Origin of the sequence: Pseudoalteromonas sp. MEBiC 03485 (assembly GCF_004195145.1) — a bacterium.
Classification (GTDB): Bacteria; Pseudomonadota; Gammaproteobacteria; order Enterobacterales; family Alteromonadaceae; genus Pseudoalteromonas; species Pseudoalteromonas apostichopi.
Genome location: NZ_SGBT01000003.1, coordinates 112549 through 167054, shown reverse-complemented (window position 1 = coordinate 167054; position 54506 = coordinate 112549). Strand labels below are relative to the sequence as shown.

The 54506-nt window shown below is 38.8% G+C and carries 79 protein-coding genes (2 of these 79 only partly in view); 16 read left to right on the top strand and 63 right to left on the bottom strand.

Annotated elements, in window-relative coordinates:
- The 16 genes from EVU92_RS21485 to EVU92_RS21420 all read right to left on the bottom strand — a co-directional run.
- Positions 1-1024: the 5' portion of a hypothetical protein gene (locus EVU92_RS21485; protein ID WP_130053222.1), read on the bottom strand. It extends 230 nt beyond the left edge of the window; 1024 of the gene's 1254 nt are visible here — the first part of the coding sequence; it begins with the start codon at positions 1022-1024; the stop codon falls past the left edge of the window.
- A 134-nt stretch (positions 1025-1158) separates the two neighbouring features.
- Positions 1159-2547, bottom strand: coding sequence for a DNA cytosine methyltransferase (locus tag EVU92_RS21480; RefSeq protein WP_168990066.1), 1389 nt, complete (start codon positions 2545-2547; stop codon positions 1159-1161).
- 132 nt (positions 2548-2679) lie between these two features.
- Complete coding sequence (locus tag EVU92_RS21475; RefSeq protein ID WP_130053220.1) at positions 2680-3021, bottom strand: hypothetical protein; 342 nt, start codon at positions 3019-3021, stop codon at positions 2680-2682.
- A 27-nt stretch (positions 3022-3048) separates the two neighbouring features.
- Positions 3049-3180, bottom strand: a complete 132-nt coding sequence (locus tag EVU92_RS21875) for a hypothetical protein (RefSeq protein WP_276319806.1) — start codon at positions 3178-3180, stop codon at positions 3049-3051.
- A gap of 187 nt (positions 3181-3367) precedes the next feature.
- Positions 3368-3820, bottom strand: coding sequence for a hypothetical protein (locus EVU92_RS21470; protein ID WP_130053219.1), 453 nt, complete (start codon positions 3818-3820; stop codon positions 3368-3370).
- 76 nt (positions 3821-3896) lie between these two features.
- Positions 3897-4256, bottom strand: coding sequence for a hypothetical protein (locus EVU92_RS21465; protein WP_130053218.1), 360 nt, complete (start codon positions 4254-4256; stop codon positions 3897-3899).
- A 204-nt stretch (positions 4257-4460) separates the two neighbouring features.
- Complete coding sequence (locus EVU92_RS21460) at positions 4461-4949, bottom strand: hypothetical protein (protein ID WP_130053217.1); 489 nt, start codon at positions 4947-4949, stop codon at positions 4461-4463.
- Positions 4950-5142: 193 nt separating this feature from the next.
- Positions 5143-5694, bottom strand: a complete 552-nt coding sequence (locus tag EVU92_RS21455) for a hypothetical protein (RefSeq protein WP_130053216.1) — start codon at positions 5692-5694, stop codon at positions 5143-5145.
- A gap of 182 nt (positions 5695-5876) precedes the next feature.
- Positions 5877-6089 (bottom strand): hypothetical protein, encoded by a 213-nt coding sequence (locus EVU92_RS21450; protein WP_130053215.1) that lies wholly within the window; start codon positions 6087-6089, stop codon positions 5877-5879.
- Between the two features lie 9 nt (positions 6090-6098).
- Positions 6099-6260: a hypothetical protein gene (locus EVU92_RS21695; protein WP_168990065.1), complete on the bottom strand. Its 162-nt coding sequence runs from the start codon at positions 6258-6260 to the stop codon at positions 6099-6101.
- Between the two features lie 88 nt (positions 6261-6348).
- The gene (locus tag EVU92_RS21445) at positions 6349-6681 is read right to left on the bottom strand and encodes a hypothetical protein (RefSeq protein WP_130053214.1); all 333 of its coding nucleotides are present in this window, start codon (positions 6679-6681) and stop codon (positions 6349-6351) included.
- A 9-nt stretch (positions 6682-6690) separates the two neighbouring features.
- A complete protein-coding gene (locus tag EVU92_RS21440) occupies positions 6691-7035 on the bottom strand; it encodes a hypothetical protein (protein ID WP_130053213.1) in 345 nt (114 codons plus the stop codon).
- Between the two features lie 120 nt (positions 7036-7155).
- Positions 7156-7551, bottom strand: a complete 396-nt coding sequence (locus EVU92_RS21435; protein ID WP_130053212.1) for a hypothetical protein — start codon at positions 7549-7551, stop codon at positions 7156-7158.
- 97 nt (positions 7552-7648) lie between these two features.
- Positions 7649-9433, bottom strand: a complete 1785-nt coding sequence (locus EVU92_RS21430; protein ID WP_130053211.1) for a phosphoadenosine phosphosulfate reductase family protein — start codon at positions 9431-9433, stop codon at positions 7649-7651.
- A gap of 180 nt (positions 9434-9613) precedes the next feature.
- Positions 9614-10171, bottom strand: coding sequence for a hypothetical protein (locus EVU92_RS21425; protein ID WP_130053210.1), 558 nt, complete (start codon positions 10169-10171; stop codon positions 9614-9616).
- A gap of 54 nt (positions 10172-10225) precedes the next feature.
- Complete coding sequence (locus EVU92_RS21420) at positions 10226-10834, bottom strand: hypothetical protein (protein WP_130053209.1); 609 nt, start codon at positions 10832-10834, stop codon at positions 10226-10228.
- 330 nt (positions 10835-11164) lie between these two features.
- Here EVU92_RS21420 and EVU92_RS21415 point away from each other — a divergent pair, with 330 nt between their 5' ends.
- The 3 genes from EVU92_RS21415 to EVU92_RS21405 all read left to right on the top strand — a co-directional run bounded on the left by EVU92_RS21415 (position 11165) and on the right by EVU92_RS21405 (position 13418).
- Positions 11165-11488 carry a hypothetical protein gene (locus EVU92_RS21415; RefSeq protein WP_130053208.1) on the top strand — a complete coding sequence of 108 codons (324 nt, stop codon included), beginning with the start codon at positions 11165-11167 and terminating at the stop codon, positions 11486-11488.
- A gap of 249 nt (positions 11489-11737) precedes the next feature.
- The gene (locus EVU92_RS21410) at positions 11738-12184 is read left to right on the top strand and encodes a helix-turn-helix domain-containing protein (protein WP_130053207.1); all 447 of its coding nucleotides are present in this window, start codon (positions 11738-11740) and stop codon (positions 12182-12184) included.
- The gene (locus EVU92_RS21405) at positions 12174-13418 is read left to right on the top strand and encodes a type II toxin-antitoxin system HipA family toxin (RefSeq protein WP_168990064.1); all 1245 of its coding nucleotides are present in this window, start codon (positions 12174-12176) and stop codon (positions 13416-13418) included. Before EVU92_RS21410 ends, EVU92_RS21405 begins: the two co-directional genes overlap by 11 nt.
- Before the next feature lie 97 nt (positions 13419-13515).
- On the opposite strand, the gene EVU92_RS21400 is transcribed toward EVU92_RS21405, so the two are convergent.
- Entirely contained in the window at positions 13516-14547 is a 1032-nt protein-coding gene (locus tag EVU92_RS21400) for a hypothetical protein (protein WP_130053205.1), read from the bottom strand.
- A gap of 111 nt (positions 14548-14658) precedes the next feature.
- Complete coding sequence (locus EVU92_RS21395; protein ID WP_130053204.1) at positions 14659-15042, bottom strand: BglII/BstYI family type II restriction endonuclease; 384 nt, start codon at positions 15040-15042, stop codon at positions 14659-14661.
- Positions 15043-15376: 334 nt separating this feature from the next.
- Between EVU92_RS21395 and EVU92_RS21390 the strand changes: the two genes are divergently transcribed.
- Entirely contained in the window at positions 15377-15709 is a 333-nt protein-coding gene (locus EVU92_RS21390; protein ID WP_130053203.1) for a hypothetical protein, read from the top strand.
- Between the two features lie 125 nt (positions 15710-15834).
- Here EVU92_RS21390 and EVU92_RS21385 read toward each other — a convergent pair whose 3' ends face one another.
- The 15 genes from EVU92_RS21385 to EVU92_RS21340 form a co-directional block, all read right to left on the bottom strand.
- Entirely contained in the window at positions 15835-16218 is a 384-nt protein-coding gene (locus tag EVU92_RS21385) for a hypothetical protein (RefSeq protein ID WP_130053202.1), read from the bottom strand.
- A gap of 76 nt (positions 16219-16294) precedes the next feature.
- Positions 16295-16429 (bottom strand): hypothetical protein, encoded by a 135-nt coding sequence (locus EVU92_RS21870; protein ID WP_276319805.1) that lies wholly within the window; start codon positions 16427-16429, stop codon positions 16295-16297.
- Positions 16430-16431: 2 nt separating this feature from the next.
- A complete protein-coding gene (locus tag EVU92_RS21690) occupies positions 16432-16578 on the bottom strand; it encodes a hypothetical protein (protein WP_168990063.1) in 147 nt (48 codons plus the stop codon).
- 10 nt (positions 16579-16588) lie between these two features.
- Positions 16589-16741, bottom strand: a complete 153-nt coding sequence (locus EVU92_RS21530) for a 23S rRNA (pseudouridine(1915)-N(3))-methyltransferase RlmH (RefSeq protein ID WP_136374534.1) — start codon at positions 16739-16741, stop codon at positions 16589-16591.
- Between the two features lie 285 nt (positions 16742-17026).
- Positions 17027-17254 carry a hypothetical protein gene (locus EVU92_RS21380; RefSeq protein WP_130053201.1) on the bottom strand — a complete coding sequence of 76 codons (228 nt, stop codon included), beginning with the start codon at positions 17252-17254 and terminating at the stop codon, positions 17027-17029.
- Positions 17255-17263: 9 nt separating this feature from the next.
- Complete coding sequence (locus EVU92_RS21375; protein ID WP_130053200.1) at positions 17264-17917, bottom strand: site-specific integrase; 654 nt, start codon at positions 17915-17917, stop codon at positions 17264-17266.
- 182 nt (positions 17918-18099) lie between these two features.
- Positions 18100-18477, bottom strand: a complete 378-nt coding sequence (locus tag EVU92_RS21370; RefSeq protein ID WP_130053199.1) for a hypothetical protein — start codon at positions 18475-18477, stop codon at positions 18100-18102.
- A 13-nt stretch (positions 18478-18490) separates the two neighbouring features.
- Entirely contained in the window at positions 18491-18670 is a 180-nt protein-coding gene (locus tag EVU92_RS21365) for a hypothetical protein (RefSeq protein WP_130053198.1), read from the bottom strand.
- Positions 18671-18691: 21 nt separating this feature from the next.
- On the bottom strand, positions 18692-19054 hold the full coding sequence (locus tag EVU92_RS21360) for a hypothetical protein (protein WP_130053197.1): 363 nt from the start codon (positions 19052-19054) through the stop codon (positions 18692-18694).
- A 16-nt stretch (positions 19055-19070) separates the two neighbouring features.
- On the bottom strand, positions 19071-19226 hold the full coding sequence (locus EVU92_RS21685; protein WP_168990062.1) for a hypothetical protein: 156 nt from the start codon (positions 19224-19226) through the stop codon (positions 19071-19073).
- Between the two features lie 175 nt (positions 19227-19401).
- Positions 19402-19842: a hypothetical protein gene (locus tag EVU92_RS21355; protein WP_130053196.1), complete on the bottom strand. Its 441-nt coding sequence runs from the start codon at positions 19840-19842 to the stop codon at positions 19402-19404.
- 19 nt (positions 19843-19861) lie between these two features.
- A complete protein-coding gene (locus EVU92_RS21350) occupies positions 19862-20125 on the bottom strand; it encodes a hypothetical protein (RefSeq protein ID WP_130053195.1) in 264 nt (87 codons plus the stop codon).
- Positions 20126-20295: 170 nt separating this feature from the next.
- A complete protein-coding gene (locus EVU92_RS21680; RefSeq protein ID WP_168990061.1) occupies positions 20296-20460 on the bottom strand; it encodes a hypothetical protein in 165 nt (54 codons plus the stop codon).
- Positions 20461-20481: 21 nt separating this feature from the next.
- The gene (locus EVU92_RS21345; RefSeq protein WP_130053194.1) at positions 20482-21267 is read right to left on the bottom strand and encodes a hypothetical protein; all 786 of its coding nucleotides are present in this window, start codon (positions 21265-21267) and stop codon (positions 20482-20484) included.
- Positions 21268-21315: 48 nt separating this feature from the next.
- Complete coding sequence (locus EVU92_RS21340; RefSeq protein WP_130053193.1) at positions 21316-21765, bottom strand: hypothetical protein; 450 nt, start codon at positions 21763-21765, stop codon at positions 21316-21318.
- Positions 21766-22044: 279 nt separating this feature from the next.
- Between EVU92_RS21340 and EVU92_RS21335 the strand changes: the two genes are divergently transcribed.
- Positions 22045-22734 carry a hypothetical protein gene (locus tag EVU92_RS21335; RefSeq protein ID WP_130053192.1) on the top strand — a complete coding sequence of 230 codons (690 nt, stop codon included), beginning with the start codon at positions 22045-22047 and terminating at the stop codon, positions 22732-22734.
- A 37-nt stretch (positions 22735-22771) separates the two neighbouring features.
- Here the strand turns inward: EVU92_RS21335 and EVU92_RS21330 are convergent, their stop codons facing one another.
- From EVU92_RS21330 to EVU92_RS21310, 5 genes are all read right to left on the bottom strand, one after another.
- A complete protein-coding gene (locus EVU92_RS21330; protein ID WP_130053191.1) occupies positions 22772-23215 on the bottom strand; it encodes a hypothetical protein in 444 nt (147 codons plus the stop codon).
- 35 nt (positions 23216-23250) lie between these two features.
- On the bottom strand, positions 23251-23913 hold the full coding sequence (locus tag EVU92_RS21325; RefSeq protein ID WP_130053190.1) for a hypothetical protein: 663 nt from the start codon (positions 23911-23913) through the stop codon (positions 23251-23253).
- Positions 23914-24200: 287 nt separating this feature from the next.
- Positions 24201-25274 carry a hypothetical protein gene (locus EVU92_RS21320; RefSeq protein WP_130053189.1) on the bottom strand — a complete coding sequence of 358 codons (1074 nt, stop codon included), beginning with the start codon at positions 25272-25274 and terminating at the stop codon, positions 24201-24203.
- A 447-nt stretch (positions 25275-25721) separates the two neighbouring features.
- Positions 25722-26795, bottom strand: a complete 1074-nt coding sequence (locus EVU92_RS21315) for a replication initiation protein (RefSeq protein WP_130053188.1) — start codon at positions 26793-26795, stop codon at positions 25722-25724.
- 1291 nt (positions 26796-28086) lie between these two features.
- A complete protein-coding gene (locus tag EVU92_RS21310; RefSeq protein WP_130053187.1) occupies positions 28087-28752 on the bottom strand; it encodes a hypothetical protein in 666 nt (221 codons plus the stop codon).
- 357 nt (positions 28753-29109) lie between these two features.
- Here EVU92_RS21310 and EVU92_RS21305 point away from each other — a divergent pair, with 357 nt between their 5' ends.
- Entirely contained in the window at positions 29110-30066 is a 957-nt protein-coding gene (locus EVU92_RS21305; protein ID WP_130053186.1) for a bacteriophage abortive infection AbiH family protein, read from the top strand.
- 256 nt (positions 30067-30322) lie between these two features.
- On the opposite strand, the gene EVU92_RS21300 is transcribed toward EVU92_RS21305, so the two are convergent.
- The 3 genes from EVU92_RS21300 to EVU92_RS21290 all read right to left on the bottom strand — a co-directional run bounded on the left by EVU92_RS21300 (position 30323) and on the right by EVU92_RS21290 (position 32060).
- Positions 30323-31285, bottom strand: coding sequence for a hypothetical protein (locus EVU92_RS21300; RefSeq protein WP_130053185.1), 963 nt, complete (start codon positions 31283-31285; stop codon positions 30323-30325).
- A gap of 164 nt (positions 31286-31449) precedes the next feature.
- Positions 31450-31770: a HigA family addiction module antitoxin gene (locus tag EVU92_RS21295; protein WP_130053184.1), complete on the bottom strand. Its 321-nt coding sequence runs from the start codon at positions 31768-31770 to the stop codon at positions 31450-31452.
- Entirely contained in the window at positions 31767-32060 is a 294-nt protein-coding gene (locus EVU92_RS21290) for a hypothetical protein (protein ID WP_130053183.1), read from the bottom strand. The genes EVU92_RS21295 and EVU92_RS21290 overlap by 4 nt, the downstream gene beginning before the upstream one ends.
- Positions 32061-32560: 500 nt before the next feature.
- Between EVU92_RS21290 and EVU92_RS21285 the strand changes: the two genes are divergently transcribed.
- Positions 32561-32749 (top strand): hypothetical protein, encoded by a 189-nt coding sequence (locus EVU92_RS21285; protein WP_130053182.1) that lies wholly within the window; start codon positions 32561-32563, stop codon positions 32747-32749.
- A gap of 379 nt (positions 32750-33128) precedes the next feature.
- Here the strand turns inward: EVU92_RS21285 and EVU92_RS21280 are convergent, their stop codons facing one another.
- The 15 genes from EVU92_RS21280 to EVU92_RS21210 all read right to left on the bottom strand — a co-directional run bounded on the left by EVU92_RS21280 (position 33129) and on the right by EVU92_RS21210 (position 41082).
- On the bottom strand, positions 33129-33560 hold the full coding sequence (locus EVU92_RS21280; protein ID WP_130053181.1) for a hypothetical protein: 432 nt from the start codon (positions 33558-33560) through the stop codon (positions 33129-33131).
- Between the two features lie 96 nt (positions 33561-33656).
- Positions 33657-34070, bottom strand: coding sequence for a hypothetical protein (locus EVU92_RS21275; protein ID WP_130053180.1), 414 nt, complete (start codon positions 34068-34070; stop codon positions 33657-33659).
- 69 nt (positions 34071-34139) lie between these two features.
- Positions 34140-34457 (bottom strand): hypothetical protein, encoded by a 318-nt coding sequence (locus EVU92_RS21270; protein WP_130053179.1) that lies wholly within the window; start codon positions 34455-34457, stop codon positions 34140-34142.
- A 2-nt stretch (positions 34458-34459) separates the two neighbouring features.
- Positions 34460-34885: a hypothetical protein gene (locus EVU92_RS21265; RefSeq protein WP_130053178.1), complete on the bottom strand. Its 426-nt coding sequence runs from the start codon at positions 34883-34885 to the stop codon at positions 34460-34462.
- A 9-nt stretch (positions 34886-34894) separates the two neighbouring features.
- Entirely contained in the window at positions 34895-35383 is a 489-nt protein-coding gene (locus tag EVU92_RS21260; protein WP_130053177.1) for a hypothetical protein, read from the bottom strand.
- Positions 35383-35697, bottom strand: a complete 315-nt coding sequence (locus tag EVU92_RS21255; RefSeq protein ID WP_130053176.1) for a hypothetical protein — start codon at positions 35695-35697, stop codon at positions 35383-35385. Before EVU92_RS21255 ends, EVU92_RS21260 begins: the two co-directional genes overlap by 1 nt.
- A gap of 98 nt (positions 35698-35795) precedes the next feature.
- On the bottom strand, positions 35796-36386 hold the full coding sequence (locus EVU92_RS21250; protein ID WP_130053175.1) for a hypothetical protein: 591 nt from the start codon (positions 36384-36386) through the stop codon (positions 35796-35798).
- Positions 36387-36738: 352 nt separating this feature from the next.
- Entirely contained in the window at positions 36739-37188 is a 450-nt protein-coding gene (locus tag EVU92_RS21245; protein WP_130053174.1) for a helix-turn-helix domain-containing protein, read from the bottom strand.
- Positions 37189-37468: 280 nt separating this feature from the next.
- Positions 37469-37714 (bottom strand): hypothetical protein, encoded by a 246-nt coding sequence (locus tag EVU92_RS21240; RefSeq protein WP_130053173.1) that lies wholly within the window; start codon positions 37712-37714, stop codon positions 37469-37471.
- Between the two features lies 1 nt (position 37715).
- The gene (locus tag EVU92_RS21235) at positions 37716-38039 is read right to left on the bottom strand and encodes a hypothetical protein (RefSeq protein WP_130053172.1); all 324 of its coding nucleotides are present in this window, start codon (positions 38037-38039) and stop codon (positions 37716-37718) included.
- A 147-nt stretch (positions 38040-38186) separates the two neighbouring features.
- Entirely contained in the window at positions 38187-39323 is a 1137-nt protein-coding gene (locus tag EVU92_RS21230; protein ID WP_130053171.1) for a phosphoadenosine phosphosulfate reductase family protein, read from the bottom strand.
- Positions 39324-39547: 224 nt separating this feature from the next.
- The gene (locus EVU92_RS21225; protein ID WP_130053170.1) at positions 39548-39874 is read right to left on the bottom strand and encodes a hypothetical protein; all 327 of its coding nucleotides are present in this window, start codon (positions 39872-39874) and stop codon (positions 39548-39550) included.
- The gene (locus EVU92_RS21220) at positions 39871-40131 is read right to left on the bottom strand and encodes a hypothetical protein (protein WP_130053169.1); all 261 of its coding nucleotides are present in this window, start codon (positions 40129-40131) and stop codon (positions 39871-39873) included. Before EVU92_RS21220 ends, EVU92_RS21225 begins: the two co-directional genes overlap by 4 nt.
- A gap of 49 nt (positions 40132-40180) precedes the next feature.
- Positions 40181-40537, bottom strand: coding sequence for a hypothetical protein (locus EVU92_RS21215; RefSeq protein ID WP_130053168.1), 357 nt, complete (start codon positions 40535-40537; stop codon positions 40181-40183).
- A 149-nt stretch (positions 40538-40686) separates the two neighbouring features.
- Positions 40687-41082 (bottom strand): hypothetical protein, encoded by a 396-nt coding sequence (locus EVU92_RS21210; RefSeq protein WP_130053167.1) that lies wholly within the window; start codon positions 41080-41082, stop codon positions 40687-40689.
- Between the two features lie 367 nt (positions 41083-41449).
- On the opposite strand from EVU92_RS21210, the gene EVU92_RS21205 reads away from it, so the two are divergent.
- Both EVU92_RS21205 and EVU92_RS21200 read left to right on the top strand, forming a co-directional pair.
- The gene (locus tag EVU92_RS21205) at positions 41450-42667 is read left to right on the top strand and encodes an AAA family ATPase (protein WP_130053166.1); all 1218 of its coding nucleotides are present in this window, start codon (positions 41450-41452) and stop codon (positions 42665-42667) included.
- 3 nt (positions 42668-42670) lie between these two features.
- The gene (locus EVU92_RS21200) at positions 42671-43618 is read left to right on the top strand and encodes a hypothetical protein (RefSeq protein WP_130053165.1); all 948 of its coding nucleotides are present in this window, start codon (positions 42671-42673) and stop codon (positions 43616-43618) included.
- Positions 43619-43690: 72 nt separating this feature from the next.
- Here the strand turns inward: EVU92_RS21200 and EVU92_RS21195 are convergent, their stop codons facing one another.
- Entirely contained in the window at positions 43691-44200 is a 510-nt protein-coding gene (locus tag EVU92_RS21195) for a SprT-like domain-containing protein (RefSeq protein WP_168990060.1), read from the bottom strand.
- A 248-nt stretch (positions 44201-44448) separates the two neighbouring features.
- Here EVU92_RS21195 and EVU92_RS21190 point away from each other — a divergent pair, with 248 nt between their 5' ends.
- The gene (locus EVU92_RS21190) at positions 44449-44700 is read left to right on the top strand and encodes a hypothetical protein (protein ID WP_130053163.1); all 252 of its coding nucleotides are present in this window, start codon (positions 44449-44451) and stop codon (positions 44698-44700) included.
- A gap of 62 nt (positions 44701-44762) precedes the next feature.
- On the opposite strand, the gene EVU92_RS21185 is transcribed toward EVU92_RS21190, so the two are convergent.
- From EVU92_RS21185 to EVU92_RS21175, 3 genes are all read right to left on the bottom strand, one after another.
- Positions 44763-45533 carry a hypothetical protein gene (locus EVU92_RS21185; RefSeq protein ID WP_130053162.1) on the bottom strand — a complete coding sequence of 257 codons (771 nt, stop codon included), beginning with the start codon at positions 45531-45533 and terminating at the stop codon, positions 44763-44765.
- Positions 45534-45575: 42 nt separating this feature from the next.
- The gene (locus EVU92_RS21180) at positions 45576-47387 is read right to left on the bottom strand and encodes an ATP-dependent helicase (protein ID WP_130053161.1); all 1812 of its coding nucleotides are present in this window, start codon (positions 47385-47387) and stop codon (positions 45576-45578) included.
- Positions 47388-47491: 104 nt separating this feature from the next.
- Positions 47492-49132, bottom strand: a complete 1641-nt coding sequence (locus tag EVU92_RS21175; RefSeq protein ID WP_130053160.1) for a replication initiation protein — start codon at positions 49130-49132, stop codon at positions 47492-47494.
- 755 nt (positions 49133-49887) lie between these two features.
- Between EVU92_RS21175 and EVU92_RS21170 the strand changes: the two genes are divergently transcribed.
- From EVU92_RS21170 to EVU92_RS21150, 6 genes are all read left to right on the top strand, one after another.
- Positions 49888-50100, top strand: coding sequence for a hypothetical protein (locus EVU92_RS21170; RefSeq protein ID WP_130053159.1), 213 nt, complete (start codon positions 49888-49890; stop codon positions 50098-50100).
- A gap of 14 nt (positions 50101-50114) precedes the next feature.
- On the top strand, positions 50115-50333 hold the full coding sequence (locus tag EVU92_RS21165) for a hypothetical protein (RefSeq protein ID WP_130053158.1): 219 nt from the start codon (positions 50115-50117) through the stop codon (positions 50331-50333).
- A 156-nt stretch (positions 50334-50489) separates the two neighbouring features.
- Positions 50490-50663, top strand: coding sequence for a hypothetical protein (locus EVU92_RS21675; RefSeq protein WP_168990059.1), 174 nt, complete (start codon positions 50490-50492; stop codon positions 50661-50663).
- A 14-nt stretch (positions 50664-50677) separates the two neighbouring features.
- Complete coding sequence (locus EVU92_RS21160; protein ID WP_130053157.1) at positions 50678-50959, top strand: hypothetical protein; 282 nt, start codon at positions 50678-50680, stop codon at positions 50957-50959.
- A gap of 315 nt (positions 50960-51274) precedes the next feature.
- Positions 51275-51484 carry a hypothetical protein gene (locus tag EVU92_RS21155; protein WP_130053156.1) on the top strand — a complete coding sequence of 70 codons (210 nt, stop codon included), beginning with the start codon at positions 51275-51277 and terminating at the stop codon, positions 51482-51484.
- A 4-nt stretch (positions 51485-51488) separates the two neighbouring features.
- Complete coding sequence (locus tag EVU92_RS21150; protein ID WP_130053155.1) at positions 51489-51887, top strand: hypothetical protein; 399 nt, start codon at positions 51489-51491, stop codon at positions 51885-51887.
- 107 nt (positions 51888-51994) lie between these two features.
- Here EVU92_RS21150 and EVU92_RS21145 read toward each other — a convergent pair whose 3' ends face one another.
- The 3 genes from EVU92_RS21145 to EVU92_RS21135 form a co-directional block, all read right to left on the bottom strand.
- Positions 51995-53206: a DNA cytosine methyltransferase gene (locus tag EVU92_RS21145; RefSeq protein WP_130053154.1), complete on the bottom strand. Its 1212-nt coding sequence runs from the start codon at positions 53204-53206 to the stop codon at positions 51995-51997.
- A 116-nt stretch (positions 53207-53322) separates the two neighbouring features.
- On the bottom strand, positions 53323-54219 hold the full coding sequence (locus tag EVU92_RS21140; protein WP_130053153.1) for a DNA replication terminus site-binding protein: 897 nt from the start codon (positions 54217-54219) through the stop codon (positions 53323-53325).
- A gap of 11 nt (positions 54220-54230) precedes the next feature.
- On the bottom strand, positions 54231-54506 hold the 3' portion of the coding sequence (locus EVU92_RS21135; RefSeq protein WP_130053152.1) for a hypothetical protein. 123 nt of this gene lie beyond the right edge of the window; 276 of the gene's 399 nt are visible here — the last part of the coding sequence; the start codon falls outside the window, past its right edge — the gene reads right to left on this strand; it ends in the stop codon at positions 54231-54233.

Below are 54506 nucleotides of genomic sequence, written 5' to 3'. Positions count from 1 at the left end.
GAGTAGACTTCTTTTTCTTGCCAGGTTTAGCTGGCTTGGCAGAGTAATCAATATTTAATAATTCTGCCTTGGTGATCGAACCATTCCAAATCGGAATTTTTCTAATTCGCCAACCACCATACGTTGAACCTTTCATTAAAAACGTACCTCGGCCCATAGAGTAATTTTCTCTATGCTCGGCTTTTTCATCTGCATCCGCTAAATATTTCGTCGGCTCGAATCTAGCTGCCGCCTTTCGCATTTCCGGAAATAGATTTCGGGTGTGTTTAGAGAAAGACAAAAGTACTCGCCTTTTTGTTTCCGAACCATAGTAGTCATCGTTATGGCCGCACTTATTTTCCAATAGCTCTGCAATAATCACCGCCTTGCTACCAGCCGGAACCAACGCTTTAAATTTTTCATCAAATGCATTTTGCTCTTCTGCTTGCCTTTGCATTTTTAGCTTACCGGCTTCAACAATCGCGTCACGCTCTGCTTTCAGTTTTGCCTTAAGTCCTGACACCTGCTGTAGTGACAATTTAAAACCCATAATGTCATCAGCTGCAGGAGTACATTCCTTATACATTATGTTAAGCGTCAACCACTTCCTATCAGAGCGGCAGAATACTAACAACTCAACCATGTATGCATTAACAATGCTAGACACATAGCCCAACTGATTACCACCACGGTACTGGTAATACACTGGCTTACCTACCGTGTCCGAAAACACTTGCTCACCTACTTTAGGAAATACAGCACAACACATTATGTCGCGAATTTTTCTGAGGGTTACACTTTGCTCAAGGTCAGCCCAACTATTGCTCCGCCAATAGAACGCTAAATCAATTACATTCTCTGGCGTATCAGAATCATCTGTTAATGCAAAAGAGGGTTGCACATTTTCGCTATAGCGCTCATTGCTGGTTTTCACATTTTGATTATGTAAAAGCTCACCAATCATTTGCGCCGAACCTAAGTTTTGTTCGCTTGCAAAATTTGCCAAAATTGAAATTTGCTCATTAGATAGAATAGAAACAGACATAACCGAACTCCTTAATAAGTTACGGTTAAGATACCAGGCTGGAAAAACCCACCAGCAAAAGTGCGGGGCATTATCCTTTTTTAAAAATATAATTGAGCGATAGCGATGATGCGAAAAAGCTTAAACCGAATGGCTTAAGCAGATAGTTGATGGGGCGCATGAATGTGGTGGTGAATCATAACACTGGCAATGCACTTAGCGACAGTTTCAAACAAACGCCTATCGACCCCATTACCAAGAACTTGGTGAGCAACCGTTTCGGATAAGCCATCAACAATGCTTTCAGGCGCTCCTTTAATTCGTGCATGTTCACGTGAGTTGAATAAGCGTGATAGTTCAGGGTTTGCTGGGTGCTGCAATCTAGGCTCTGTACTTCTGGCTTTGGCATACCCTGCACCAATGGTCCCGCAACTTACTGCATCTTGATTTAAAATCTGCATAGCAAACCCCTTCCCGCTTGCAGCATCTCTTTTGGCCTTGTCTTTAAGGTAAGTCACTTCCTTCCAAGAATCGTGATCTAATGGCACATCATCCAATACACAACTTAACGGTGTGGGGCCAGTTTTATTTCCCTCGATCTCTTCATCAATCACTGCAAGTAAATCACCCTTGTTAAGACCTTTGCTGATTGCAATGCACACCATACGCTCGCGAGATTCTGACGAACCAAAATCAAGGCCATTATAAACATTGGTCAGCAAGTCATAACCCAAACCGCCCATTACCGATTTGATAATCGAGAATGACGCAGTGTTCATGTACTGTTTGACGTTTTCCATAATACAGATTGCAGGGTTGCTACCCTTTACGATATTAAGAAAACTAAAAAAGCACGCGCCTGCACTTTCGTGATCTTCTGCGTATTGCAATTTATTCTTCGACCTTCCAGACAGTGACGCACCAGTACAGGGAATCCCTCCGCTGAGCACATGAACCTGCGGCATAGCATGAGCATGAACATCTGCAACATCTGAATTTACAAAGATGGTGTTTTTATCAAACAAGTGAGTATTATTTTTAATACTTGAATTTAAATAGCGCTCATCTATTTCCACGGCAAAAGAAATAACACTAGCGATACCCGACTTTTTAAACCCTTCATGGATGGCGTGATCCATCAACCCACCACCATGGAAAACTGTCCCCTTCTTAAGCGCTCCACTCTCAAGCGCTTCTAAGAAACTTGCTTCACGCTGTTTAATTGCAGTCTCACCTTGGTGGGCTTTAATAACAATTGAGCCTTCTTGTATTGCAATACGTAGCTTGGCGTTGGCATCAAATAAGTTGGATAGTTCTCTAGTGTTTATATCAATCACATTCACGCGCTCGCCACGCTTCATTTTAGAGCTAACCACATACTTACCCTCATCATGTAAACGCAAGATGAGTTTATCTTCCTGCCAAATCCGGTTGTAACGTCTATAGTTTTCATTTACCCCCAGCTCACTCAGCAAGCCATCGTCTAAGTAGATACGGGGTGCTCCCTTATGCTCAGTCAAATTTCGATTAATTAGTGCAGGCATAATCAGCTCCATAAAATAAATAAGGTTTATTTAGCTAATGTACTCCACCAGCGATAATGCGCAGCGGAAGTACCCAGAGAAAGAAAGGCCCTCTTTGCAATTTGGGAGAGGGCCTTTGGTCGGGAAGAATTATTAACGGGCTATAACGTATATCTCGTAACCGTCACCAAAAACAGACGGCCATACACCAAAACCGGTGATGACTTTATTGGTGAACAGCTCACTCTTGCCATTGAAAAGATCGGTGTACGCTTTACTTGATCTCGCTCGCGCCTCTGACTTAAACGCACGACCACTTGACGCAACAATCGTGGCGCTTATTTTTAACTTGTCAGTAAGTGTTGCATTTGCCATTTGTGTGCGAAGCCATTCACTAGCTGATTTTTTTGGGTTTTTATAGCCTGCACCAATAATTGAGCTAGCCTTTACGCGCCCATCTAATAACGCGGTGAGTTTTTCTGCGTGGTTACTCATACTTTATCCCCCAAACGGTATCGGCAATTAAGCCGACACCTCTGAGATTACAATGTCCGCTTGATCAACGACTTTGCGAACACCTCCGATTTGTACAGTAGCCTTACCGTTAGCAAGGTAGTTTAAAACGAAACATTTAACTGAATTGTAAGTAGTCATGTTGCTCTCCTTAGATTAAAAGTAACTGAGTGCCCTCAGCTGTTGTAACTAAGGTATCAATTGGAGGGAGATGCACAGGTAAAGTGCCGGACACCTTTCCTTTATCTGAATGGTTTTATTAATAGAGGCGATAGCCGATACGTGGCGCAGAAAAAGGCCAGTATTAGTGGCCTATTCATAGGTTTCGTCAACTGGGTTTGATATGTGCATAACTGTCAATGTGCTCTGTAAGCATTTCATACATTTCTTCACTTAGCATATGCTCACTATTATTTGCACATACGAACTCATCGTAGCCGTTTGTTTTAATGCCCAGCTCAACGATTGCGCCAGAGCCAAACACACGACTGGTTGCCCGACTGTCCTCTACGCGATTATGTAAAAGCTCACCACCACATACTGTGCATGAAAGCTGCTTTGCGAGATTCAATTCTTTTTCGCATTTACGCACTGCATCGCAAACCGAAATATTTTGGTACACAGCAAGGATTTTTCCTTCACTGCATAAATTACTAAGCCTTTCTGCAAATTGCGCCTTCACTTCACTTTCTGATTCTGACGAACTGACAGTTTGAGTGTGAGGGGTTGATAGCATACCTAGCGTATAAATAATGACGAAGTTATGTTTGTAATCTAACATTTTGTTTCCTAAAAAAAGGCCACCCGCAGGTGGCTAACAGGGGGAGTATTCGTTTGTATATTTAGCGTACCCATGCCTACAAGGTGGCTTTACCTGAATAGGCAGCAACTAAGTAAGGTTTAAGCTCCAGCAGCAGCCTTTCTCTTGCTTCAGTTAAGGCTGGCGCTGTCTGCTTGTCTGCGAGTGACAATTGAATTTCACTTAAACAATAAGCAATAAATGAAGCAGGGTCGTTTAAGCTCAAACAAGCTTTGAATTGGCTTTGTGTTTCACGAAAGAAATGAAATAAGGCGCTTTCTCTTTTAGCTTGCTGCTCATATTCAGCGGCTTTATGCGCTTCATGTACACTGCACGCATTCTGCGCCTCACTATTCTCGTTATAGTTCTTAACCGCTTTTTGCACTTGCCCATCTAAGAACGCCTCAAATTTAGTCATTGCATTTCCTGTATGTCGTTTGCTTTTGATGTAACCAATGTATCAATTAGCTAAGGTTGTGCAGAGAAAGTGCGGGGGTGTCATACCTTTATCTAAATCAAGTTTATTATTAGAGGCGATAGCCGAAAGGAAACAAAAGAGCCACACAAAGGTGGCTAAAGGAGGGTTATAGTAGAGTAACCTAATCGCCACCAGCCCAGCCAATCAACTAGCGCAAAGCTCGATACCATCCAAGCACTCAAGTGGGTAATTGAACTTTTGAGCCTGCTCTGCAGTGATTGATTTGGCAAGCTCTGTATGTTGCTTATTTAACTTTTCACGCTTGCGCTCAAGGGCTTCAAGCTGACGCTTACAAACCGCTTTAGGTGTTACTTCGTGGCCCGAAAAGAAGCCATGCCAGAGACTTGGTGTTTTCTCGATTTCCTCTTCACGCTTATAGGTCTTACTGATTTCAGCATCAATCTTAAACATACGTTCAATAGCTTCTTTAGCATAACGCTCTGCTAACGGGGCTAAAGCAAGCGCCTTTAGTTCATCCATGGTCTTACCCATGTTTGCATTGTTGAGTTTCAGTAAGGCTTTATAGTTGCGTTCGTTTTGCTTGTACCATGCAGTCTCTGATTCATCTGGTAATGGTTTACCTAACGACTCTAAATATGAAATTGCTTGAATTGCCAGTTTACGTGTATTCATTGTAACCCCTTTCTTAGTGCTGTTTTGTTTTGATGTAACCAAGGTACCAAGCTGACAAAGCACTGCAGGGGAAGAACACACCTTTCCTTTATCAGAAAAGACAAGGGTTTTACTCAGAACCTAACAGCCACCAATTCAAGTTGGCGGCTGTTATGGTATGCAGGAATAATTTTTTTGCTGTGCGGTTTTCTTACTAAGAAAGGCTAAGCGCCCTCATCTCTTTGTAGGGTTTGCAAAATTCCAACCAGATATCTGGTTCGGCTTCCTCGCCTGTATTTCCCATATCTCTTCGCCTCTTTACCTCTTGAATAAAGGTGTCGGTTTCTTTCAAGTAGGCTGTAAATTTCGCCTCGGCATCACTGTTATTTTTGGCAAACACCTCAAGCACTTCATCCTCCTCCCCTTCAATGCGGCCCATAACAATGAACGGAATATCGACAGCCACACCCATCGCGGCGCAGCAGTAGTTGTAATATGAATCACAGTGAGGGCTTGTTGAAGCCAAGTGAGCATATACAACATTAGCCAACGCCATACGTGCAAGCGCTGGCATCAACTCACACAGCCCAAGCGATGTAAGCTCACTTTGTTCAAACACCTTCTCAATCTGAGCGGTAAAGGGAATTAACATGCGAAGAAAGTCATCTTCGGCAATATCAAAAACCGCATTGTAATCGATGGCTTTAGATTTTAACTCTTCCAATGCTTGTGCAAAGAAGTAATGACTAATAATTTGATTTTCCATTGAATGCCTCTTAAATACTGTGTGGTTAGTTAACTAATTACTTAAGGGCAAGATATCAATGGGGAGGGATTTCACAGAGAAAGAGCCGGAACTGCCACCTTTTTCATATTTATAAATAAAAGGCGATAGCCGTTATAGGTAAAAAAAAGGCCGCAGTGCGGCCAAACGTGGGAGCAATAAGGTTAGACAGCAATTGGGTCGTACTCATAATCGTGCGATTTCATGTGACACAGAGTGCGAGCCGTGTCACACGAAGAGCATAAGCTACCATTCTCCACCACCAAATCAGTTGCCTCTGGCAGTGACAGGTCCGTGTTAGCTAGAATACCGCTCAATGTTTTTGCTATATCTGATTGCGTTAAACGAGCCTGGCAGCTTGTACAGTGCATTTTCATACCTTCCCCTTACTTAGTTAATTCAATGCGAAATAAGTGCTTGTTATCTTCAACAAGCTTTTTAACTTGAGCTTTATTTAATTGGCAGTAATTACCACAAAGGCCATCGTTCAAAGCGCGGCACAACTTACAATCCAGTGGCTTAGTGGTGTTGCTTTTGGTTGTGTTCATAATGGCTTGCTCAGTTAATTAGCGATGTAACTAAGGTAACAAGCCATATAAATCTGGCAGTGAAAGAGCCAGTTAAGTTTTCCTTTCCCTACTTAGATTTAGTTTTATATTTTTTTGCGGTGAATATGCGCTTTCTTTGTTCAGGCGATGATACATACAAATCTGGCACCCCAGCCAGGCCACTTTCCACGATTGCCTCACAAGCGCTTTGACCACCAGCAGGAAGGTAAGGTAAATCACTGCCTATGCGGATTAATTCACCTCTTAACATGTCGAACAAGGCGTAACCGGTAAGTTCGCATGCCTTCCCCTTATGCATCCCAATATACCCATCCAGATACACCGTCTTAATTTTGGTGTAGAGGTTTGCATGGATACAATGCTTTGTTTCTGTAGACCCTGTCTGTTTACTGCTAGACATTAAGTACTCCTAGTGTTGATTTGGTTTGATTTTGGACTTTTCATTTAACGCAACCGAGACAGCGTGAGCATGCACAGCATCAGAGTGGGCATGTGTTACAAACGCCATAAGCTCGGCCACTAAATTAAACTGGTATTCAGTGAGCCCAGCGCTTTCGATTTGCTTAGCGAGCTCTGCAATGCGCGTCATGGGTTCGACACTTTCACCAGTGACTACATTTCCATCTTTATCCACACTCACCCACGACAGGGGCGTATACTCATAGCGTGCGCCGTAATACTCTTTCGCTTCAGCCTCTGAAAAAAGCATGCCTTGCGTGTTCATCAGCTTGCGTTGTGTTCCATTGAAAATCATAAACAACCTTTAAAGTTTGTAATTTAAAACATGCACCCAAGATAGCGCGTGAAAATAAATATTCAGGGAAAGAGCGCGAGGTTAAAACGGCTATCCAACTACACACAGCTTTTAATAGGTTCACTTTAATGAAGCTTCTATTGCTGCTATCTGTTTGGTGCGCTCAGTGACCACCCCTTCCATTTGCTCCTTGAAGAACCTAACTTGACGCGCTTTGCTGCGCTCATTGCGAAAATTATTATCAGCAAGCATTTGCGAAAATTGAGCATCACCCGCAATCGCCTCTTCTATGTGGCTAGAAATGTCCTGCAGTGTTTTTTTCTTCTTCAGCCACTTGCTTTCAACTTTACCTACGCCATTGCAAGAAAAGCACACACCACCATCTACGTGCAGGTGCTCTGTCATACCTGAACCATCACACTTCCGGCAGGAATTTAGGTGTAAACTCTTTTCCTCTAATAATGAAAGTGCGACATTCACTCTTGAAAGTAATTTTTCTAGTGCAGCTTTAAACATACAACCCTCGGAATTGATAATAATCACTGGGCAACCTTTACCCGATTTAGTATAAAGATACTGGTTCTAATATATGAATCAGAAAAAGAGCGCGAGGTTAAAAACCAAGCGCCATTTGAGGGGCTGATTGTTCAGCGTCATCCGTTATCTCTGCGATACGTGTGTTAAACTCACTCTCTGTAATTGAGCGAGCAAGCACAACGTTCTCAACAAGCGATGCACTCCCCGATTTCATAGCTTTCATTACTGCGTTATAGGTTTGAGCGCGTTTAAGATCTTGATGTAGCTTGTTCATGCCCCCTTTACGAATTGTGATCACTTCATTGTTCAGCATGTCCTTGATGATGACCGTAGGGCATATGTCATTACCAGGCTCGAACGCACCTTCTGCTTCTAAATCAAAGTACGCTTCATTGATGTACTGCTCTGCTAAGTACGCATCAACAGAATTACGTTGAGTCTCTTTAAATGGTGTAACAAGGGCGAGCTCACCATCTAATACTGTTTGGTGGCACTTGAATAGGCTCTTATCGATAGCGCTTGCAGCCAACCCAGTACGCTCTCCATCAAATAAAGCGTCTAACTCTGTCAAGTTTGCATAGCGGTAATCTTGACGACCAGTACCCGCAATAAAGTTAAGCGAACCGAATTGCAGTACAGTAGTTTGGCTTGGGGTTTTAGATGTTTCTGAGATAGCGTAGCGCTTACCGTATGTGTGCACCTCATGCCAAATTGCAATTGCTTCAGCTGGGCGAGACTCCCCTCCTTCACGACTCCAGTGGTATTGAATAGCGGCAAGCGTTTCATAATCCACCAGCTCAAAACGTGGTGCATAACCTAACGCTTCTGCGCGAGTACGTTCGTTAGCATCCATTGTTAAGACATAACGCAACAACTCTTTACGGTACTCAAGGCTGTATTGGTTGTAACCTACTTTGATCCAATCGCCATGTTTAACGTCACGGCCTAACAAGCTACGAGAGCGCTCATTATCAAACAAAGTATCATTCATGAACTTACGTAGGGCAACGAACGGGGTCATATAACCATACGTATCTGGGTCAACTTCAATCTGGTTCTCAAGTGACTTATCACTTTCCACTAGGCTACACAGCGTACAACCAAAACGCGAACCACAGCTCTTAGATACATCTCGGCTATTACCAAAGTAAATATCACAGGTGCCCCCGTTACCTGCGCTATAATGCTTTCTAAGCCCTGCAGCGTGAATATCAATGAATGACTCAATAACATCATCCTCAATTTGACCGATTAGCGACCACACATCATTTGTTGACCAATCTTTAATTGGTGCTAGCGCTAAGCCCAAGTCTGTCTTCACTATCACATCAATTGACTCGCCGCGCTTAGCAATGTTTTTAGCTCGCGCTGTACTCTCAGCGTCTCTCGTTCCGCTGATAGAGATAACCTTGTCGGTTTGATGAGTTTTTGCTAAGCTTGATAAAAATTCTTTTGCTGGCAAGACCTTCCAGTCCACTGAGCAGTCACGACCGCGTGCCGCTGTTTGCATTGTACGTAAAAGTTTGCCTCTGCCCAGGTATTCAACAATCGGTGTATTAAATAGCTTTGGCTTTAACTCTTTTGTGATGATGGGTAAGTCATACTCTTTCGCGTACTCTCGCGCTGCTTCATGAAGCTGAAGAATAAAGTTGTGTATTTCAAAGTTATCAATCGTGGTGTTAGTGGTCACAATATAAAGCATGCCACGATGAGTTGGCTTTTCTTCCTTCGCTTGTTTTAGCGCTTCTACAGCACAGTGAGCAACCACAGACGAGTCTTTACCAGACAGGCCGCAGCTTAAAATGCAGTCTTGAAGAAATAGCTTTTTTAACGTGTTGATTGTTTTGCTTACTTTATCCATTTTAACCACCGAGTTAATTGATTAACTTCATGAGATTAAGGTAACAAGCTGGTGGATTGGGGCCGAAAAAGTGCAAGCACCCTTTCCTTTATTAGATGTGTTTTTCAACGAAAGGCGATAGCCTTAAGTGGGAATTAAGAGGGGTTCATGCCGGTATTACTCACCGGCAAGTCATATTATTTAGGCTCTATTAGCCTTCCCAGCAGCTCTCGATAAACGCTCACTAATCCACATGGCTTTATCTGAACTGAGCGCCTTCCCGACAACAAGATTGTTAAATTTAATGTCGAACAAAGGGTATGCGCTGCCTTCAACCATTAAGCTATCATCCAGTGCGTTAAGGTGGTCAATATCATACCCCCGCTCAGAATACTGACTCCACGATTTAGCTTCACCATTCATACCTGGCTCATGCTCACAAAGGTAGGCCACTAGCGACTCTAAAACAGGCATGAGTAAGTATGCAGTTACCCCACGGTTTTCTTCTATAAAACCCCACAATTCATTCGTGTGGGGATTGCCACTCAAGACATACGATGCACTTGATTCATAACCCGATGCAATCGCATCGAGTGTCTGAATATCTTTTGGTACATTTGCACCTGCAAAGTAATCAGCAAGCAACGCAGTATCGAACGCGCACCCCGTAAGCCAGCAATGCGCTTCGATGTTTTTTAAAAATCTTTCTTGAGTCACAAATACGGATAATACGGCCATAGTGGTTTGTAATGTATTCATAATTGGGGTTCCTATGAGTTTAACCGGTTAAATGCATAAAGCGGGGTTAACCGCTTATGATGCCTTTAAGTTGAGAGAAACAGACCAGCAATCAAGCCCTTCCTGGGCAGCGCTAATTTGATACTCCATCACGCCATGCTCTTCTTGGAATGCATTAAAGATTTTCGACACAGCGCCACTAAATAACTCTGATGTATCTTGGTCACTAAATTTGAATGTAAAACGGCCCATATGCCCGTAGATGTGCAGTAGATTATCGTTAACTGAATCAAGAACAGGTTTAAGTATTTTAACCAGTGATTTGGCGATATCACCAATCAGCAATGCGTTTGATTCATCAATAACAACGGCGTAAGCGCCGTTTGGATCAGGTTGCTTTCGGCCATTACTATCTGTTGTGTGGGGTAGGATTGTTTTTACGTTTGTATAACCGTACTCAGCCGCTTTTCGTTTAATACCGTCAACCTCTGATAGGGTGTCAGCATAAACCCAAAAGCTAGCATAACTGATATGGCAACTTGACTTAGCACCACCAAACGCCTGAGAAATGATTTCCTCATAGATTGCTGAGTTATGCTTAGTAATAAGATCTAACTCTTCACGACTTACGCCGCGCCCATACTTTTTAATACCGTTTGCTGTTGCTAATTCTTGCTTTAACATGACACTGTCCTCGTTAACAAATCGCTGAGCTTTGTCAGCTGGTAAAACTAAGATATCAACCAGGTTCTGACTCTCAGAAAAAGTCCCCGCCCTTTTCCTTATTCAGACTTGATAAAAGTAAAGGCGTTAGCCGTGTTTGCTGGTGGCTCTCGATTTCCATCTGGGTGGATATAAGTGGATATTTAACGATTTAACTTTTGAAGTGTTCATTTCGGGTGAGTAGTCTTAGTTTGTTATTTATGCAGATAACTTTAACGATGCACATGCCACCAGCTAGGCTGCTGAGATGGTAATCGTCAACCTTATATAACCCAGTAGAGATTAATAACCATGAAAAAATACTTTTTAGCCGCCTTTTACATACTAATTGGTCACTCTTCAAATTTGGCCTATGCTGGCGAGGCCACCAAAGGGCAAAGTAATCCTTGGAAACAATTTGCAGCAACCGAAAGCACCCCATTCTATTTAGAACCTGAACTTTACTTGCTTCTTGGTGGGATGTTTCATTTAGCTTTATTAGCGTTGTATGTTGTTAAAGTCAGACACAAACCTTTCAAGAAAGCTTGGAAATGGTGGTTATCGTATTGTTGTTCTGTTGGTCTGATTGCTGTGAGTGTTTGGCATTCCACGCCGGTGACAACGGTGACAATTTAAAAAACAGAAACGCTGATGAAAGGACTCACAGTACCACTCTGTTTACAAACTCACTTCTCTCGTTGTTTTTATGCCATCAAAGCCCCTTACCTTTACTATATAGTCACATCCATGCAACTTGATACTATATAGTAACACCAAGAAAACTTGTTATTATATAGTATCATTTCAAAATATCGTTACTATATGGTAACTTTACTATCTTCCGTTATAATATAGTAACAAGCTAAAGAGTGTAATAGGTGCGGCATGAAACTGTATAATGGTGATATTTTAAAAAAAGCACGTAAAGAGAAAGGGCTTACTCAAGATGATGTGTCAGAAGTTCTTGGTATTGGCCGCAGACAAATATCCCAAATGGAAAACGGTATCTTTGATGGTGGCCTTAAATATTTCCTCAAGTACTTGGCACTATTAAACTTAAAGATGAACATTGAGCATAGCATCAGTGGATGGCAGCAAGGCTTTATGGATGGGTATAATGATGCCATGTATTCTGCACGCCCAGGGCAGGATAGCCAAACCAGACAATTAACTGAGCATCAATATTTCGATCAAATATCGAAACTCGCTGATGAGCTAAGAAACGAAGTAACCAATAACAAGGAAGAAAGTTCACCCGAAAGTCAGCTTGATTTAGATAATGAAATAAACACCTTGTTCTCTAATAACGTCGAGCGAAATGATGAACAATAACCCCCCACACTACCCAGATAAAATAGACAGAATCGCGGTAAGGTCGTTTGGCGTAAATGCAGGGTTGCTTGAAAAGCCAGCTGAGCATAGCTTCCGATACTCAGACAATAACCCAATTAGTTTAACAATGCCTTATAAAAAGGAGCCATATAAATACGGGGCGCTACTGCCGATATTTGCTCAAAACCTACCAGAAGGGGCTATACGCACGTTCTTACGTGACAAACTAATTAAAGCAAACAAAGATATTCGCTTTGATGATATGTATATGCTTGCACTCCAGTTTGGTAATGCTATCGGTCATCTATCATTTGGTAGCGCCATTGCTCAACCTCAATCAAAACCCATCACACTAGATGAAGTTTTAAACTATCAGGGAAAAGATAGGATCTTCGAAAGTCTTTTAGAACGTTATTACCTTCATGGTGTTGCATCGGGTATGCAACCAAAGGTGCTAATACCAGCAACCACAGATGGCAAGGGTGTAGAGCAACAAAGAGCAACGGTACAAACTAATGAATACATCGTTAAAACGTTTGATGATGATTACCCACTCTTAACTGTTAACGAGTTTGTTTGCATGCAAGCGGCCAAAGCGTGCGGCTTAAATCCACCAGCCTGTTTTTTGAGTGAGGACTTAAGAACCTATGCTGTTAAGCGTTTTGATATAACGCCGAATGGAAAAATCGGGGTTGAAGATTTTACGGTTTTAACTGGTGCTGACAATACGCAAGAGGCTAAATACCAATCTAGTTACGAAACAGTCATGAATATGACAGCTAGATACACAGCCAATAACCCACTGGAATTACGAACAATGTACTCATACATTGTATTTTGCATGTTAATTGGCAATGGCGATGCGCACTTAAAGAATTTCTCCCTGACATATGATAAGCCCTATGGTGATGTAAAAGTGTCACCGCTTTATGATGTTACTCACACGCCAATATACAAAGACATAGCCAATGAGTCAGCACTGAAGATAAACGGTAATCGCGTATGGCCATCACATGCTAATTTAGTGGCATTTGGTGAGGCGTTTGGGGTGGCTAAGCCTGAGAGAATCATCGAAAAGTTTGCAGATTTGATAAGCGACTATTTAAAGCAAAGTGATGAAGTTAAATTGTTTGATGGGTTAAGAGCATCAATCGAAAAGTCTCTAAACATTGCAAAGGTCGGCGTGTATACATCAACCGGCTATACACACAGAAAGAAAAAGAAATACGAATGAACAGTTTAAATGCTCAGCTGATCTGAGCCAATAAAACGAAAACAGACAGCCTATTGCTGTCTGTTTCGTTAGCTGATACTAAAGTTACCTCCCTCCCCTATTTAGCTGGTGGCATACTCATAAGAACTGACAGTTCTTTAATTTTCCCTAGCAAAGATTGCCAGGCATCGGGATAATGATTAATTAAGCTAAACAACTCGGTTTCTTCTGCGCCCATTTCTATCTGGTCACATTCGCGCTGAACGCGACTTTCTGTTTCGATATGAAAATCAGCGCTCTCGAAGTTAATGGTAAATTCTCCATTAAAGCCATTGCCTTTATTGGTACCTAATATCAAACGGTATGAATTTGCTTGCCAATCAAATGCAAACAACGCATTGAGTGATAATCGCTCATGCAGCCCTTTTACTTCATCTTTATACGTTATATCCGCCTCTAAATCGGTGTAATCGGCGTTGTTTTCCCACAGATGCCAGCCCAGCTCATTCGCTTTTTGGATAACAGGGGCGCTCAAGTGATGAACACTAAGCGCCATACTTAAGTTTGATTGACTAGCTAACACCTTTTGGGCCGGTTCATCCTGCAACGTCATGAGCGCAAAACCACCATTGGCATGACCAAAGGTTAATACTTTTCCACCGTTAGTCATGTAAAAATCAGCCGGTTTCGAAAGTAACGACTCATGTTGTGATTCTGTAATAGCTATATATGGGGCTGTTAACTCTCGGACTTGCTCTGCAAAGGGCTTACACTCTCCTTTAAGGGGCTCAAGTAGTGCTAAATCAAACCCATTTTTATCGAAATACTCCGCGATAAATGCTGGTGGGCGCTGGGCGCTTTTATAAGCAGCTAGGCATTCTTGCGCGTCCAAACTAATGGATGGATCGAACTTTTCAATTTCTCGCTGTAATTCGTCTGCAAACCCTTCTGAAAAGTCACACTCTTCAAATGCCAGCGAATTTAAAGAGTCATTCCTTTGTAAATTGTCGAATACATCAACAATCACACCCTCGTCAGTGCGATTAATTGACACAACGCCAAGACCTTTTACCTCAACATGGATGCAGCTATTATTTGTCTTATCAGTAAATACGCTGTACAGCGGTAAGTTTATTAATGTATTTTTCATAATTATTCCTATGGGTGTGCAGCCTTATGGGTCGCTCACCAAGAGCGCCAGCATAATCTCTTTGAATTAAGTAAGGGGGAGTAAGCAGGGCGAACCCTGCTTACCCCGCTGTTACATATCGACGGTTGGGAATATACGGTCAAATACCGTTTGGATTTCTTCGCGTGTTATGGGGTAACTTGTAAGCGCATCAACACAGTCTGAAATATCGCATTGATAGAAACACTCGTAGTTCCAAAGCTCGCGCTCAATGATTTTGTCTTTACCGTTTTGCTCTAAATCAAGCGCTATGCCTTGTTTAGTAATATCTGCTAATCCCTTACCAAGCTCCTCTGCATGCTCTTTAGGACAAATAAGGCCCATACCTTTGATTAACACGTACTCCACACCCTCTTTTCGTTTTTGATTGAACTGCTCTTTTCCAAACGCAAAGAATGCGCCCAGGCGTTCAAAAAGTGCTGTTTGCATCGGTTCGGTAATAGTAGATAAGCTCATAAGATTTCCCTTAGTGTTGTTTGCTTTGATGTAACTAAGATATCAACTGGAGGGGGTTGCGCAGGTAAAGTGCCGAACACCTTTCCTTGATCGGACATATTAATTTAAGGCGATAGCCGCAAGAACGCGTCAATGTTGAAAAGAAGCAACAATTTAAAAAGGTGAATATTTAACGATTTATTTGTTGAATCGCACTTTACAGGAAAGTAACTTATGCACTGTTATATTAGTGATGAAAACTACCCATAGAACGTGGATATAGTTTTACCTCACCCCCATTGCCTCAACTGTTGCACCAGTTGAGGCAATCTTCCAAATAGAAAAGGTATATCTCATGGTAAAGAAATGCTTTCTAACGGCTTTATATACAGCGCTCGGTTATTTTTCAGTACCGGTACTTGCTAACAGCCAAACAGACGATTTTAAACCAGAGAAGCATATAATGGGACAAGAGGGTTCGCAATATAGTGATTCAACCGCTATTTATGCAATTTTATGCGCGATTGCAACATTTGCCCCGCTGATTATAACAATAGCCTTGTCATCTAGATATGCACGCAAACAGCTTAAAAGAAGCTGGCCGTGGTGGTTATCGCTTTTCAGTAGCGTAGTGTTAATTGTTGTGGTTATGTTTTATTTAATAACTTCTATAAAAGTAACTAGTTAAATTTACTTTCAACTAATTGCCTTTTACCTCTAAACACCACCAGCATTTTTGTATAGCAATAAAACAAAAAGGCCGCGTATAGCGCGACCTTATGTTTAAAAGTATATGTATAATCATTGTAATACTTATAAAACTTCATTATAAATGACGTATCCTAATAAAATAACAACAACAATCGCAATATGCTTTTGTTCTTTCCAGTAAAGCTTCAATAAAGACTCTCCTGGCCTTTTGATTAGCACTAAGCTTGGTAATTTCTCGCCACTTAAAATACGGTTAAATACATCTAACGATTGTGCATATTCATCACCAGGGTAACTCTCCTGCAAAGCATTTCTGGCCACCGTTTCAGATAGCTCATCACTTATTACCTTTTCCGCTAACTTACTGGCGAGAAGAACAGACCCCTTGTATGGATCATTGGCATCTACTTCAATCCCCAAAATAGTCTTAACACCACTCATGTTTTTATTATCTTTAAGCGTCATACCGTTTAACCCCGTTTTCATCTTCTAACTTGAACATGTAAGTGCCATCTGTTCTAGGTGCTAACATTGCTTCACATTGAAACAAACATTTCCCTTGTTAGCCAAACCACAAATTTAGTAATGTTGCAGTGCCAAGGCATGAGCTAATTACAGCAATAATCAACATTGACGCTCGGATACCTTCTAAAGCTTCAACTTTGCGTTGTTCTAATGATTTTGTTTCTTCTGACATATCTATTCCTCTTCCAAGTCTGAATCAGTTTCGCCATTCACCCATTGCTCCCAAACACCGACAGGAACTGCCTCTCCATCTTGTTCTGCTTGATGAATATCCTCAGCAGTCCAGCCATCATAAGTATTATCAGAAGCTGCCTCATTCATGCTTAATTCCTTACTCGACAGATTTGCCGATAACTAGTTTACCAGTGATGAATTGGGCGAATTGTTCTGGTGTTAACTGAACTTCTTTAACCCCATTTTCATCTTCTAACCTGATCATGTAAGTGCCGTCTGTTCTAGCTGCCAGCATTGCTTCACATTGCATATATCTACTCTTTAAATTTAGTTCTGAAACAACTATGGAAAACTAGTGATCACATGGCCTGCGATGCTTTTCCAGAATAGTCGCAATTTGTTGGTGAAAGTGCCGTCAAACTGGTTGGAGTCGGAAAACTTTCCAGATACAGCTAACGCGCTCTCGCTTGTTTAATCATTAAAAAACAGCTTAGATAAAGCGTTTAAGCCGCTTTTTAATGATTGCCCTATGTTTCTCCAGAATCACCGAATTTACAGTTTCGGGTTTCCAGAGAAAAATTTACATAGTACATATCTATTCCTCTATCTCTTTTGGTGTCAGTTGGCTTTGATCAAACCAAGTTCCTGCATAATCCATATTACTTAAAGTTAAGTCCCACGATGTTAGTACTACATCAGAAATGTCTTGGGCTGCTTTATCTAATTCTTCGGGCGATAGGTTATAGTTTCTTAAAACCAATCGTACTTGATCTTTCACTAATCTAGCTTGTTTCTTTTTTTCTGCTACTAAGTTTGAAGACATCTATGCTCCTTACACATTTCTAAATAGACTATTCATAACCGATTCTAACTCGGCTTCATGCGGCCTAATTTTATTGTCTAAAGACTTCTTGGTTTTTATACCAGTAAAGTCTTTTAAATCGTTATAATGGCAACCATTGTCATAAAAAATCTTGATGCCACTATCTCTAAAACTACTAGGCGTACAGCCTTTTATACCTGCCGTTTCTAGCAAAGAATTAAGTTTCTTATTTAGTGCTATTGGTAATACGTTAGGACCACCTTTTTCACGTTTTGAAAGTGCATACTTTTCAAAGTTATCATTCAAAATAAATGGCGCTTTCGGATCGCAACCTTGATACGACTTCTTACCAGTCTGGTATAGGCCATTAGCTTTCCACCAGTCGATATATTCTTGCATGAACTTAACAATATGTGCTGAGGTTCGTAACTCTCTAGCTTCACCGTTCTGCGCTACGTAATCGGGCAAAACCCAAATAGACATAAAGCTACCGCTCTTATCCATCACATCCTCAAGACGTAACTCACTAAGTTCATAAGCGGTGAGCAGCCAGTATGTTGAGCCAAGTACAATAGTCTTATTTCTAATACCAAATGGTGGCTTGCTGTTGGCTTTAATCACTTTATTGATGTCATCTTCTGACAATATACGTTCTATCGGCATTTACTAATATCAAAACACATAAGATACAACTATTGTAATCCTGCAATATTCAAATACAATCAGAATTTGTTTAAATAATCACTTTATTGCTAATAAAATGGGCTAACAAAGGAATGTTCAGAAGTGATCTATTTATGAGTATCAAAAAAAAGAAACCCCACATAAGCGAGGTTTCAATCTGGCTAACAAATGCAATCTTTTGTTTCAAATACTCGAATATTTTCATCAAATAATATGCTTTGATAGTTTGTCTCTAACAATGAGTTTACAAAGCTTAAAATGCCATCATTCGTATAATCAAAATAGCAAGGAATTCGCCTCTCCACCTTGTCGGATTCATCACCATCAGGTTTTTCGTAGAAAGCATGTTCAATATACCCGATTTGTTCAAATGGAGTTTTGAGCATGTTTTCGGTTAAGTTCTTATTGCGCTTTACTCCGCTTAACTCTAAGTAAACTACAGAGCCATTACCATCTTTAAGTCTACTTCGAATTCGACAACTTTGAGTCCCGTTATCGCATGGCACTCCTACAGCTTCGAAAATTAATTTATCACTCATTACTATGCCTTCCTTACTTCTCTGTGTAGCCTTGATTGGTTAGCTCACGAATAAATGTGTTGCGCTTTTTCTTGTTGCTAAAAGTAACAATGTCGAAAAATGGACTGCCATCTTCATGGGTTTTAACTCCATCGTGATAGTTGACTACATATTTGACTTTGCCAACGTTCATCATTGTGTTGAATTGTTTCATCTGACTGGATTCCTTATTGAGTTATTCGACTGTAGTTCGCAGTGCCAAATTAATTTTTGCGATGGCATCTTGTGCTACATCGTTACGAGGCTTGTAGTGGTCAACTAATTTTGGCCACAGTTTTAGAATCTTGGTATCTAGACCGTTTAATAGTTGAATGGCTTCTTGTAAAAGAGAAGTTTTGCTTTCCTCTTTATCAATTAACTCAAAGGTTTCAGGGTGAGATTCGACAAAGTGACCGTTAACTGAAATTTTCTGATTATTGATCGGGGAGCTTACGTAGTCTTCATCTGGAATTGATACAAAATAATTCCCTTCATGATCTTTACGTAAAACTGTACCTTGTGCCAAAAATTTGAAATTAACTTTTAAAACAGCTTTCATTTTTATGGATTCCTTTTTAACTGTTTAGCCATTCTTCATATGTTTTTAATGGCTTACCCGTTGTAATGTCGTTACCCTCCCCATCATTCGCACAAGATAGGTAGATTTGATACTCACTATCGTTATCGCCTCTGGCTTGTGTTTGCCAAAATTCGTTATGCTCTAATTTCATTTTTGACCTCCGCTGTTCGTTTAAGCTAAGCCCAATATACCAAGCTTTGTAGGACACGCCGCAAAAGAGGCACCTAGGCCACGCCCCTTTTCTAACTATTTTCTTTAAATATAGCGATAGCGCAATAATGGAAAGCATTTCAAGCAAAAGCCTCAACAAATGAGGCTAGTGAATATTAAAAGTGACTATAAATAATTCGTCGAGCTGACTTAACATACCCCACAATTTCAATCTTTAATGGCCTGAAGAACTCCTTTAGCTGTGTTGTGGCATATGAATTATTATCGAGTATGGCCTCATAGCGGTCGCACACCTCACAAAGCTTAATTTCAATAAACTGAAGTAGGCCTAACTCTGAACTCAAGCTAGCATCATCTGTACGACTTACTTCTGGTAACTGAGCAATAGAAGCAAAGGAAAGCGTTTGTGTGGTATTGGTTTTTTTCGCAATCACGCAAAGCAGCTTGTCGTTTAGCTTTACCAGCGTCTTATACAAAGCTGGGCTTTCGACGTAGATACTATCACGCTTATACAGCTCACAAAGCCGGTCATTTATCTCATGTAAAAGACTTGCGATATCAGCCCAACGAGCTTCATTCGATTCCAAGTTAATCATAAGTACAGCCTCCCCGCCCCTACGCTTCCACCTGAAAAGTAAATTGGTCAATACCATAGGCGTTTACCATTACACTAGAGCGACTAGTTCCTATGACTATTTCGTAACGTCCCGCACTGAAACCAAAGCGATGGACAAAACCTTGGTAATTTCTAAAACTCCAGCTCTTGTGTTTGCGTGTGTGGTGCTTAGGGGGTTCATTCTCACCATCCGATACAAAAATTACTTGCCCATTAGTCAACTGCTCGAAGTCTTCTAAACTTTTTAGTGTCTTAAGTTGCATGAATGTTGCTCCATTTGTTTGCCTATATACTTTTAACGCTGTTTTTATTGCGTTTATCGATAACAAGAACGGTAGCAAACAGAGATATTTCGGCAGAAAAAGGCTCACACAAGCCCACACAAAAAGACCGCGATTTTCGCGGTCTTGGGTACGTATTCTATTAAATGTATTTAGTCTTGCACCTTGCATTCAGTGCTGGGATGAAGTGAGACACGAAAACCTGATTTAATGTGTGTCGCTTTCACTCTTCCCGTATCTTCTATTGCCAAGAAAGTATATTTATCATCTTTTAGTACAAACACTCCACCAGCAATGAAAGCATCAAGAACAGTCATAACCGACTCCTATTATTGAGATTAAAACGCGGGCTCTAATAATTCGAACTCTTTGACAGGCAAGTCTGTGTTAGCTAAGTGCTCAATAAACGCTTGTGCAACGCTCTCGGTTACATCGTTAAATGAAAGCGTGTTGCTTGGAAGATGCTTTTTAAGAACGTCAAACTCAACGCCCGTAATTTCTTCAATGCTTTTGGGGTAGGTAGTATAACCATCAACATCAAAACAAGGACGGCCATAACATTCATTATCAAAACTACCACCGTTTAATTGGCTTGCATACTCATACTCTATCAACAACTCGATATTCTCTTGCGTTGTTTCAAAGGTACACTGAGCGCGGCCACACTCATGCTCACACATTAAATCAAACGTTGCGGGAATATCATTTCTATCAACTTCGACTAATGTGATTTTATCGCCGGTGTTGTCACCTATTCGATAATGAGTAGTAACAACCCAATAGCGGTTACTATCATGATCAACACTGATGAAATTCGCAAAGTAAGACCAATTATAATCTTCAACCGCCTCCCACTTTGCAACATTTTCATCTAGCAATGACTCAATGTATTTAAATGAACCAAGCAACGTTACATTGACAAGCCAAGCAAACACATAATCTTCAATATGTAATTCAGAGTCGATAGTCAGGTTACTTGAGAACAGGCCAGCACTTAATGATGACTTATTTGATGAAGTTAATGACTTCAAAGTGGTTTCTATCAATTCATTAGCAGAATCAATATTACCGCCCCCTAAAAGCTCATCCACTTGTTGTGCTACTTCTGCGTTAAAAACAGACATACCTCATTTCCTTCTTGCTTGATGGCCGCTATCACGGCCAAATCATTTCTAAATAATACGTTGAATATTTCTTGCACAATTCGCTTTTTCGACAGTTTGTGAGCCAACAACGAATTCAAACCGGTTCTTTTGCTCGCCATTACGATCTAAACGGGAAATAACCGCGACCACTTGCATGGTTTCCATGCCTTTAGATTGCTGAGAATTCGTGCTGTTGTCTCGGGCTGTAAACTGCAATACATCTCCACGTTTAAGAAAATGCGCTAATACAGAAATGTTATCGGTAATCGAATATGCATCCCCACTTAAGTACATAAACACCCAGCTGCCATAGACTTGTCGATGAGAAGCGAAGTGAACATCAAAATCTTCACGGAAGGTTTTTTTATGGAATGACTTTTCAATTTCCAAAACGGTGGCATCACCATTAAATCGAAGCACAGCGGTGCGCGCTTTTTTTAGAGTTGTAATAAACGAACTTGTTACCGTTAGCGCCATAATTAACCTCATCTGATTGGCTGTGTGTATGTGATTACAGTAACAAAGCTGTATATATAAACAGTAAAGGTGTTACCCACCCTTTTTCTTATTTATTGCCAATGGCGATAGCCATCAGCGGCATTTAGCGTGTGGTTAAAAATTATTCTCAATTAGATTAATTGATTGAATTTAAGGTGTTTTTACCCTTTAAGGCGCAGTTGCATGGCTTGTGTTTATAATTTTTCACGTTACATTTAGACCAGTAAACATGTTCTTAACCCAAACCAAGAGGCTTTTATGTTTTTTTCAGTTGATATTGCCACACCAATGCCAGGCACAGATGAACCTTATAGATTTAGTGTGCCGGTGTTTGGTCAGTTTCTTATTGATTGTAAGGGAAGCGCCAATACAGTGGATGACTTACTAGGTGAAGTTACAAAAGCTATTCACAGAGCAGCAGAGCAACACCTAGCCAACGATGGAGAGATTTCTCAATTGGATATGAAATTACATCGCTTTGACAGTAGTTTTGATTTTGTTCGAGATGACGTAATTCTCCTTGATATTTCAATGGACGATGTAATTCAAAACACAGCAGCAATTCAATTACCCACCCCTTTAGTCGAAGCATTAACCAGCCTTATCGAGGGAAACCAGTATTTTAATAATGTAGAGAGTTTTGTACTTAGCGCTATAGCAGATAAGAGAGAGCGTATGAAGTCAGTGCGGCGTATCATAAACGCAAAGAAAGTTTTAGCTGATAAGTTAGCTGTAGAAAAACCTAAAGCGTTGATGCAATACATTGTCTACCTTTATACTAACGGAAAACAAGCACCCAAACCTGAAGATATTGACCTTGAATTACTTGGTGCCGAGGTATTAGACGCTATAAAACTACTTACAGAAGCAAAGGGGTCGCCTGAATCACTAAAAGAATATTACGAGCCTATTAATGAGCGGATGGAAGTTATTGAGCAGGTATCGTAGTTGAACTAATGAGCTACATCTATGTAGCTCATAAATGTCACGCTCTATTGGATGGGAGAGTGATTACTTGTTGGTTACTCTCACTAAATACAGTCGCGATAGAAAGCATTTCATCAATACTTAAAGAAGCGGTTTTAAACACCTCATAATCACTGCTGTGCTTTGGCTGGGCTGAAAAATAGAAAGACTCTGCCCGTACATGAAGTGTTGCGCAATCCGAACGCACTTCATTATCAACAATCCGCTCACACGTTTCATCGAGATTAAATGAGTCTGACTGTATATCATCCGTGCTGACAAACTCACTACTGAAAGAACCAAAACTCCCCAATAACTGCATCTCAAACGCACCATTTTTCCGTACAAGCGAAGCTAAATCAAAAATGCGCTGTCTTTGTGCATGTGTTAATTCAGCAAAAAAGGACACTGCAGCATTATCATCCGTTGACTCATTTTCGACACAAAGCAAAATCTTTTTCATAACCAATACCTTCTTAATATTTTAGCGAACGTGATTTATGAGATCACATTTAATTTATCGATAGCAAGTTGCATGATTTTTTCATCATCATGCTGCATGGCATCAAACTCATCTTTTGAGACTGTGATGTAAATAGGGTGAGATTGCCCTTTTAAAACAGGCGTTAAACGGATGGTGTTATCAACGCCATAATGCCAACCACAACTACTCAGGCTCTCTTTACTGTATAGTGCTTGTGTTTTATCGCTGGTGGCATTACTAAGCATTGTTTGAGCGGTAGAAAGCTGATGTGAATATGATTGCTCTGTAGCTACAGTCAGTAAATCGAAATAGCTCATGACTTTACTAATCAAACCTAAGCCCACCAGCTCATTTAATGACACTAATGGGACGATACCGGCAAACGCTTTAAGCATTTCACTTGATAATCGCTGTGGGAGGTTATTGCTGGGCCATAAAAGCATGTTAGCGCCAGGATTGCTAAATCGTACAAACTTTGAATATGATTCAACTTCTGAGTTTGAATCAGAAAAATGATAAGCAGCACAAAGGGTATTTAATACCTCTAGAAACACAACGTCCTTTTCTGTGAATGATGAATTATCACAATTAACAATCATCGTAATCACTTCTTCATCACCATTAATTGAAAAGTTTGTTGTCACTAAGTAAGCGTTTTTTGATTTTGCATCTAACATAAGTGTTTATTCCATTAACTCATTTATGTAAACGATACCAAGTATAGCTTTGCGTTCAGCAAAAGTGACAGTGTTGCCCTTCCCTTCTTTAAATAGTTTTCAAGCATGAGCGTTCGCGAATAATAAGGATTACTCCAAAGGGCCTTTTGCTGTCATAACTCAATAATTAATTACTTTATTACGTATGAATATTCAGCTTCACAGGAGGAAGGGTAATTACTCATCAACTATTGAGGGTTGTAAGGTGCTCGTTATTTTAGCTGCAGTAAATAGCACATTTGCATGGCCTATATCATTTTGGTTGTCCCACATGTTTTTATAGCGGCGGCACTCTCTTGATAAGAGTTTAATGGGAGGTTTCTTATTATTGATTGATGACGTAAAGCTTTGGCAAGTGCTTCTGCAATTTTTATATTGTTCTGGTCCTCTATGCTCAGCGTTTGATTGGTACCTTTTGCGCCTTTAAGCTGAACCGATACATTTGAAGCAGCCAAGCTGTTAGGGGTTGGTTTTTGTATAGCTGAATTTGATGTTGCTGCAGTTACATATTCTCTAATGGTAGCGGTGATTGCATCTATATCAGGAGCTGCAGAGACATATTTTCTAATCAAATTCATATTTATGTTATTTAGTTCCTGCTCAATATTTGTGGGTGCTCTGCGTATTGTTTCTATTACAGACATCGCTGATTTATGAGTTTCAGTTAGATCTTCCAAAAGTTCAAACACAGTTCCATAAGGTAATGCATGATTTGTCAAAAAATCCTGAGTACTCGATTTATTTAGACGTAGATACCCTAATTCATCTTGCAGCGCCTTATTAGAATGAATCAGCCTATCTAGGTCACTCGACTCCTCCTTTTTTTTAACCGCTTCCTGCAATCTTAATGTATTGTATTTTACGCACATTAGAGCGTCATTCATTTGCAAATACCAAATCATTTGCGTGTCGTATTCATTGTACTGTTTACTTGTTAGCATCACAGACCCTACGCCAGCTAAACTTTTGGTTACGTCAATATTAGGTGGAGAAGATGCCACACCAATGCCTACCAGGCCAAGTGTTACAGCAAGTATACCGCTGTTGTTTTCATCCCTTTTATTAAGAAGTTTCTTTATTTCTTTCTGAATTTCCTCTGATTGAGTGTTTACATGGTTTATTGCTAAACAAAACTTCTTTTCTATTTCTTTATCATTTGATTCTATTTCATTATCAGTTGATTCTATTTCAGTTGGGCTACATACATTATTTGGATCAGCATTTAAGTTTGGGGTTGTAAGTTCCATAGGTGTCATAGACAAGCATGCCCCCAGCGTTAAACTTAAAACCCCTACTCCAGCATTTTTTATTGGCCCACTCATAGAAAATTCCCTATCTCAATTAACATATGTAACATATTAGCGTTTAAATATAGGTTAAATGATTGGCTTATGACAAATCCGCACTAAAAGAATGGTTGTTTTAGCATGGTAATTGAATACTGAAGCGCTAATTTGTTAAGTGAAGCTTGCTGTAGTAGTGTAACTAAACTGCAACTGAGTTATTGAAATGTCGCTTGGATATTGAGTATGCACATATCCACAAGCACTATAAATTCTATTATTAATATTAATACTATTAGATCTATTAATACTATAGACTCATTAAGTATTTGACTTTAAATGAAAAAACAAAGCTTTTAGATCTAATTTATGGTGTTGTTGATCATAATTCTGGTTTTTTGGATCACAAAACTGGTGTTTATGATCCGAAATTTGGTGTTATTGATCACGAAACTGGTTTTAAGTTTACATGATTCTGGTGTGAAATTAGTACTCCAAGCCTTTTGATAGCTCAATGATTGATGCCAGTTCATCATTCACATCATCTTTTTCTTGTTCAAGTTCTTCTTCATCACTTTTACTTTGAATTGCCAGCTCGACCCTATCCGCTTCATCATCCTGCCCTAGGTATCGGTATGCTAACATGAGCTTGATTAACTCTTGGCGAGATAACTTTTCTTTTGTTGTTATTTGCTTAGATATAAGCTCTTTGACTGTCTTAAGTGCATCATGCATGTTTAGCTCATCGACAGTCCCTTTATCCAACCACCTTACTAGGAATTTAATTTCTGATATTCGTTTACCCTGCGTGCGCAACTCATAGCCAACTTCACCGTTGGGGCTTTTTAAAAACAAGAACTCTTTCTTAGCAATAGGATGGGCCATTAGTTTTTCAATGCTGTCTCTAATGCAGCGTTGCATAAAAACCCCATTGTTAGAAAATGAGCTTTTGTTTTCTTTAAGCTTTCCTTTAACATCAAGCAGCCCGAAAAGCCCCTTAAGCTCATCTATCTTCAGAAAGTGCATCTCATAACCATCTTTCTTAAAACGGCTTAGGATTTCATACAGGCGCTTTGCGTACTCTTGTTTGATATCTAAGTAAGTCTTAGTAGTAACTAGCGCAAACCCTTGTCTAAATTCAATATACTCACTTTCAAGCATATCGTTTGGTACCATGGTTAGAACGCCCTTTTTATACTGAATCCGCTTTAAGAGTGGTTTATAGTCAAAATCGTAATCGCCATTCCCTGAATCTATTTTAATACCAATTTTATGTGTTGATAGGCGCTCAGCTGCAGGAGAGAGAATGGAACCTATATGCTTGGAGTCGATTTTCAACCATTCCGAAAGCTGACTGGCTGTAAATGTGTATTGCGGCGTGGTCTTATCCCAATCCTCACTCTTCATTTGAGCCATCATAAGAGCAAACAAATCTGCTTCCCGCTGAGAAAGATCTTTTCTACTAAATACAAGCTGGTGGCCTTGCTTTATGTGTTTGGGCAAATGAGAGCGTGCAATAGGCACTTTGCTCAATTGTTTATTAGATGAAGATGTAGACATGTTGCATACCAAGATCGTGTAATCATAGCTTTAAGTTTACATAATACTGGTATGTAACACCATAATTTTGTATTTCCAAAGAGCTAGCACGGCTGTTGAATCTTAACCTATTGTTTCTTTAAATGTTATGTTTGGTGTATCGTTTTGATTGGAGTAGAGTGAAATCACCTTCGCAACAACTTACAAGATGTACTTTCATCAAATTCAAGGACGGTAGACTGTATCTTTACATCAAATTCAAGGACGGTAGACTGTATCTTTACATCAAATTGGTGCTAATTACGAATAGTAAACCCCATCACCAGATCTATACAAAACCCCGCACACCATAAATATGTGTTTAAAGATGCTTGGTATTACACAAATATGGTGTAATTGATAATCACCGAACGGTAGCTTGAGTAAATCAATACACAAAACTGGTGTGATACACCATAAATGTGTATTCACTAGTAAGTTGAATTACACCATTGTGGCATCTGGCTAGTAACTAGCAAGGGGTTGAGCTGTATCAATACACAAAACTGGTGTGATACACCATAAACATGTATTCAATAGCAACTTGAATTACACCATTGTGGCGTCTGGCCAGTAACTAGCAAGGGGTTGAGCTATATCAATACACAAAACTGGTGTGGTACACCATAAATATGTATTCACTAGTAAGTTGAATTACACCATTGTGGCGTATGGCTAGTAACTATCAAAGGGTTGAGCTATATCAATACACAAAACTGGTGTGATACACCATAAATGTGTATTCACTATTAAGTTGAATTACACCATTGTGGCATATGGCTAGTAACTATCAAAGGGTTGAGCTATATCAATACACAAAACTGGTGTGATACACCATAAATGTGTATTCACTATTAAGTTGAATTACACCATTGTGGCATATGGCTAGTAACTATCAAAGGGTTGAGCTATATCAATACACAAAGCTGGTGTGATACACCATAAATGTGTGATCGCTATTAAGTTGAATTACACCATTATGGTGTTTGCACCATTATTTCGAGGGATTTAGCTGTATCAACACACAAAACTGGTGTGATACACCATAAATGTGTATTCACTAATAAATTGAATTACACCATTCTGGTGTATGGCTAGTGGATATCATTGGTTTAGCTGTATCAACACACAAAACTGGTGTGATACACCATAAATGTGTATTCACTAATAAATTGAATTACACTATTCTGGTGTATGACTATTTAATAGCAGGGGTTTTACTGTGACAGTGGGTGAACAATAACGTTTCACCCAATACAATACAGTTTCATATTTAGTTATTTTGTTGGCTATTTAGCCAAGATCGTTTCTTTGTAACTTCCCATTCATCCTTTAGTATTTTCTGAAGTTCAGCTACTGCACTATTTAAGGGGGCATCATCTAAACAGTGCCTATCTTTTTGCATTTCATTCTTAAAGTTATCTAATAACGTAAAGAGATCTTTAGAAGCATCATCTCCGTTTTTGAAAAACATTTTTAACTTAGCTTCTAATCCGTAAAAGTTTGATCTTGCTTCAAGGAAATTTTCATAATGGGTTTTTGACTGTTCCATTAAAGAGTTAATTTGTTCTGTGGTCCCCTTAATTCTGTTGGAGGTGTGAAAGTTCGTTTCAGCACTACGTTTGAAATCTAGTACAATCGCTCTCCTCATATAATGCAGTTGGCAAAGGTGCATAGTCTTTATTAATTCAGATGCTGTTTCCCTTAATTCTTGTAACCAATGGTGGCGAAACTCTGAAATTTTGTTTTCATGCTCAGCCTTTTTCCCTTTCATTTGTACTTTGTAAGTCACTATGGCACTACCCAGCACAATAGTGACCGTAAGTAAGAATGGTAGGTTAGACCAAAGTATACTCCAGCCATTTAAAGCTTCTTGCTTAAGCTCTACGGGAATAGAGTTTTCAACCTTGAGTAATACATCTGAATTTAGTCTTGCCATTTGCAGTTTCCTTTCTTAATTCATTATTGTTGATTGATTATATGGTAAATTCTCAGCTATGGTGAGATCTTAATCAGTTATATGAGGGGGGGACAATAAGGTTCTCGTCTACACTATCAATACAAATTAATGGTGTGCAATACCATAAATGTGTATTCATAACGGTATTGCATTACACCATTCTGGTGTATGGCTAGTTAATATCAGGGGCTTAACTGTATCAACACAAAATACTGGTGTACTGGCGAACAAATCCCGCAATACAACAGAACTCACTTCAACATCAAGGATTGGACCTTTCCTTAAATCCAACTAAACTACCCCAAGTTAATTATGCACTAATGCTAAGGCCGGACTTTGGAAACTCTTTATATTGTTGGAAATGGTTTTGACTTGCATCATGGTTTACCTACAACTTACCGTGGTTTTAGTGAATATTTGAAACGCGAGCACCCTGCAATTTATGACATACTTAATCATGTCATTTCTTACCATTTTACCGATGATGACCTATGGAACCGTTTTGAAGAAAACCTTTCATTTATTGATATCAGCTATTTAGAGGACCATATAAACGAATATATCCCCTGCCCAGCAAGCGATGATTATTATAAAGATTTAGGTGCGTGCACCCTTGAGGCCCAAAGGATGGTTGGTTATTTGACTCATGATTTACGAAACGCCTTTGCAAAATACATTCGCAAGGCTGATTCTCACCATGCTGGTAAAGAATATCTAATAAACTTAGATTTAGATGGCTTCTACATTAGTTTTAACTATACCAGAACACTTGAAAAATATTATGGCATCTCTGCCGACAATATTTTGTATTTGCATGGTACTCATGATGACAAGGAAAATATAATTTTGGGGCACGCTGTTGATCCAGAAACATTTAGAGAAGAGCAAGATGACGAAAGTCCACCCATGGGGTTAACCACAGAACAGCTGGAACAATGGCGTGAATATAAGTCGGATCAAGAAATTCCATTTCTTGATGAAGCTAGAGAAGAATTATTTTCTTATTACGATAGAACTTTTAAAAATGTTAGCGGAATCATAAAAAACCACTCAAGCCTTTTTAGTAGGTTAGTAGAGTTAAAGCATATTTATATTCTTGGTCACTCAATGTCAGATGTAGATATTGAGTATTTTGAAGCAATTAAGGAGCGCGTTCCGCAATATTGCCAATGGTATGTTTCTTACTATGGTGCAAATGAGAAAGCTAAATTCGAGGCGACTTTATCATGGCTTGGTATACCTGAGCATAATTACACCTTATTCGAGCTAGTCTCTTTGAGATCCGGTAAGTAAAGATATCCTGAGAAACAGCTAAAACATAAGCAGTTACAAATCGTAAAGTAGATTAGGGTATCTTTTTCACAGGGGACACAGTATTACAGCGCTTCTGGTGAATAAGAGGAATTTTTAAAATAATGACTTTTTCGTGGTGAAATGGAACAGTGAATTGTATGCTTCAGTTATCAAAGCTGGTTAATTTATTTTGCCTTCGCACGCACTTGCCCAGCTTTGTGCCGCAAGGGGTCGGAGCCTTGCGGCCCCTACCCTACTAAGCTTTAAGTTTTTCCAATTTTGCCCCCTCAAGCGATACTATGTGGGTTGGATCTACCTTGTTAATATCCGACCAAATTACAACGCGTAATTCTCCATGATAATACTCAACCATCAATGGTGTTCCTTTCTTTGAACCCACACTATAACGATCTCCATATCCTTCAAAAGACAGGCTTAAGTTAACACCTTCATTGGCATAACCCTTTACAACTTGCTTATCCATTGAGTCCATCAAGCTAAAGCCAGGTGCAGTCGCCTTCGCCGCTGGAGACAGCTTTACAACAATAGGCTCAACAATATACCCATTACTAACTAGAAAATATGATTGGATCACGCTACCACTGTTGTTTATGTCTGTTGCCACACTTTCAACACTCTGAAGCTCATCATCACAAAGTGAACCGGTGTTACTTTGAGATAGGGCAATTTGGGTGTTCATCTCATCGACTAATGCGTCCAATTCTGCCTGCTCTAGTTGCTTAAGGCTCTCCATTGACTTGTGCATACATTGAATGATTTTAAGCTGCTCAGACCAAGTAATGATGTGTTTGCTTTTCAAATGATCGTTAAGGAACTGCTCTATACGGCCTGACTCATAAGCATCAAGCACATCTAAGAATGGAACTTTATCGCTTAATTCTGAGTTATCACATACTGAATATTGAGTTTGGGCATTTGGAAGTATACGTTTGCTTGCATGACCGGCTGGAAAAGTGCAATGCTTATCTGAATAAGAGTCCCACGAAATATCATAAGGAATATTTTGATTCGCAAGAAAGTTTGTTAATGCATTATCATCATGATCCTCCACAACAACCAAGAACGTAACCATATCAATACCACTGTCGTCATACTCAGTGACATCTGAACTGCCAATAAACTGCGAAATCTGTTGCTCAAATAAATCATAAGACAGTTTGAGTAATGAGATAGTTAAATTCGCTTCGCTATAAAACATAGGACTTTCCTTTTTATGTGTTTGGTATAAACATCACGATAGCGAAATTTGCGAACGCTTCAGCAAAAGTCCATTCAGACAATCAAAATCACTCCAAACCTAAATAAAAAGCCTCTAATTTAGGTAGAGGCTTCTATAAATACATTTAACGAAGTGACAGGAACTTAAGCGTATATCAGCTGAGCTGGTTCTAATTTATGGTGTGCATATAAGTCAAACTGATTTTGATAATGTAGCCACGCAGCAGCGCTAATATTAGTGCATGCCTCTAACTTTCTAGCCAGCTCAACGCCAACAGACACATGACCATTCACGAAGCGCGACAAATGCTTAGCGGAAATACCAATGCGCCCTGCTACTTCTTCACGTTTTAAATTGCTTTTAGATAAACATCTGCGTGCAAACACTTCGCCAGGGTGAGGCCGAAACAAGTCTTCTGGCCTTGAAACCGGCTCTGACGCATTTACAAAATCTGGTACACTCATGCGTTACACTCCTTAAAGTCAACGTTATAACAATCGCCTTGATAAAAATCACATGTAACAGCGCCACAAGGCTCAACATTATTTACAGTCACAGTAATAGACCATGCTTCTTCATGTTCTGGATTATAGTTTATCGCCCCTATATCTTCTAAATCCGAAATAACCCCTGCAGCATCCAAATCGAACAAAATATTCCGTATCTCATACCCATAGGTAAGCGGGAATACTGACACATTATCAAACTCCCAAACTTGCCTAATAAGATGGCATTTTATTGTTTTTATACTCATGCAAACTCCATTACCTTATAGGTAATATTACCTCATAGGTAATGTATGTCAAATACGTTGTAATATTCATTCAGTGGAGAGCGACACACCTTTAAGTGATTTTTAGAGGTTTCTAAATGCCATAAAACAGGAATTACCACTTGTCACCCGCCCTATTTAACTCATTATACCAAGACTCCCCCAAGAAAAGCCTGTATTCCCCTAAATCAGTTCAAAATGACGATATCTTTGTTATCACTCTGCTACCAAAGCAAACCGTTAATTTTTGTGGAAAACGTATCACCTTTTATGTTTTCCAAGGAAGCTCAGATCGTAAATTAAGAAATGTCCATTAAAACTCCCAAATTTTGAAATAATGTTGAGCCTAACCTACCTGCGAACCTAAATTACCTACATCCTAATAAAAGAAGTGGTGTCACATGTCTATAATAAAAGCTGCTGAATTCATGCTATCAATTCAATCCTTCCAATCAGAACAAGATTTAGCGAGGCATTTTGGAGTGTCCAAATCAAAAGCAGCACAGTGGATGACTAGTATTTGCAATGACTCTCGCTATACGGTGATAGTTATGGACCACGGTGATAACGTAAAAATAAAAGTTGAAGCAATTGAAGGCCGTGAAAGAAGCATTCAATCAATAGCAAGCGATGCAATCCTTTTTAAACGTCCGAAAATGCTGATGGCCTAACATGGCCAAGGGGAAGGTGCTGCCTCATCAATCCTATAATGATTGGACTGTAATAGAATCCAAGGGGAAAGATACTGCGAATAAGGAGTTATTTTAAATGCAAATGCATCTGTGGAACTATTAGAGTAATTCGAAAATGCAGCTTAGGACGCGTTAAAGGCTGTGGCTGTAGCAGAAAGAAAAACGCACGTCGATATAAAGAAAATATAGATAAAAGCTTTGCTAACAAAAACAGAGATATCACACTAGACATACACAAACTGCCCCGCGAACGCTCAATAATAACAAGCATTGACGAACTATTATTGCGATTAAAAGAGAAGCGAGAATTACTGGAAGTGTGGGATGAGAGATGATAATTTCAAAGAAAAACCAGCAGTTATGCTGGTTTTTTATTTTTATTCAACGCAATCCTAGGATCGCATAAATTCCACCTCTCCCGATTCGGGAACATAGATTTCAAGGCTTGCCGCATTTCTTTAAATGATTTACCAAGAACACGCGTTCCATAAACTGGCTTATCATTATTATCAAACTTTTCGAAGCTATACAGTAGATAGGTTTTAGTATCACCGTTGTAGTAAACGCGGTGCGTAACATCTTCGGAAATAATACCTACCAAGTATTCATTTTTTGTTACTAGCTTCTTACGCCCTGAATCTGTATTAAACTCATAAATGTACGAGAAAGTCCCTTCAATGCACTTTACTTCCGTGCTGTTATTTAACACACCACCCGCAGCTTCAATTTGTACGCTGAGACGCGCAACCCTAAAAGAGTCACCTTTAATTAAATCACTAGAAATTTCCATGTTTGTGCTCCACATTTGAATTAAACGCACTATATCTAGCCAATAAATCAGGACAGCATAACCCCCTGTTTATCCCTAAATCAAAATTATAACTTTCTAGACACTGAGGAAGTTAAGCTTAGATTGTTCAAAAAGATTTTCATTCCTAACCAAATCTGTTCGACATAAAAACTGCTTTGTATGATGAAGCGGTGACGCTTGAAAATATATTCCTGCTGGCGTGACAACAAGCTCAATATTATCCATAGCAACACTTGATTTAAAGAATGTTGCATCTAAATCTATTAAATCAACTCCATGTCGCTCCATCACCGTTTCTACGAATAGTGTATCCACAAACACACCAGCGCTAAATACAAAACTCATAGATTTTGCTTTCGATGCTTGCAGTTGCTCTTGCGCCCCTTTTATTTTTTCAACGTGCTCGTTATCAAGCAATGTGAAAAAGTGATCTGGTCCTGATGTAAAATCAACAGTAATGCAATGCATGTCTAGAGACAGTGTTTTCATAACTTCATACCTTTAATAAATTAATTATGAACAAGGTACCAATGCTGTTTCAGCTCTTCAGAAAAAGACTCACTGGTTATTTTCTAAGTAAAACTTTTCGTGCAATTCGCTAATTACTAGTACAGGTCGCCCTAGCTCTACAACTCCATCAACCCCATCTGGGTTTTTCGCCTTATGTGCGCTCAGTACCACGCGAGTACACCTGATAACATACCCCTGCCAATCTCTCGGCAACCCTCTTTTCACTAATGCAGGGTCTTTGACAAACACCGATTTACCTAGCGGGATTGAATCACCACGAAATACACACCCTCTCTCATTTGCTTGGGTTAAAAAGCTGGTGGCTACCAATAAACAAACTATGACCATTTGTATAGTCAATCGCATAATTAAACCTCCTTAACTGCTTGAGGGATGGTATTCGGCGCATTCTGACCTTTACAGACTTTCCATTCATCACGAATAACAGCGTAACAAAAGCCTAACGACACTTGTTTATAACAAATCGAAATACCACCAAGGCGAATTTGTTTATACGCAGTAAAACAAGACAATAGAGGGTTATGCACCTTGGGAATTAAATGTGATTTCGGTACCTGTAAGAATTCGGACAGCAGTTGCTCGGCTATACCGTTATGCTCTGCACATACTTGCACTAACGACTTATTATCTTGGTATTTACGCTTGGCGTATGCGTGACCCCTTTCCATTGGGATGTTTCTTACATGCTCAAGTGCTGTAAACTCACCATCTATACAATCAACTAAACCTCTACCAGGACGCCTTATTTCCATAAACAACTTGATTTTACCCATGCTCACACCTCACAAATTATTTTGTAGTAACGCTTTAATACCTTTCTCTTCCACCCAGGCATTGCCTTTTGTAATAACCGATAAAGAAAGTAGTTCATCTGGTGATGGGATATAAAGGTGCTCAACAGGTAACGGTCCAGAGTAACCGCAAAACTCGGCACGCCTCTTAACTGCATTTAAGAACGCCACTTTTATTCCATGATTCTTAATTGAATACGTTTTTGATAAAGGTTTACCGGTAACGTCATCGATGTAGTGAGCTTTAAACAAAACAGTGCCTGACGATTGGTGTTGCAATATCACACCTGCAAATTCAACATTGCGGCTGTCTTTCCCAATAACGATATTTTGTAAAACATCATCAAAATTGAGGCCAAAGCCAAGCTGAATACCTGAGTCAAACCCTTGCTTTTTATTAATTGATGTAAGCAAATCACACGTAAAGCGCATTTTAGCTTGCGCATTGCGTGCCTTAGAATTAGATAATGAAGATTTCATCACACCGCCTCATCAACATGAAAAGTAGAAAGCAGGAGTTGATGCTCGAACGAATCAACATTACGTTGAATAAATTTTTTCAGCATGACGGCTTCTAAGGTACCGCGTTTAACGAGAATATCGAACTCAACGCCACTTTGTGTAAAGCGCCCTACCAGGCGAAGCTGATCAGAAAATTCAACAGCTGCTGAAGTCTCAAAATGTTCCCCCTCTGCAGTATGAATAAAACCATCTTTGTTTGGCTCTAAAGTATCGTTTTCCAACAGGCCCTTAATATCATTGAGCGATGGGCCTTTTAAAATTAAATAATTCATAAATCACCTTTTAAACATAAATAAACCAAGCTCAAGGTAGCAATCTGAAAATTAAGATCAGAAAAAGTACCTTCCTAAAAGTCTATTTAAATCAGGTGTTAATGTGTTCCACTGCCGTATACAATGAGGTTTATAAGGGTGTAGGCTATTTGCATGTAAAATTCGTGGCGAGCTTGCTCACTTTTCAACATAAACACACTGTTGGTCTCATTCAAAAGTGTCTGATACCCAGAGTAATAAGGGTCATATTTATTGTTTGCACAGAAATGCTTAATTGATGTGATTGTACAACGCCCAAACCGCCCCTTAATCACGCTAATATCAGAATTTAAGCCATAGGCATCTAAATAGTAAAACTCTCTATTAATAGAAACTCTGACGGCGTAATGGACGGGTTGATTACATGCATCTAGAAACATAACACCGAACGGCTCTAATTCATCCGGCAATACATGCATTAATGAATCAAACATAACATTGGTGTATTCAGTTCCGAATAATTTTTTAAAATCCACGTTACCGCTATACACGTATTGAGATTTAGTGCCCAACTTCACCAGGTTAATTAATTTAAGTGTTTCATGACGTAGAGAGTCATCTAACACTTGGTTAGAAATAAATGTATTAACATTCGTGTAATTGTGAACATGAGTACTAAAGTGAGTTTCAGGTGTATTGAACAAACGCATCGTCGGGCTTCCTTCTTCTAATTTCCTTATTTATAAGCGCCATGATTTTTTCATGCTCATAAATCTTTAAAATTGGGAATTTAAATGGACAAATAATGTTTATAGGGGTGTCCAACGTTGGACAACTATATCTTAGGTGGTTCTAAGATGAGCACACGGATTTGTTTATGCTGTCCAACGTTGGACACCTGATATTTAGACAGAAGTAAGTTGGTTGGTGATTTAGTTTTGCGCTTAGATAAGCGATAGCGGTTAGCGCGACACTAAAATATTACTAACGAAGCCAGGCTTTATACTTTCAGATGATATGCAGGTGAACATGAGTAAGAATGTTAGCCTACTTATTTATGCGCTATATCTTAGATATAGAAATACCTAATGCCGATTTTACGTCTTCAATAATCTTATTAGCAATCATATTAATACCATCAGGGGTGTTTAACAGTTGGTAGTTTTGCGCTGCGAATAAATGCTCTACAACCTTCTCTCTTAGTAATGTTTCTGTGTCATTTGTAATTTCTAAATCAGGGTGTTTACCATCAAGCAACCAGATCAAGTTTACACCAGTATCTTTAAAACATGTGACCATTGCATGATATGGTATTCGCCTGTTAAACAGCCAGCCTTTAATTGTGCTAGGTCCTACACCTAATCGTTCTGTCAATTGACCTTTTAAGCCCTTACCTTCTAATTGATAGGCCTTGCACATTCTATCAATTATATTTACCACCCACTCTCTTTGAGCTTCATCACTCAAATTGCGAATGTAACTTTCTTCTGGTCGAGTATTGTTTGAGTCCACGAATATGCCTATCAAGTTTTATAAGTATCAATGACTGACAATAGTACACTAACCTAATGAAAACAAAATAGAAGTGTGCTAATTCAGCACACTATACATGAAAAAAAGTGTTTATAACTTCCGGTTAAAAATAGAGAAGAGATACAGGTACCAACTGAATCATCAATTACCAAACGCTTACGCTGTGGCCACAACTTAAATGGTGCACAAGCGTCCTCCACAAACTCACGGTTAAACCTTTTGGAAGATTGTATTACTTCATCTTCCCACGTAGAAGGTGCTAACCAATCCCTTCTACACAGAACCCCTTACTTACCAGGTGAGTACTTAAATATAGATGTATAGATATACGTTCTTGAGCAATAGAGGAAACAGCATTTTGTACACACCATGGTATTGAATGAGAATCTAATTGCTGAGCCCAAAACACGCCATTTAGTTCACCACCGTAATGATATGCGCTATAACAGTGCGTATAAAAACCTTGCAACAAGCTATACTGCTTTTGAGATACGTGAAAAGTCATACTAACAACCCTGATTAAAGAGGATATAATTGTAACCAGCAGCCTGAATTGCCGCTAACTGCTCGAACATAGGGTTCAACTCGTCTTCACTAGACTCCAAAATGAAAGTTTCAAGCATGTTCAAATTAAAGATAAAGTCATACACTCCACCAGCATCATGACATTTGTTATCTACATGATAAAAAGATGAGTGCCTTCTTATCCACTGAATTGCAAATTCTGATTCAGGGTTTTCATAATCTGGGTCAACACACACCAAGTCTTTAAAATCCATATCTAAAAGGAAAAATGTATTGTGTTTATTTTGTGAAACAAAATTTTGCATTAGAACGCCTCGGTAATTAAATTAAATCTAAGGTATCAAGTACTGAGGTGAACACAGTGAAAGAGCCAAGCACGCCACCTTAATCCGATATTTATTTAGCGATAGCGTAATGCAAAGAAAGTAGCGAACAATGCTGTTCGCAAAATTCTAGATACTCAACATATCCAGGAAGTCGATTGTTGACTCATCACGTTTTTTGATTTTACTACCGATTTTCTCTGCCGATTCTCGCTTCTTAAGCGCCTTTTGTGCTTTCTCAGCCTCAACACACTCTTTAAGTACAACCAAACGCTCTGTATGTCGAATAACATAACGTTGAACAGCCACCTCATCCACTGGAGCACCCACCTTCTCATTAAGAGGAACCGGAATGAATACCTTGTTTTTATAAGGCATCACTGCTCGTTTCGATGTGTTTTTAATTGATTCAATCACTTTACCGCCGCCCAGCTCGTCACCTTTAGCCAATTGTATGTCTGTGTGAATAGTTTTAGTACGACCAAACATAGTGTGATTAACCACTATTTCTAAGGCGATCATTTCAGCATAATGGTCTGGGTAATTCATAGCTGCTCGCATCAGGTCATTGGCACTTCCCATAACGCAGAACTTACAACTTAAACGTTGGTTGCCTGTATTGCCTCCACACGCTCTATCACCATATACAGGATGGGGTTGTTTACCTGCTCCTAAAATAGTCTGGTACACTTCAGCTTCTTCCAGATGAAAGCAAGGCATCCAATCGAACACTACGCGCTTACCTGAGTTGAGTGTAAGTTGTTCATTCACCCATAAAGGGTTTTTCATCGCTCTTTTCGCACTTTCTTCAGCTCGCAAGCCAGATACATTGAAGCCATGTGTATAACCATGTTCCTTCATGTAGCGCTTAATAAACGAATAGATGGGTGATGTTTTTAAGTCCGATGTACACTGGCGAAACTTGGGTGATGGAAACATCCCACGCAAAAGGACCATATCAACAAAGTCTTTACGCTCATTCCTGACGATATGCAGTGGGTGTTCAATATTTTCTTTAATGTGTTCAACCACCCCATCATGCTCTACAGAGCCTAACGTTGCATGCACAACAACGATGCGCTCCTTCGGCACTAATCGCAACAAGTACTCATACATTGCGGCACTGTCTTTTCCCGCGCTGTGAGAGCAGAAGAATACACTCTTGGGATTTTTCGCGTGATGCATAATAATAGCTTCACGCTCAGCAACCATTTTATCTGTTAGCTTTTCAGAACCATTAATATCAAATAAGTCTTTGTTACACATCGCGTTACCCTCGCCTTGAACATGTAACTAAGGTATCAACACACCATATTGAGGCAGTAAAAGAGCGCTTTTCCTTTTTCTATACATTACGTTATCGAGCGATAGCGAGGGGTGCCAAGGGGAGGGTGCTGGCTTTAGCGTTTTACATCAAAACACTAAAGCCGGAAGGTGGTGGCTATTCTAAAATCATAGCCAGCTTTGCTTTATCCAGAGAAACAAGTGAATTATTGTATTAAACCAAGTCGCTTAGCTTTATTGATCACATCGCGATAAGAGGTAGGATGCTCCAATCGATAAATAAACCGAGCTCTAGCAAATCCAGTTAAAACTTTTTGGCCTGACTGTACTTGCTTAAGCTGCTCCTCCAAGTCCTTACGGACACCGAAATCCAACCAATCCAACATTTTGGCCGCACTTATCATCCCGCTATGCGCTGATTTAGTACAGCGCACTTGAACGTTGTTACCTCTCATTTGCTCACGCGCATTACCTCTAGCTGCGCCCCATTGCTCTTTTGTTAATTCATACGGGAAATCCACATCTATATTCATGCCACCCCCTCATTATATGATTCAGCAAGAGAATCGACTATCAAGCTAAACCCTCGCCATGATTTATAGTTTGCTTCGACTTCTTTCAGACTGGGGAAAACTTTAGGCACAGCAAACCCATTACGATACGCCTTTACTGATGCATTCATTACGGTCATTTCCCACTCGCCATTTTCGAGCCTCTTTAGTGTAAACTCATTACCTCTGACCTTTTGTGTAAATGTAATAGGGGAATGCATTACGATGGCATTCAACATGCTACCTCCTTATGAGTGCTAGCGAACATAATTCACTAGCACTGTTCTTTTACGCAGCCTGTTTATCATCTACCAAACTAAGACCATTACGCTCCAACACCTGGTTGAGTAGTGTGCTTAAAGTATCTTCAGGCACCTTTAGTGTTTCTAATTTTTTCTGCCCGAACCGTGAAGCTTCTAAAAGCAAAGTCTTAACACCAGTAAATGCGCTGTATGATTTAGATTTAAAGTTACCTTCATGTGATACTTTGTATGGGCATATGCTTACATAGTATCCTCTCGCCTCAACCTCATAATTGAAGTAATTAATACCACCTTTAGCGAAGTACAATTCCACTTCAATTACATTAACGTCAGGATTACCAAAAACAGGTATCTCTTTAATTAGCTTTCTACGTGCACCCATAAAACTTTCCTCATCAGTAGTTGTGTTTTAATCTTTGATGTCATTAAGGTAGCAAGAGGGGAGGGCGGTGCAGAGAAAGAGCCGAGCACCTTTCCTTATTCGAAATAATTAAATTACTAAGTGATAACGTGTAAGTGAGAGTGAAAACCTTATAAATAGGCTTTCCCATGAGAGAAATTAAGTGATTGCAAAGCTTCTAGCTTCACATTTTCATCGTCCTTCCTGAAAAAGAAATCTTTCCCATACGGGTCGTAACTTACGATAGGTACATCCACGCCAAACGGAGCAGCTGTTATTGATGAAAGCACCCCTTGCGCATAAGCATGAACATTTTTACGCCCCTCACGGCGCACGCGAGCCTGTCCTGCTGCACTTACAATAAATGTAACATCAGATAAGGATAGCTCTTCAAGGTGTCCAACAACCTTATTCTTATACTCACCTTTCACGGCAAGGATAGACCATTTACCGTTATTTAAATTACGATAAACTCTTACTTTGTCACCCATTGAAAACGTGCGCCCTTTAAATCCTTTAATCATCATGCAACCTATGTCTCTTAACTAAACTGTAGAATAAGTATATTTTTTACTAGGCTTTTAACAGTATAAGTCGCTACTACAGTAATCCATTGAACTTGAGCCTGAAGGGAATACACGATTCCTAAATCTCACTGTCCAACGTTGGACACATATGTTTGAGGTTATATAAGACTGAATTTATAGGATGCAATTCAAGTGTCCAACGTTGGACATGCAAATTCTGAGCGAAAACAGCTTATTATCGCCTTTACAAATTAACAGAAGTGGAATATATTCTCATGCATGTAGATAATTTAACTTTCAGTGAAAAAGCTACACATACACCAAGCGGTAGCTTGCTTCTTTAACACTTAATAATAATAGGAATATTATGGGTTCTGAACTGGATTTAATCAAAACAGCAAGGCTAGCGAAAGCGAAGCTTAATCAGCTATCAACCGGCGTAGAAGAAGAAAAGTTTATTGCGGGGGTTGGTGGCTTTGACCAACGCTATACAAAAGCAAGTGTGCACAAAGTTTTTCCTGACCTGACAAGAGCTGTTGTAGATAACACAGTTGCTGCAATGGAAGCTGATGGTTATTCATTCCAACGCAGAGGTAAAGTATCAAAAGATAATGCTTTAGCTAGTTACGCGCTATCAATTGAAGACGTAATTAAAATTTACGAGTATCGCAATGCAGAGAAGTTTCGAGACAGAGGCTATGATGCTGTAGTGACATTTCTAGCAAACCTCAAAGGGGGGGCATCAAAAACAGTCAGTGGTGTATCTCTTGCTCAAGGCCTCAGAACAGCTCCCGACCTAGTACCTTATGATCTCCGTATACTGGTAATTGATTTAGATCCGCAAGGTTCTGCCACCATGTTTATGAATCATAAGCTTGCTTTAGAGCGTGTAGACACAACAACGGCACAAGCAATGATGAACCAATTAACCAGAGAAGAAATTCTTGATGAATTTGTTTTCGACACCACAGTGCCAGGCGTTAAACTCATGCCTGCATCCATGGAAGATGCGTTTATTGCTGCAGAATGGGCCGCATGCTGTAAACAGGCTGAAATTCCTGACAATCAAATTTTTACAGCCTTATACGACCGCGTTATTAGCAAAATAAAGAAAGACTTTGATTTCATATTTGTTGATACAGGACCGCATATAGATCCATTTCTTTTAAACTCACTGTCAGCAGCAGATATCTGGTTAACACCAACACCTCCTGATCCAGTGGATTTAGACTCGACGTTAAAGTTTTTAAACAGATTGCCATCTCTCGACAAGATGATTAAAAAAAGCGGTGGTAACATCCGAACACTAGCTCACGCAGGTTTCATGACTAAGTTTCAGCAGAACAAGCGCGATAACAAGGACGCTAGAAAACACATTAAAGCCGTTTTACCAGCTATGCTCGACAAAAGCCTACCTAAATCAGACGTATTTAGCCGCTGCGGTGAGACATACGACACAGTTGTTACTATGCAGCCACGAAACTATGCTGGTGGGGCAGAAACACTTGTAAAAGCGAAACAAGCGGTAAATGACTTAGCCGTATCATTTTTTGAATATGCAGAAAGTATTATAGAGGAACAATAAGCCATGGTACGTAAAGTAATTAGACCATCTGCAGACGATGACTTATTAATTGAAGACGAAGGTGTTGTCATCACAGGGCCTGTGACAGGTAAAAACTACACATTTAAGATGGTTACGATACCAAGTAAAGACATAAAAGCTTGTAGCAAAGTATCTGAATATAATGGGCGTAGTACTCGCCACTTGAGCCTTGCGAGTGTGTCCGACATTTATCCAGAGATTAAAAGGGACAAAAGGAACCAACATCCTATTAAAGCATACGGTTCAAAGCATGCTTTTAATGTCATCGAGGGAACTCGCCGTACTCATGCTGTGAGCCTGTTAGATGATGGTACGCTTTATATGCTTTTAACACCCAGTATGGATGAAGAAGACATTAAAGCGCTATCGCAGTCGTCAGACAAATACAGCAAGCCTACAACGTTTGATTTAGCGTTTAAAATTAAAGAACTCAATCTTGATGAGCAATCTATCCGCTCTATCGCTGCTGAGCTAGATTGCTCAAAAGGAACGGCTGAAAACGCAAAAAAAATATTGTCTCTTGGAGAGTCTATATTCGATTTATTTCCAGCTCTGAAATTTATAGACCTTCGTTTTGTTTTAAATCTAGTAAATATACGCAATGAAGATCCAAATCAGTTTGATAAGAGCATTGCGGAGCTAGATGGCTTCAAGCAATTTCTAACTGAGTCTGAACTGAAGCAATACGATGATAACGATGTATTAGATGAATCAGTGTATGTAAAAGCATCAAGCGCTATGAAATCGCTTATTTTAGCAAAAGTCACAGCACCTAAAACCGCGCCTGCTTTACCTAAAGAGTATGAGTCAATCAAGCAACAAGATGGAGTCAAAGCGAAGATGAATAACAAAGGGCAATTGGTGCTAACGATTGATGAAAGCGTGTTGAATAATAAAGGTTCCGATTTAGTTAAGTTGTTATCATCGTAACTAGCAATCGATATCTACATTCAATTAAACATAACATTGCAACAAATTAAAAAATGGCCGAAAGGCCATTTTTTAATTATTTAGAAACTCAAATCTCTCAATTAATACACCGTCAATCCTCATTTTCCTTCGACCTTTAGGGTCGTATTCTGTGTATTTTTTTGTTTTCCTATGAACACCACCAAGTTCAACTTTTTTGCCACCAGCCATATGTGCGACCACTGAATATTTGTACTTAATCTGCGATGTAATTAATGTTAACTCTTTAAACTCATCATTATCTTTAACTCCCAGAATTGAAGCTACGCGCTTAAATTTGGAATTATGATTTTGTTGAACACCAACGATTAAATGACATATCTCATGCCTCAGCGTATTTGAAAGCAGCTCGATTGCTGATGTGTTTAAAAATAAAGAGTTTATTGATATCTCACCTGATGAATTTGCCAACCCTAAATATCGCTTATGTTGGAACATGTTTGCAGTCAGCAAAGGCTCATGAGCCCACGGCCCTGAAAATAACTTCTTAGCAGCGATAATTTCTTCATTTAGAAGAGCGTTTATTTTCTCTTTTGTGATCATGATATTTCTCTTAAACATTGAATGTTAAGCTTGGGCCAAACCACCGAGCTTAATGAATGTGTTTAAGATACTCCGTATAGATAGGGCTGCAGTGAAAGTGCATCAGATATAGCAGGGGAGGGGACGGAACCACAACCAATTTAATTTAACAAAAATTAATTTAAATGTTGTTTTTTGAAATTTAAAAAAAGAAAATAATTTATGAGAAATATCTTTTTTTGTTAAATATATATGAGATGTAAAAACCGATGATAGAGCAAATCACGCCAACAAAACTAGAAATCAACTTACATGGTGTTATTACCAGTTTAACCTATTTAGGAATTAATAATTGGCAACTATCATTTGGTAAAAAGACAATAAAAAACATTAGATTAGGTAAGTACAAAGCTCTGCACTACTCTTCATTTGAAAAACTTGAACAAGAGCACCCGCATTGGAAGGGAGCGAACATGCTATTTAATGTAGCAGAAAATGAACATTTGAAGGTTATGCATTAAAAAAGGTGACAATATAATTTTATATTGTCACCTTATAGTTGGGAAATTGTGTTGAAGGGTTGTTATTCAATCGCTGAAAAAACGGGGTAGGGCGCTAAGATAAGAGACACTAACTCTTCCAGTGAACCTGCAACTATCAACTCAGATTTGGCTACATGCAAATCTCCACCGTTGTAATCAATTTCTAATGGTTCAGACGGGGTTGAGTATTGTTCACTCAAACGATTTAAATTTGCTTTTAATGATCCTTTCTTAACGAAAAATGTAACCCCATCAATCTGTGCGAAAGCAGGGAAGCTACTAATAACTTCACCAACCAGCTCATCCACTGAATAAGCTCTGATAATACTGCTCTCCTTAACGTAATAATCAACATCACCGTAATCGAGCATTAAGGGCTCATTTTCCGTCGAATACTTAGCTGTAAGCCTGCTGAGGTTTTCTTTTAAAGAACCTTGTTTCACCAAAAAAGTGAATATCTCGGTGCCTGCCACTTTTCCATCAATAGTCTCAGTTAAAAGCTGCTTATCCTTGGATAATAGCTGCAGCTCTTGCTCAGTTACTGCTACGCCACCTGCAGGCATAACAGTATCTATCACTGTTATATCACTTTGGCCTTTCAAGTATTGAACTTGCTCTTTAGATACAGTGATTGAACCGTCTTTATTGACAAGATAATCTTGTCCACCAACATTAAGCGTTTTACTTTGAGTAAGTGAGCAACCGACAAGTAGCGTGCAGCATGTAAAACTTAATATATTGAGTATTCTCACTTTAGCCCTTTTTCTTAAATCGTTTTGACCGTTTATAATTGATGCAAAGTAAACATTCATCTAAAAGGTGAATATTTAGCAAAAAATATTACAGTTCTTATCTTACGGAATAGGGACTCTGGTTCCATTAATGTCATAGAATTGGACCAAGCTTAAATCAGAGTCAGTTATAAATTGGCTCATCTCGTTTTCAAAAGTAAGGTTAAGTTCTCTTTCTGCTCTTGTAACAGCAACATAATACAACCTTCTTTCATCTTCTAAGTGGGCCATAGAATCATTCTTGGCGTGTATAATGGATTCTTTCTCTATGAGCGGGATGTTTTCATGTGTTACATCAATAATCCACACAGAATCCCATTCAAGGCCTTTTGATGCGTGCATGGTTGCTATTGTGATCACTTCTCTATTTATTTCTGCAGTGTCATTTTTGATTTGCTGGTGGATTTTATCTAATGCTTCTACACGGTTTTTAAATGTTCTTCCTGACAGTCTCTTGGTAACAAAGTCAGAAAATGAGCGAACGCGCTTAGAAGCGAATTTTGTCATTCTATACTCAATTGCTGTGATGATTGCTTTTTGTGTTTTAAACACATTTTCGTCATCTGCATTCTTTCGCCAGGTTTGCATATTATTTAAAATTGTATTGGTTGATGTAGACAAACCTTGTTTGTTAAGCTCAGAAATATCGAGTTGAGATGGTTTGAAAAGTTTACGTTGAGAAAAATACCGCTCAAGAAAAACGAGGTTTTTTTCACTTTCGCCCTGCCATGCAAATACGTCGATTAAATTTGTCACATCTTTATCTAAAATGACACTTATCAACAGTTTTGCATACGCTAAAACATTGTAGTCAGATAAAAGTCCACCTTTTGCATTTAATCTTTGATATGCAATACCTTCATTACCAAACGCAACTTCAATATCATTCGCTTGCTGATTTGTCCGGCAAAGAATCGCCGTGTTTTTAGCGCCAGAAGCTAACTTTGCTGTAACTGACTCTATAATGCCATTTTGCTCGTAAATATTGATAACACCAGCCTTTGCTGCATCAAAAGCATTAAACTCCTTGTGAACGCGGTGCTTATTTTTGGTTATGATCGATTCAGCATACTTTAATATTTTAGGTGCACAGCGAAAACATGTATCAAGAGTGTATTCATCAGCATTAAAATCTTTTTTTAAGTTTAAAAAATTGTCATACCCTAAGCTACCAGTGAACCTGTAGAGGCTCTGATCATCATCTCCAATACCAATGATTTTAGAAGTCCCGATTACTCCATGTAATTTGAGCCATTGATATTGTAATTGGCCGGTGTCTTGGTATTCGTCAATAATGATGTAGTCGTATGCATAAGGTCGTATTTGTCCTTCTTCCATTTTAGAAATTAATAGCTTTGCCAATGATTTTAAATCGAAAGACTGAGGGTGGGTGTTTGAAATAATTTTTCTGTATAAATCTAATACAGCTTTATGACTTTCATTTTCGAACTGAATTAACTTCGGAAACGATAAATAATAATCTAAAATTTCCATGACTTCTTCGACTGTGAAATCATTAATCTCGTTCACAATGCGCAGTACAACAAAGAAGTAACTCCCCCCAATAAGTAGTTTGTAGGGCGCTTGTATATACTTGAAGTAAGCTTTTGCCATAGCCACCATTGCAGAGTCAATCGTAGAAACTTTTACCCGTTTCATCTGGCTTTCAGTTAACTTCTGCGATAGCCGCTTATTCATCTCAGCTGCTGCTGTTCGCGTGAACGTAATATTCAAAATGGAGCAGTTTACGTTGTCATTAAGTAAGTTTAAACACAGCTCGGTGTTTACATACGTTTTTCCGCTGCCAGGTAATGCACAAACACCGCTATGGTTAGATTTAATTTGTGAAACGGCTTTTTGTTTTGGTAGTAACATGTATGCTCAGGCGTAATTTTTTCTTGAATATTACAACCTGTTCAAAATTAAACCGTAAAAAAGTGAATATTTACGAAAATAATGGAGTTAGGTTAAAAGGGGTATTATTCTAATAGCGAAAGAAGTCGAGCCTCTAGCTCGGATATAGACATCGATGAAGAGAAATCCAAAAAAGCCATATGGCGTTTCATTGATTCATTTAACTCTAAAAATTCTATAACAGATTTAGCGCTAATAAGCTTTTCTTCAACACACCTATCAGAAATCCAAGATAAATATAATTCAAGAGTTCTACTTGTTAATGTAGAACTTAAAGGCATTGTGAGTTCTGATTCTTGTAAGCTTTCAATTGCTTTTTTAGGCCAAGCACCAAACCGCTTACCTTTAGCTAACTTTTTAAACTCTTCCTCAAAGGCGTTTATTTGGTCTTCAGATATAGAGGATAAGGCGCTCGCTCTAAAGTCTTTGTTATATTTCTTTAGAGCTTTAAGAAGGATCTTTGCTTTTTTCTTTTTAGAAGCAATGACTTTTTCAAGTTCAGCTTTATTGTTTGTATTTTCAGTTGTCACTATTTCGTGACTTATCAGGAATTTATCGCATAACGCTTTAATCTTTTCTACGCTTGGGTTCGAGTAAATTTTATAGGCGTAGTTGTAAATTTTACTGTTAGTTTTGTTTAAAGCGCCATCTAACCAAAGTTGGTTAACAGCTGTTGCTATTGAAAAAATTTGATAGGTTAGGTTTGTTCCAGCACCGTGCTTAATTGTTAAGTTAGTTATTATTTCTGATATATAGCTTTCAACCATTCTGAAATTTCTAAGCACGTTGGCCAGAACAGCATTTGGGTATCTAGGTGATTCACCTTTTGTTACATCAAGCCAGAAATTAATAAGCATTGAATTTAATTCGTCAGGGTCTAACGGAGAATTATCAGAAGATGTTAAAGTGTGTGATGTTTGTTTTAAAGCGTGTTTACTAGAAATAACAAACTGTACATGTGTTACTTTACGACCTTGGCGCTTATGCAAAATGGCGTCAATTTCAAAACCAACGTATGGGTTTTCATTAATTAGTTTCTTTGCGGCTATCAATGCATCTCTATTGAAAGATTTGAATATTGTTTCACCATTTTCATCTAAGTAATACTTTTCCAAATTCATGAATTTTTTAAGTTCATTTATCTCGATGAAATTAGTTTGCCCAACACTGACATAGGGTGTACATAACAAAATCAAATTCTTCGCTTGCTCGCCCCCACGACCTTTCAATGATGTAAAAATTTTCAGCTCTATTAGAAAGCGCTCTTTTGTTTTTGTATCTTTGAGAATATCGAGCAATTCTTTAACAAATCTATATTTTAAACTTACTACATTGTTTCTTTTATCAACCGTAATTTCAGATGGGCCAAGAAGTTGAAAGGACTTTTTTTTGAATTGCTGAACTTGTGGAAGATATTCACTACATTTAATTATCGTAGATTGAAGCTCAATGATGAACGTTTCTAAGCGATTGAATGAAATGCGAGTATCTAAAGTTTGCCAAATTTTATTTAAAGAGATCATCTGATCTGCCTCACCACAATCTTTAATGTTTACATCTGTGATTAAGCAAGCCCAAATTTTGAAAGCTGATAGTGAAGTTTTTTGGTGCATTGATAATATTTCACGAGGTGCCATAAACGAATCTGCTGACGGTTCAGCCAAACTGTCTTGTAACAAATCGTGATCTTTCTTATTAAAACCCAAAACTTATCTGCTTTCTTAAATAAAAATATCACTTGATCCTACACATAGAAATTAGTTGATCAACTAAAAAGTGAATATTTTAAAATTAAAGAAAAACCTGAAAAAATAGACCTTTAAGAAATAAGATCTTAGATCTTAGATCTCTTTAAGATCTTAAGATCGCACTTTAGATGCTGTTTACCAAAAGAAAAAATTCAATTTTATAGGTTTAAGGTGTGTCGATTTCCACTAAAATAGCCAAAAATCATGGTTTAAGGTGTGTCAAAATCCAAAAGGTGTGTGAATTCCCACTCTTAAACCATGTTTTTTAGTGGGAATTCACACACCTTTCACTGGAAAACGACACACTTTTGGAAAAAGTTATCCACAGAAAACCTTAAAGTGAGTGAACTCCCACTCAAAAGTGTGTCAATTCCCACTCCTTTTGCTCTTTATTTATTCAAAGGTGTGTCGTTTCCCACAAAAATAACTTAAATTCTCTTAAAATCTATTTTTTTTGCTTCTCAAATTGATTACTTTTTAAAATCTTTAAAAACTGTAATTTTGAAAAAATAGTGGGAATCCACACACCTTTAAAAAGTTTTTGAAGGTTTATTGATATTGATGTTTGAAAGTTACTTGTCTTATTAAAGTAATTGATGCGGCCCTCAGTTGCCAAATTCTAAGTGAACAAGGAGTGCTACTGTCAGGGTCTTTTATTGAAGAGATATGCAAAGTTGCTACCTTAGTTTTTCAAACACTAAAGGCATCATGTTATGACATTAGAGCGATTCATTGAACATCAAAAAAAGGCGATTTCAGCAAACTTCAAAATCCGTAATGTATCGGTGGCATCTCCAGCGAGAATGAAATTAATAAAAGAGCAACGAAGAAGTACCGTCCGTCGCTATATTTACCAGCTAAGACTGGCTACTAACCCTAAAACAGCTGAATTAGTAGCAAATCAAGTCAAACACAAAATAGGTTAATAGGAGTAAGAATAATGAACACAAAACCAAACATTGAACAATTGACAGAGATTGTAGAAGTATTACAGGATACGCAAAAACAGATTGCTCCAATGGCTGCAAAAAGCTTAATTGATGCAATCAAAAACGATAATGTTGAAAATGACTTGTTACAACTCACAGGCATTCTCCATGGCCGAGGCCTGAAGGCTGAGGATTTAATATTAGCCATACAGAGTGAGTTAACAAATTAAATTATTATTTAAGCAAATAATGATTGTGATCGGATTTAACGATTGTCATTATGATAAATTATAGTGCTCGATGATGTATGTTCTACTCGAAAATTTATTAGGGATTTTATTGTATCAATTTTTCAACAAGAAATAAGCAAGATAAAAGGAGATAACATGAAGGCATACTTTTTGACATTAGCGGTTTTATTTTTGTTGGGTGGCTTCCTTGTTCTAGTTAAGTTAATTTCAAATCACTTCCGCAATAAGCAGATAATTAGCCCTGAGCGAATGCGCAATAGAGAGCTCGCAGAAGCAATTGTTGGCAAGAAAATCGATTGGAATAACTAACAAGGGATTAAAATATGTTTATAACAGGTGATCTTATAGATGCTGAAAAGTCATTTGTAGATGAAGGGGACTATGTAACATTTAAGCATGCCGTTTTGACAAAGTATAATGGTGCTGCTGAAACCTACAGCAAAGACCGTACAAATAAGAAAAAGGAAAACGAAGTGATTGCTTATGCTGATTTCTACATCAGAGTAATTACAGAGAACCTAGATAAGCTTAATATAGAACAACAACACGAAGCTAAACACACCTGTGAGTCAATGCAAACTAGTAAAAAATACATTCGTTTTTAGCAAGCAGCATTGAGTGAAGAATAGCTAGGTGGGGAATCCTTATGATTAAACACAGATATTTTAAATTGATAGTAAAGAGTACTAGAGCATTTGCGGTTACCTTTTTTGCGTTGTTTTTAGTTACGGTTTTAATGGCCGAGTATTTTAAAGCTGTTAACAATTCAACAGGTACCATAATTACTTTAGTAATATGGTTTGTAGCAACTTTATTACTTATAGCATCTCGTCATAGAATTAAAAATAAGTAAGCTGAGCGTATTAACACATCAACGCAGTTTAGTTTAGAACCCAAGCAATGAGTGAAGGATTAAATAAATGACTCCCAATATAAAGAGTTTTATTGCAAAAAACATCACCAATAAAATTGTTGAAGCTTACCATGTAACAGAAAATGATCATCCAATTAAGAGGATGTCTGAGTCGGTTGGTGTTAAATATCGATTTGACGATGGCACAATACAAACAATTTCAAAAGTAGATGCTAAAAGCGCCCCTAAATTCACTCCTATCTGGAAATTGGACTAATAAAGTGTCAGTAAACAACTCATCTCTAAAAGCAATAGCAATATGCAGCTTATTCCTTACCGCATCTATGGTTTTATATGGGGAATTTTCAGATGATTATATAGAAGTGAATGGGCATAACTATGAATCAATATTATTGCAACTTGAACGGTATGATGACGCTCACTTGTTGGGTTTAGCAAGTAAAAGTATGCAAAACGGAGAATTTTCTCGTTCTGAGTCTTTGGAGTTCTTTAGTTATGCTATAAAGGCGCATTCGCCTATTGAAATGGCGCCTGTCTATAGAAATACAAAATCTCAAGATACCTATCCACTCGATATTAGTAAAACAAAATTACTTAACTTCATTGATAAGCAGGAACCAGGACCCGAAGGGGAAGCAGATTACATTGAAAACGAGTGATCTTGAAGAAGTCACTAAACCAGAAAAACGAGTAGGCACGATTTTTACTCATACTTAGGCCCTCAAAAAAAATATTTTACTAAATCATAGTTGAAAAATGGATCTCACTACAAAGGAAGAAGAGTATAATCCAGATCATAGCCCATCATCCATTCACAGAAATTCGGATTGAGGCCACCTTCATCTACGCCAAGGGACATAATAGAACCTACTAACCCACCTAGTTTACCAGGTCTTGTTAAACGGCTTTTACAGGTAAAATTATTATTACCATCTTTAGCTATTAAGGTGGAATACAACCCCGCATACTGACTGTTGGTTGGATTAAGTAACGTGTCTCTACACTTAGATTCATAAAGATAACTACCTTTCAAGCAACCCGCATCCGCCATTTTTAGAAAGCCGTACTTGTTTTTACTGTTGCTAAGGTTCGAAATTTCAGTTTTTTTGTAAGCATCATCGAGCGCTATAATTTCCAACTTTGATATAGTCTCACTTTCTGCATCAAGTAAGACGTTAAAAATAGCTTCTGCAATATCAGGGATGATTGCATTACCGAGAGAGTTGATACGCTTAGTTCTGTATTTAATTGAACGTGGTAACTTAACGGTTGCAAAGTCTTTGACCCATAATTCATCTTCATGGGGGAGGGGAAGTTTGAACTCACCAGGATTTACAGTGTACTGCTTCATTGAATTGAATATATCAATACCTAGCATACCTACTTTAGTTGATGGTAAGTAAGCGACAAGAAAAGTGCGGTGTCTATAATGTGGATAGCCAAAAGCAGTGGCAGACACAGTCCCCCACTGTGCTTCATAACCTAAATTTTCTAGTTTCTCTAAAATCCTATCTAAACCTCTATTGACAAGGTTTTTCGCATTCTCAAATACACAGTATTTAGGTTCAAGGGCTGAAACTATTCTTAGTTGCTCTTCAACTAACGAAGATGACTCACCTTCAATACCAGCGTTAGAACCAGTTAAATTGGCTTGTGAGACATTTTGACAGGGAAAGCCCCCCGTGATGATGTCAGGGTACTCCATAACACCCTCGTAAAAATCTTCAATACATAACGAGCTAAAGCCATATTTCTCAGCGGGCACAAAGTCCTCACGTTCTATCAGGGCGTTGTATGGATGGCTTTGCTCTGGTACGCAGACATTTTTAACATCGCCAGCGTTTTCGAGCTCAAGTTTCTGATCTATTAACTTGCAATTGAAGGTATCTATTTCAGATGTGAAGATTGTGTTTATACCTACACGATCACCCGCAACAACAAAACCGCCCAATCCTGTATATAAATCTAATTTATTCATTGATAGTACTCCGAAGAATTATGTAACCAAGATACATAATCTTTAAGAGCCCATCCCAATTAGTAACTTTCACATGTTACAAATGGACGACTTTGAGAAGATAATCTGAATCAATTTCAGGTTCTTAGATAAAACCCCAGATCCTCATTCAAAGGAACCCAACCAAGCTCAAGTAATTTTTCATTATCGATAACCATTTCATTCATCAAATCCGATAAGCCAGCTGTTACATTTAAAGAACCGTCAGTTGTGAAAATCAATGGTAAAGAGCCGTGAAATTTACTCCATGAAGCAGAACCTTCAAACTTAACCCCGACTTGTGGAATGGATGGTGCAGGTTTGATGCGTTTAATTTCCGTGGATACAGGTAGGCATTCTAAATGTGCTTTAAGTTCGGTTAATATCATCTGCCACTGGCTAGTGCTGTATTTCAGTACCGGAGGCTTATCAAAGTTATAAGCAATTATACGAAGAGCTGAATCGATTGAATGTTTGTCATAGCGTTGCTTTCTCGTCCATTTCATATGCAGCATACGCGCTTTGCTATTAAACATTTTTAATTCTCTAAAAATCTGGTTCGGGTTTTTCATCGGATGTGCTTCAAACATTAACGGATTGAGTTTGACTTGTGGTCCTGAACTCAAGTGCACCTCTTTTGGCTTATTGTGCTTATCCAAAAATGATTTCAGAGAACGTTTATTATCATTTATCAATGAAACAATAGCGCTAATTTCATCTACAGGCCCTTCTTGATTTAACGCAAAGTAACCAGGGTAAATAGATGTCTCTTTACTATTATCCGGTGCTAAACATTCAAAATCAGAAAATACTTTACAGGCAGGAGGCAGAGATGTCATTTGTTCAACAACTCTCGCGCCACGCTTTTTTTCCACTTTATACACACAGTAATTATCAACCACACCGTCTTTCATTAGAGCGGCGGTAAGTAATGCGATGCTTGACTCAATGTTGCTGTATAAACAGTCTAATTCCAACCTCAAAGATAAATCCATACTAGCCTTCCTTAATCTTTTAGAGCACTAAAGCCAAGTGGCGTGAGAAGATTAGGAGTGTCAAATCGTGCTTTGTTGTTGAACTCCCAATTTGATATCGCATCTATTCCACGTTGATAGGTAGTTGTTTTGTCATCCAGATTGTTTTTCTCACTAATTTGAAGTGCTTCAGTCAGTATTTCAATCATGTAACTTAAATCTTTCACGAAGTCGACGTAATGCACATCTTTCATTGCTCCCTGAACACTGACATTTAATTTGAAACCAACCTGACAATAACCTTTACG

Bases quoted from the DNA above. Each gene is read 5' to 3' on its own strand.
- EVU92_RS21215 (WP_130053168.1), bottom strand. From the start codon at position 40,537: ATGGGTGCACGTAGAAAGCTAATTAAAGAGATACCTGTTTTTGGTAAT.
- EVU92_RS21280 (WP_130053181.1), bottom strand. From the start codon at position 33,560: ATGGAAATTTCTAGTGATTTAATTAAAGGTGACTCTTTTAGGGTTGCG.
- EVU92_RS21155 (WP_130053156.1), top strand. From the start codon at position 51,275: ATGACTCCCAATATAAAGAGTTTTATTGCAAAAAACATCACCAATAAA.
- EVU92_RS21205 (WP_130053166.1), top strand. From the start codon at position 41,450: ATGGGTTCTGAACTGGATTTAATCAAAACAGCAAGGCTAGCGAAAGCG.
- EVU92_RS21530 (WP_136374534.1), bottom strand. From the start codon at position 16,741: ATGCAATGTGAAGCAATGCTGGCAGCTAGAACAGACGGCACTTACATG.
- EVU92_RS21425 (WP_130053210.1), bottom strand. From the start codon at position 10,171: ATGAATACATTACAAACCACTATGGCCGTATTATCCGTATTTGTGACT.
- EVU92_RS21300 (WP_130053185.1), bottom strand. From the start codon at position 31,285: ATGTTTTATAGCGAAGCGAATTTAACTATCTCATTACTCAAACTGTCT.
- EVU92_RS21195 (WP_168990060.1), bottom strand. From the start codon at position 44,200: ATGATCACAAAAGAGAAAATAAACGCTCTTCTAAATGAAGAAATTATC.
- EVU92_RS21430 (WP_130053211.1), bottom strand. From the start codon at position 9,433: ATGGATAAAGTAAGCAAAACAATCAACACGTTAAAAAAGCTATTTCTT.
- EVU92_RS21355 (WP_130053196.1), bottom strand. From the start codon at position 19,842: ATGATTAACTTGGAATCGAATGAAGCTCGTTGGGCTGATATCGCAAGT.
- EVU92_RS21315 (WP_130053188.1), bottom strand. From the start codon at position 26,795: ATGTCTACATCTTCATCTAATAAACAATTGAGCAAAGTGCCTATTGCA.
- EVU92_RS21415 (WP_130053208.1), top strand. From the start codon at position 11,165: ATGAAAAAATACTTTTTAGCCGCCTTTTACATACTAATTGGTCACTCT.
- EVU92_RS21140 (WP_130053153.1), bottom strand. From the start codon at position 54,219: ATGGATTTATCTTTGAGGTTGGAATTAGACTGTTTATACAGCAACATT.
- EVU92_RS21185 (WP_130053162.1), bottom strand. From the start codon at position 45,533: ATGAATGTTTACTTTGCATCAATTATAAACGGTCAAAACGATTTAAGA.
- EVU92_RS21435 (WP_130053212.1), bottom strand. From the start codon at position 7,551: ATGTTTAAAGCTGCACTAGAAAAATTACTTTCAAGAGTGAATGTCGCA.
- EVU92_RS21350 (WP_130053195.1), bottom strand. From the start codon at position 20,125: ATGCAACTTAAGACACTAAAAAGTTTAGAAGACTTCGAGCAGTTGACT.
- EVU92_RS21325 (WP_130053190.1), bottom strand. From the start codon at position 23,913: ATGTTAGATGCAAAATCAAAAAACGCTTACTTAGTGACAACAAACTTT.
- EVU92_RS21180 (WP_130053161.1), bottom strand. From the start codon at position 47,387: ATGTTACTACCAAAACAAAAAGCCGTTTCACAAATTAAATCTAACCAT.
- EVU92_RS21170 (WP_130053159.1), top strand. From the start codon at position 49,888: ATGACATTAGAGCGATTCATTGAACATCAAAAAAAGGCGATTTCAGCA.
- EVU92_RS21235 (WP_130053172.1), bottom strand. From the start codon at position 38,039: ATGCAAAATTTTGTTTCACAAAATAAACACAATACATTTTTCCTTTTA.
- EVU92_RS21695 (WP_168990065.1), bottom strand. From the start codon at position 6,260: ATGAACACAACCAAAAGCAACACCACTAAGCCACTGGATTGTAAGTTG.
- EVU92_RS21365 (WP_130053198.1), bottom strand. From the start codon at position 18,670: ATGAAACAATTCAACACAATGATGAACGTTGGCAAAGTCAAATATGTA.
- EVU92_RS21380 (WP_130053201.1), bottom strand. From the start codon at position 17,254: ATGTCTTCAAACTTAGTAGCAGAAAAAAAGAAACAAGCTAGATTAGTG.
- EVU92_RS21450 (WP_130053215.1), bottom strand. From the start codon at position 6,089: ATGAAAATGCACTGTACAAGCTGCCAGGCTCGTTTAACGCAATCAGAT.
- EVU92_RS21440 (WP_130053213.1), bottom strand. From the start codon at position 7,035: ATGATTTTCAATGGAACACAACGCAAGCTGATGAACACGCAAGGCATG.
- EVU92_RS21680 (WP_168990061.1), bottom strand. From the start codon at position 20,460: ATGACTGTTCTTGATGCTTTCATTGCTGGTGGAGTGTTTGTACTAAAA.
- EVU92_RS21870 (WP_276319805.1), bottom strand. From the start codon at position 16,429: ATGTCAGAAGAAACAAAATCATTAGAACAACGCAAAGTTGAAGCTTTA.
- EVU92_RS21250 (WP_130053175.1), bottom strand. From the start codon at position 36,386: ATGCGTTTGTTCAATACACCTGAAACTCACTTTAGTACTCATGTTCAC.
- EVU92_RS21320 (WP_130053189.1), bottom strand. From the start codon at position 25,274: ATGAGTGGGCCAATAAAAAATGCTGGAGTAGGGGTTTTAAGTTTAACG.
- EVU92_RS21405 (WP_168990064.1), top strand. From the start codon at position 12,174: ATGAACAATAACCCCCCACACTACCCAGATAAAATAGACAGAATCGCG.
- EVU92_RS21420 (WP_130053209.1), bottom strand. From the start codon at position 10,834: ATGTTAAAGCAAGAATTAGCAACAGCAAACGGTATTAAAAAGTATGGG.
- EVU92_RS21375 (WP_130053200.1), bottom strand. From the start codon at position 17,917: ATGCCGATAGAACGTATATTGTCAGAAGATGACATCAATAAAGTGATT.
- EVU92_RS21290 (WP_130053183.1), bottom strand. From the start codon at position 32,060: ATGAGTATAAAAACAATAAAATGCCATCTTATTAGGCAAGTTTGGGAG.
- EVU92_RS21330 (WP_130053191.1), bottom strand. From the start codon at position 23,215: ATGAAAAAGATTTTGCTTTGTGTCGAAAATGAGTCAACGGATGATAAT.
- EVU92_RS21225 (WP_130053170.1), bottom strand. From the start codon at position 39,874: ATGAATATAGATGTGGATTTCCCGTATGAATTAACAAAAGAGCAATGG.
- EVU92_RS21295 (WP_130053184.1), bottom strand. From the start codon at position 31,770: ATGAGTGTACCAGATTTTGTAAATGCGTCAGAGCCGGTTTCAAGGCCA.
- EVU92_RS21200 (WP_130053165.1), top strand. From the start codon at position 42,671: ATGGTACGTAAAGTAATTAGACCATCTGCAGACGATGACTTATTAATT.
- EVU92_RS21230 (WP_130053171.1), bottom strand. From the start codon at position 39,323: ATGTGTAACAAAGACTTATTTGATATTAATGGTTCTGAAAAGCTAACA.
- EVU92_RS21370 (WP_130053199.1), bottom strand. From the start codon at position 18,477: ATGAGTGATAAATTAATTTTCGAAGCTGTAGGAGTGCCATGCGATAAC.
- EVU92_RS21465 (WP_130053218.1), bottom strand. From the start codon at position 4,256: ATGACTAAATTTGAGGCGTTCTTAGATGGGCAAGTGCAAAAAGCGGTT.
- EVU92_RS21145 (WP_130053154.1), bottom strand. From the start codon at position 53,206: ATGAATAAATTAGATTTATATACAGGATTGGGCGGTTTTGTTGTTGCG.
- EVU92_RS21165 (WP_130053158.1), top strand. From the start codon at position 50,115: ATGAACACAAAACCAAACATTGAACAATTGACAGAGATTGTAGAAGTA.
- EVU92_RS21455 (WP_130053216.1), bottom strand. From the start codon at position 5,694: ATGGAAAATCAAATTATTAGTCATTACTTCTTTGCACAAGCATTGGAA.
- EVU92_RS21210 (WP_130053167.1), bottom strand. From the start codon at position 41,082: ATGATGATTAAAGGATTTAAAGGGCGCACGTTTTCAATGGGTGACAAA.
- EVU92_RS21690 (WP_168990063.1), bottom strand. From the start codon at position 16,578: ATGAATGAGGCAGCTTCTGATAATACTTATGATGGCTGGACTGCTGAG.
- EVU92_RS21675 (WP_168990059.1), top strand. From the start codon at position 50,490: ATGAAGGCATACTTTTTGACATTAGCGGTTTTATTTTTGTTGGGTGGC.
- EVU92_RS21255 (WP_130053176.1), bottom strand. From the start codon at position 35,697: ATGAATTATTTAATTTTAAAAGGCCCATCGCTCAATGATATTAAGGGC.
- EVU92_RS21475 (WP_130053220.1), bottom strand. From the start codon at position 3,021: ATGAGTAACCACGCAGAAAAACTCACCGCGTTATTAGATGGGCGCGTA.
- EVU92_RS21160 (WP_130053157.1), top strand. From the start codon at position 50,678: ATGTTTATAACAGGTGATCTTATAGATGCTGAAAAGTCATTTGTAGAT.
- EVU92_RS21480 (WP_168990066.1), bottom strand. From the start codon at position 2,547: ATGCCTGCACTAATTAATCGAAATTTGACTGAGCATAAGGGAGCACCC.
- EVU92_RS21395 (WP_130053204.1), bottom strand. From the start codon at position 15,042: ATGAGCTTATCTACTATTACCGAACCGATGCAAACAGCACTTTTTGAA.
- EVU92_RS21340 (WP_130053193.1), bottom strand. From the start codon at position 21,765: ATGGCGCTAACGGTAACAAGTTCGTTTATTACAACTCTAAAAAAAGCG.
- EVU92_RS21470 (WP_130053219.1), bottom strand. From the start codon at position 3,820: ATGTTAGATTACAAACATAACTTCGTCATTATTTATACGCTAGGTATG.
- EVU92_RS21460 (WP_130053217.1), bottom strand. From the start codon at position 4,949: ATGAATACACGTAAACTGGCAATTCAAGCAATTTCATATTTAGAGTCG.
- EVU92_RS21310 (WP_130053187.1), bottom strand. From the start codon at position 28,752: ATGGCAAGACTAAATTCAGATGTATTACTCAAGGTTGAAAACTCTATT.
- EVU92_RS21335 (WP_130053192.1), top strand. From the start codon at position 22,045: ATGTTTTTTTCAGTTGATATTGCCACACCAATGCCAGGCACAGATGAA.
- EVU92_RS21265 (WP_130053178.1), bottom strand. From the start codon at position 34,885: ATGGGTAAAATCAAGTTGTTTATGGAAATAAGGCGTCCTGGTAGAGGT.
- EVU92_RS21190 (WP_130053163.1), top strand. From the start codon at position 44,449: ATGATAGAGCAAATCACGCCAACAAAACTAGAAATCAACTTACATGGT.
- EVU92_RS21275 (WP_130053180.1), bottom strand. From the start codon at position 34,070: ATGAAAACACTGTCTCTAGACATGCATTGCATTACTGTTGATTTTACA.
- EVU92_RS21400 (WP_130053205.1), bottom strand. From the start codon at position 14,547: ATGAAAAATACATTAATAAACTTACCGCTGTACAGCGTATTTACTGAT.
- EVU92_RS21410 (WP_130053207.1), top strand. From the start codon at position 11,738: ATGAAACTGTATAATGGTGATATTTTAAAAAAAGCACGTAAAGAGAAA.
- EVU92_RS21220 (WP_130053169.1), bottom strand. From the start codon at position 40,131: ATGTTGAATGCCATCGTAATGCATTCCCCTATTACATTTACACAAAAG.
- EVU92_RS21260 (WP_130053177.1), bottom strand. From the start codon at position 35,383: ATGAAATCTTCATTATCTAATTCTAAGGCACGCAATGCGCAAGCTAAA.
- EVU92_RS21385 (WP_130053202.1), bottom strand. From the start codon at position 16,218: ATGAAAACGGGGTTAAACGGTATGACGCTTAAAGATAATAAAAACATG.
- EVU92_RS21240 (WP_130053173.1), bottom strand. From the start codon at position 37,714: ATGACTTTTCACGTATCTCAAAAGCAGTATAGCTTGTTGCAAGGTTTT.
- EVU92_RS21875 (WP_276319806.1), bottom strand. From the start codon at position 3,180: ATGACTACTTACAATTCAGTTAAATGTTTCGTTTTAAACTACCTTGCT.
- EVU92_RS21390 (WP_130053203.1), top strand. From the start codon at position 15,377: ATGGTAAAGAAATGCTTTCTAACGGCTTTATATACAGCGCTCGGTTAT.
- EVU92_RS21345 (WP_130053194.1), bottom strand. From the start codon at position 21,267: ATGTCTGTTTTTAACGCAGAAGTAGCACAACAAGTGGATGAGCTTTTA.
- EVU92_RS21360 (WP_130053197.1), bottom strand. From the start codon at position 19,054: ATGAAAGCTGTTTTAAAAGTTAATTTCAAATTTTTGGCACAAGGTACA.
- EVU92_RS21445 (WP_130053214.1), bottom strand. From the start codon at position 6,681: ATGTCTAGCAGTAAACAGACAGGGTCTACAGAAACAAAGCATTGTATC.
- EVU92_RS21270 (WP_130053179.1), bottom strand. From the start codon at position 34,457: ATGCGATTGACTATACAAATGGTCATAGTTTGTTTATTGGTAGCCACC.
- EVU92_RS21685 (WP_168990062.1), bottom strand. From the start codon at position 19,226: ATGAAATTAGAGCATAACGAATTTTGGCAAACACAAGCCAGAGGCGAT.